The organism is Pseudomonas sp. NBRC 100443 (genome assembly GCF_030268185.1).
In the GTDB taxonomy this organism is placed as follows: Bacteria; Pseudomonadota; Gammaproteobacteria; order Pseudomonadales; family Pseudomonadaceae; genus Pseudomonas; species Pseudomonas citronellolis.
This window is the reverse complement of the sequence record NZ_BSQE01000037.1, coordinates 1-48,877: the sequence shown is the minus strand read 5'-3', so window position 1 is coordinate 48,877 and position 48,877 is coordinate 1. Positions and strand designations below refer to the sequence as shown.

The window sequence follows — 48,877 nt, the reverse complement described above, 5'->3', positions numbered from 1 at the left end:
GATTGTCTTCGGCAACGAAGTCATCCAGGCATTCCGGCAGCAAGCTGACCTGTGTCCGGCTCGCTTCCTCGATGAATCGCTTCATACGCCGCCCCCGCTGACGATGCTCCAGCAACTCTAGGCGAGGACGACGTTTTCACACAGCCTGGGTCGAAAACCAACGTCGACAATCGATTCGCCCTCCCCTTCGTTGAGCGCCCACGCAGGTACGGCGAGAACACCGGATACCCGCGGGCGTTACATATGTGCACGGCATTTCTGCCGTTGCATCGAAGGCTGAGATCTATGCCCCAGGGCTAGTCAACCGCCGCAGCCATGTCCACATTGGCAGCCATCTTTCTTGCGCAGAATTTCGTAGAGTTCGTCCTTGAGCTGCAGCTTCTGCTTCTTCAGCGACTCGATGGTGTCGTGGGTTGCGGGAGTGATGCCAGCTTCCATGTTCTTGATCTCCTGGTCGAGATCGTTGTGGCTATGGAAGAGCTTTGCAAAATGCGGATCCTCGGTCTTGAGGCGGGAAATCTTTTCGCGGAATTCGGGAAACATGAGGATTCTCCAGGAGAGTGAAAAAGCACTTTGCAGGATCCAAGCTAGGCCAGTGTTGAGGTAGATCACTGAAGGCACCGCAAAGAAAGGGCGTGTCCGCGCCTGGCCGGTTTCTGCCGGCCCCCACCGACTGCCTCGAGCCGAAAACCAACGGCAACAATCAATCCGCCCTCCCCTTCGTTGAGCGTGCCCACGCAGATACGGCGAGAACGCCGGCTGCCCGCGGGCGTTACAATGGCGCCAACGCCGATTTCCCGATCGGGCATGCCCGGAGCCAGCTTCAGATGTTCACCCTTGCAAACCTCGACACGTCGCCGCCCGAATCCCTGAAGAGCCAGGTTCTGCAGATGGTGGTGGACTACTTCAGCGACATCAGCCCGGTGCCGCTGACGCCCAGCAATCCGCTCTATCAGCTGTACCAGTACGTGATCGGCTACGAGGTGCACCTGTACCTGCAGGCCATGAACGGCACCCCGGAGAGCCCCACGCGGCTGATCCTGGCCCTGGATGACGACGATCCCTCCCAGGTGCTGGGTTTTGCCCTCTACCTGCCGAGCCTGGATGACGCCGAGGCCTGCACGCTGGCCTACCTGGCCGTCAAGGCCAGCCACCGCCGCCGCGGCATTGCCCGGGCCATGTTGCGGCAGATGGTCGAGCACCGGGCCCACGCCGAGCTGGCCTGCGTAGCGAGCAAGGTGCCGGTCTTCGAATCGATGGGCTTTCGGGTACTGGCGGCGCAGGGGCCGCAGGTGCTGCTGAACACCCGCGCTCAGCGCTCGGACGGCATGGTGGCGGTACAGGACCTGGCCCCGATCTACCAATCCAGGGAAGTGCGGCAGATCCACGCCTACCTGCTGCAGCAACGCGGCAAGAAGGCCATGAGCGACGCCGAGAACAAACGCGACCGCCTGCTCGACCAGTTGGCCTATCAGGCTCAGGCATTGGTGAAAGAGCGTTTCCCTACGTTTCACTGAGGGCAGGCTTTTCCTGCCTTGAATGTCCGTTTCCGGCCGATTCTGCTGAAAAAGGCGGTTCTGCGGCAGCCAGTCGGCCAGGTGCACCAGCTTTTGAAGTGGCTGCAAGCCACTTCAAATTGCCTTTCGGCGTGGCACTGAGCAATCGGGCTCAGGTTTGCGGGTTAATTCGAGGGTTTTTGCTCGCTGCAGGCGCACCTATCCCGTGAGCGGTGGCCCTTGAGGCAAAAGCCTGGCCATGCGCCGCAGGTTCTGCACCGTCGCGGCCAAGGTGAATTCGTCAGCCGCACCTGTCATTCCACGCAGTCGTAAACGGTCGAGTTTCATGATCCGTTTGAGGTGGGCGAAGAGCATCTCCACCTTCTTCCGTTCGCAACGAGAGACCAGGTATTCCGATGTCTTGGCGATGCGTCGAGCCACGTCACGGGCAGCCTCATGGATGCTACGGACGATTTTCCGGTTCGGCGTGTTGGGGCAGCACTTTGCTTTCAACGGACAGGTGACGCAGTCGGTTTGGCTGGCGCGGTAGATGATGGTGTTGGCCTTGGTTACCCGCGATCGTTTCTGAGTGAAGGCACGCCATTCACTACGCAGCGGTTTACCGGCCGGACAGCGGTATTCATTCGCTTCCGGACTCCAGTGAAAGTCGTGGCTGGAGAGGCTGTCGTCCTTGCGCTCGGTCTTGTCCCACACCGGCACATGCGGCTCGATGTCCTTCTCCTCGACCATCCAGGCCAGCATCGGGGCCGTGCCATAGGCGGTATCACCGATGAGGCGTGCAGGTGTGAGGTCGAATTGCGCTTCGACGCGCTCGACCATCGTTTTGGTCGACTCGACTTCGGCGGTGCGGTGCGCTGGAGTCGCTTCCACATCCACGATCACGCCGTGCTCGGTGTCGATCAGGTAGTTGGTGGAGTAGGCAAAGTAGGCCGGCCCACCTGGTGCTGCTGTCCACCGCGCCTGCGGATCGGTAAGCGAAATCTTCTTGGGCAGAGCTTCGGCCAGCGCTTCCTCATCGAGCGCTTCGAGGTACTCGCGCACAGCACGGGTACTGAGCGCCGGATCGCGCCAGTCGACCTCATCTCCCGCCACGCCACGTTGCCGGCTGGCATCGGCCTTGATGATGCTGGCGTCGACGGCGAAGCCTGCACCCTTTACTAGGCCGGCCGCCATGCAGCGCCGGAGCACCTCATTGAACAGCCAGCGGAACAGGCCGCTGTCACGGAAGCGGCCGTGGCGATTCTTCGAGAAGGTCGAGTGATTGGGGACTTCGTCCTCCAGACCCAGCCGGCAGAACCAACGGTAGGCCAGGTTCAGATGCACCTCTTCGCATAGTCGCCGCTCGGAACGGATGCCGTAGCAGTAGCCAACCACCAGCATGCGCACCATCAACTCCGGATCAATCGAGGGGCGTCCGATAGGGCTGTAGAAGTCGGTCAGGTGGGCGCGCAGGTCGCTGAGATCCAGGCACTGATCGATGCTGCGCAGGAGGTGTTGGGGCGGGACGTGGTCTTCCAGATTGAACGAGTAGAACAGCCGCTGCTGTCCTCCCGGTAACTGCCCCATCATGCTGCTTGCCCCCACGCTCACTGAGCGCGTGATTTTGCCGGCGGCATGGGGCGGCAGCTACTTTTTCAACAGAATCGGCCAAAAGCAATGGGATGGACTCCCCCTCGCCTCGGCATCTGAGTGCCAGACTGAAGGTGCGAACCACAGTTAACAGCTAGAAGGAGTCCACACATGAAGCTTATGCGCATTGGGGTCGACTTGGCCAAGAACGTGTTTCAGATCCATGGCGTTGACTGTCACGAGAAGCCGATTTGGCGGCAGCGCTTACAACGCGATCGATGGCTACAAGCCTTGCTTGAGCAGGCTGAGCCAGGCTGTGTAATTGGCATGGAAAGTTGTGGCGGTGCTCACCATTGGGCGCGGCAACTTGAGGCTCGTGGATTCCAGGTCAAGTTAATTGCTCCCCAATTCGTCAAACCCTACGTCAAAAGCAACAAGAATGACGCCAATGATGCTGAAGCAATCTGTGAGGCGATGAGCCGGCCCAGCATGCGTTTCGTAGCTATCAAAACAGTCGAGCAGCAGGACATTCAGGCGACCCATCGAATTCGTGCCGGGTTAATTGAGCAGCGTACGGCAAAAGCCAATCAGATCCGTGGGCTGGTCGCTGAGTACGGTCTAATTGCACCGAAAGAATTGCTCTCGCTGCGTCGAGCAATACCGTGCTGGCTGGAAGATGCAGACAACGGTTTAACGCCGCGTTTCCGACATCTACTGGATGGCTTGTGGGGCGATCTGCGCGCACTGGATGCACGGGTGAGAGAGCTTGATAGCGAGATATCCGTGATCGCGGCAAATGAGCCTGACGCTCTATGTCTACAGCAACTGCGTGGTGTCGGCCCGATGATCGCCACTGCACTCGTCGCTGCCATCGGTGACGCTCGTCAGTTTGCCAATGGCCGGCAGTTTGCTGCTTCGCTGGGATTAACGCCCAAACAACATAGCTCCGGCGGCAAAGATCGATTGCTCGGCATTAGTAAACGCGGCGATGCCTACTTACGGACACTGATGGTTCATGGCGCTCGATCAGCGTTACGTACAGCCAATTCCAAAGACGACCGACTTAGCCAGTGGATCGTCCGCCTGGCTGAGCGATCACATGCCAACGTGGCAGCAATCGCGCTGGCCAACAAAACCGCGCGCATGGCTTGGGCGATGCTGCGTAACGGCACCGATTACCAACCGGATCGGGCTGCTGCCTGACCCACCAACCAGCACGCTCAGCAAGAGAGTAACCGTCACCCACGATTGCGAAGCAACCTGAACGATGGCAAACCGGTCGAACCGGCGCTGGCAAAACCCTCAAATGTCCATGTGCGAAAAGCACGTAGAAGCGATTGGGAGCCAGCGCGCGAATAGCCCATCATGGCCCAGCATCAAAGAGATGCCGAAGTCAGAGGCCGAATATACGTGTGCAGTCGGCACGGGGGCCAAAGCGAAGGGGCTTGCAATGAGGGGGAGTCCATATACGGACATGCGGAACGAAAAACTGGCATATGACTGACAGGGATCTAAGCCTTGCGCTCAGTGACTCTTGGGGATTTAGATATTTGCCTAAAAAAAGCCTCGACGAACATAGTTCATCGAGGCAAGCCAGAGGAGTAACACGCAACGCGATAAATCAGAAGGACTTGCTCACGCCAAGTACTAGGTTTGAGCCACAGACATCGTCGAAACCGTTGTAACTAGCGCACTCATCATTCGACAAGTTGGAGTCTACATAGGCTAGCGACCAGTCAAGACCAAGTAATTTCTTGCTTAGCGAAACCTGCCATTCCTTGTAGGTGGAGGCAGTGCTGCCGTTTCCATCAACCAAGATGTCATCTTTGAAGTCAACCAAACCGTAACGGATATTAAGTCCAATATCCATAGGGAGTGCGGTTTCATAGCCGACAAAGCTGTACAAGTAACTCTGGTCGCCTCCCATATCACCTGAGTAATATCCTCCTGCATAGATCCCGTATGCGGAAAGCTTTGCGTAGGTTTCGCTGTAGTTAAGCTTGCTTTCTTTCGGGTACTCATACTCGAAATAAGCAAGGTCGAGGGATACATTGTCGGTTATTTTCCAGTAATAGCCTGCGTAATAGTCTATTTCTTGGCGAGTCTTACTGCCATAACCGAAATCGACGTTGGAGCTCCATACTCCGGCGTACAGCCCACTGGAGTGAGAAAGCGTGACGGAACCCTGAATGGCTGGATCGTTCTGGGTTTGTGACATACCACGACTGTGGTAGTCACTGTAAGCGCCAATATTCAAATCTAGGCTAAGGTCATCATTCAACTGGAATGCTTGGCTCGCCCCCCACGGCGCCAGCAATATGCCAGCAATGCAAAGCTTTGATATGTGATTCATGCAGTGCTCCCTACTTTTATTTTCTAGTTTTGTAACGACGCCTTCCGACTAAAAGCCCCATCACTAGAAGGTGCCGATGTTTCTTCTTGCTTCGCGAGAGTCTTATCGCCCCGGCTGCCGTGTACGACCACCTGGTACTTTTTGGGCATGAGAGCTCGCGCGAGCAGGTGAGTCGCGAACACTAGGAAGTTCGTTAATGGCTGATTAAAGCCTGCTGTAGTTGGTGAACCCCAACCCAACAACTGACCCAAGTGGACTAGTGCAGCCTTCAGCCCCCTATATCTTTATTCCAGCGTTCCAAGTACGTATCGATGATGGCTAGCAATCTTTCGCGGCCGAAGCTGGCTTCGTGTCCGGCATGCACAACATCAACCTGAAGCCCCCGCAGGCGTTCTAGGGACGCCGCGTAGTCGCCAATATTCGCGTGCGGAATGGAATCAAGCAGATCGGCGTCGTACACCACATCTCCAGAAAACAGCGTTCTCGTACTCTGCTCGTACAAGGCAATGCTGCCTGGGGAGTGTCCGGGCAGATGGAGCACCTCGAAATGACGGTCGCCCAGATCGATGATGTCTTGGTCTACTAAAAGTCCGGTAGGCGGCGCCGGTAGCAGTGCCCACTTCGCGGGGTCGAAGCCAGGCCCTGGGAGGGCATCGATTACCAGGCGGTCGCAGCCCAAGTCTGACATGTACGTCGCTAGCCAATGATCATCATTGATAACCAAGCGGTTATCGCTGTTTGGCTGAGAAAAATACTCTGCCTCTGCGGCGTGACATAGCCTGCATTCGAACTCGTGCAGACCTCCCATGTGGTCGAGATGGCTATGAGTTGCTACTGCGCACACCGGTTTCAGAAATAGGTTGCGTGCTGCTTCGCGAAGGCTGGCAACACCTAGTCCGGTATCGATTAGCAGGTCGCGATCGCGCCCAGGGACATGCCAGATATTGCAGCGCAACATGGGATGTACATGAGGTTCCCATAGCAACGTGACTCCATCATCAAATGTCCTTTTCTCGAACCAAGCGTCTGCCACTTTGAGCGTCATGTCGCTAGTTCCCGACATTGGTTCTGAAACTTGCCCAGGTCCGAGTCCGCTCGCGTAATGTCCGGGCCGGCAACGGTTCCTCGCCGAACAATGTCTTGCGGCTTTCGGCGGATGGGAACAGAGTTTCGTCGTTGCGTAGTACCGGGTTGACCTTGTCGAGTGATGCCCGATTGGCATTGGCGTAGTACAGAGTGTTCGTCATCTCTGCCATTCCCTCGGCCTCGGTCACAAATTCGATAAATTCCTTCGCTTCCTCAACGTGGGGGGCGTCTGCGGGGATTGCGAAGTTATCAATCCAGGCCAGGGTTCCTTCTTTGGGAATCTGATAGCCGATAGCGAATGGTTTATTGGCCGCGACAGCCTGCCCCTTGGCAGTCATGGCGTCACCGTTATAAGACAGAGCCAGGCATAGGTCACCGTTAGCCAGATCATTGCTCTGCTTGCCGAATGCAATATAACGAAGGTTCGGCCGCAGCTTGTCGAGCAATTGTTTGGCGGCTATATAATCGGCCGAATTTTGGCTGTAAGGATTCTTTCCGAGGTAGTGCAGGGCGATACTCATGACTTCTTGGGGGGAGTCGATGATAGCGATGCCACAGTCCTTCAGCTTGCTGGTGTATTCCGGCTTGAACAGTAGGTCAAAGCTGTTTAGCGGTGCATTTGGAATGCGTTTCTCGATGGCGTCCTTGTTGTATGCAAGGCCAGTAGTGCCCCAAGCATAGGGCACAGCATAGAGGTTCCCGGGGTCGACCTTCTCGAGCTGAGCGAGCAACTGGGGATCGTACTGCTCTTTCGTTTTATATTGCTGCATGCCCGATGGCTGTAGCGCTTTGGCCCGAATCAAGCGATCAAGCATGGCGACGCCCGGTTGGACTACGTCGTAACCGGTGTGTCCGGTCATCAACTTAGCTTCTAGGACGTCCGCGCTATCAAAGCTGTCGTACTTAACCTTGATGCCAGTCTGTTTTTCAAAGCGAGCCAGAGTCTCTGGTGCGAGATAACTCGCCCAGGCGTAGACGTTGACTGTTCGTACGGCATCGGCCGCCACAGAGTTTGAGGCGATTAGCAACATTCCAGTCGCTGTTGTAACAAGTGAAGCGAATCGCAGGCTTTCCATCGGCAATGCTCCAGATCGGAAGTGGTAGCCAATTCTTCGCAAGCGTAATAAGATCAGACAAGCTATATATTTTAATGATTTATTGTTGAGGCTGGCTAAACGATTCCCATGCACATTCCTGCACTAAATAACTTGCGTGTGTTTGAGTCCGTCGCCCGTCTTGGTCATGTGGGGGCTGCGGCTGCGGAGCTGCACATCACTCCAGGTGCCGTCAGCCAGCAGCTCAAGAGCCTGCAATCTGCTCTGGGTGTGGAACTATTCAGTCGCCAAGGGAGAAACATAGTTCTCACGCAGGCGGGGTTGGCGCTACACCGCTCGGTTGCCAAGGGCATGCATGAGATTAACGATGGACTCAATCAGATCATTAGCCAGTCGCAACAGGCCATACCGACAACAACTCTGACCATTTCGACCGAACCGGTATTTGGTTCGTCTTGGCTGATACCTAGTTTGTTAGGGTTCAAGGAGGCCTATCCGCACATCCGCCTTCGCATTATCGCCGCCAACCATGTCACGGAAGTGGATTGGAAGAGAGCTAATGTCGCTCTGCTGTACGCAGCCCCGCCCTGGGAGGGGCTGTGGTGGCGCCCTCTACGCACCCTTCACATGTTTCCGGTGTGTAGCCCACAACTGTTGCGGGGGCCCAACGCATTGTCTAATCCGTACGACCTAGTACATCACCGACTACTGCATGAGGATGACGGCACCCTCTGGCGTCGTTGGCTGCTGGAAGCGCGCGTACCCTACCCAGGTGAGTCAGATCTGCATATCGAGAGCTTTAGCATGGCCTTGCAAGCTGCCCGCGACGGTTACGGAGTGGCCCTCTCGGATGAGTTTAACTCGCGCCGGGATCTAGATCAGGGTCTGCTCGTGCGGCCCTTCAATCTTGAAGTACCTGCTGGCCTCGGTTACTACTGCCTATGTCCTGAAGAGCAACGGCACATAACAGGAGTGGTTCAGTTCGTAGACTGGCTGATAGCCCAAACTGCCCTGGATGTACAGCAACTTAGCGGTCGTTCCTAGGTGGTGGGAACGTCTGCTCTTGGCCGCTTGCTGCCGGCCACGGCCGGCAGCGTTGGGCTTTCTACGACACAGCAATTAGATTCGAAATAATTTCAGTCCTACATCACTGCCATGACATACCCACCATGGAGGCTCTCCAGCCATGTCATTGCAGTGTCCTCGTTGTAACTCCCCCAAGATCGCAACCCTGCACCCCGCCATGAAGATCGGTGCCTTGGTCGGCACGATCGGTGGCGCCGCACGCGGCGCATCAGCCGCTCTTGCTGGCGGCCAGGCCGGCGCAGCAGTCGGCGCCATTGCCGGCCCGTTGGGCATCACCCTTGGCTCATTGTCCGGCGCCATTCTCGGCGGCCTGACCGGTGGCGTCGGCGGTTGTGCGCTCGGTGCCCAGCTCGGCGACCAGTTGGATCGTCACGTGCTCGCCAACAACCTCTGCCTGATCTGCGGTCATCGCTTCAACCTGCCGACCTGATCGGCTTCGTTCTTCGCTCCCCTTCCCTTTCATCCCTTCCGCCGGTGCTGCGCTTCGCGCAGCGCTTTATGCCGGCTATTGCTCACAGGAAACTCATCATGGCTCATCTCATCGAACGTATGGCCTATGTCGGCGAAGCTCCCTGGCATGGCCTGGGCAGTCGCCTCTCCCCGAAACAACCGCTGGAAGTCTGGCAGCGAGAAGCTGGCATGGACTGGCAAATCCAGGAAAGCCCGGTCCATTTCAAAGCCGACGCAGTCGGTCACCTGGGTAGCATCCATTCTTTCCCCGAACAGAAGGTGCTCTACCGCTCCGATACCAAGGCGCCGCTCTCGGTAGTCTCCCAGCGCTATCAGGTGGTGCAGCCGCGAGAGGTGTTGGAGTTCTATCGCGACCTGACCCAGGTCTCTGGCTACGAGTTGGAAACCGCTGGTGTGCTCAAGGGCGGCCGCAAATTCTGGGCACTGGCACGCACTGGGCAAAACACCTCGCTGAAGGGCAACGACCTGGTCAACGGCTACCTGCTGCTGGCCACCTCTTGCGACGGCACCCTGGCCACCACGGCGACGCCGACCACCGTACGGGTAGTCTGCAACAACACTCTGACCATCGCCGTCGACGGTGCTACCCGGGCGATCAAGGTGCCGCACAGCACCCGCTTCGATGCCCAGGTGGTGAAAAAGCAACTGGGCATCGCCGTCTCGCAATGGGACGAGTTCATGTACCGCATGCGTCATCTCGCCGAGCGCAAAGTGCAGTGGCACGAAGCTATGGGCTATTTCATGCAAGTGCTCTGCGACGCCCAGCCCAACAATCCGTTACCGGATGCCCTGCCGAACGAGCGTGCGCTGCGTCGAGTGCAAAGCCTGTACGAAGGCCGCGGTCGTGGTTCGCAGTTGGAGGCTGCCAACGGCACCGCTTGGGGTCTGCTCAATGCCGTCACCGAGTACGTAGACCACGAGCGACGCGCACGCAGCAACGAATACCGCATGGACTCGGCCTGGTTCGGCCAAGGGGCAGTGATCAAACAACGTGCCCTGGATGTGGCCCTGCAGCTGGTAGCCTGACGACAGTTCCCTCCTCTCGCTATTCATCTTCGCCCAAGCAGTTCTGCGGCTACAGCGATTGCTCGCAAGTACCACAGCATTGGGCGCTCTCTTCCACCCGCCGGGGTTCCGCTCCTGTGGAGTGGACTCCGGTGTTTCATTGGAGGCCTCTCTCATGGGCTGGCTGTTCTCATCCCGTACCCGGTCAGAGCTGATCCGAGATCTGACCCGACCTGAAGACCAGGCTCGCGCCCACGTTCGAGTCATTGCCCACACCCTGCGGGGCAATGTGCTGTGGTCGGTCAGCGAAGTGACAGCGAAAACCGAAGGCGTTCACCCAGGCCTCGCTCCCGGCGAGTCCATGCGCTACATCCGCTGTGATCTGCTGCAACGCCGTGGCGGTGAGTGGGGGTACAAGGCCATGGATGAGTCCATGGCGCCGTACTACTACAGTTGCCCGCTGCGCTATCTCGACCTGGCCAAGGAACTCTCTCCCGCCTGGCGCGACAAGGTTCGCGCCCATCATGCTCGGCGACGTCAGTCGGCGACCGCCACAGCCGGCGCTGTAGCCCAGTAAGCGGGAGTGATCGCAGCGCCACCTGGATGCGGTCCTCCCGTTGATGGCCTGACGGCCATGGCCCTCTTCATTCCTCCCACGATGCCCGACCGGCTCTGCCGGCCGGGCATTTTTATGTCCGGAGAAAAAGCCTCATGACTCACGCCCATTCCACGCCCAACAGGGCACGGCAGCGCCCTGCCCTGCGCCTGGTCGGTACCAAGGATCTGTCCCGCGATGACTGGCTGGCGGTACGCAAACACGGTATTGGCAGTTCTGACGCTGCGGCCGCGGTCGGCCTCAACCCCTACAAGTCGCAGCTGGAGCTGTGGCTGGAAAAGACCGGCCGCGACGCTGGGCTGCCCAAGAGCGATCCGAACGACGAGGAAAGCCCGACCTACTGGGGCAACATCCTCGAGCCCATAGTCGCGAACCACTACGTCCGCCGCACTGGCAATCGGGTGCGGCGGATCAATGCGGTGTTGCAGCATCCCGATCCGAAGCTGGACTGGATGCTGGCCAACATCGACCGTGAGGTGATCGGCGCCAGCGACGTACAGATCCTCGAATGCAAGACCGCCGGCATCAACGGCGCGCGCCTGTGGAAGGAAGGTGTACCGGTGTACGTGCAACTGCAGGTGATGCACCAGTTGGCGGTCACCGGCAAGCAGGCGGCCGACGTGGCCGTGTTGCTCGGCGGCCAGCACCTGGAGATCCATCGCATCGAGCGCGACGACGAGCTCATCGGCCGGTTGATCGAGCTGGAGCGCGACTTCTGGGGCTACGTGCAACGCGATACGCCACCGCCGGCGGATGGCTCCGAGTCGGCGGAGCAGGCCCTGCGCTGCCTGTACCCGGAGGACCTGGGTCATACCCTGGACTTTACCCAGGATCCGATGTTGTCAGCCGCCTTCGACGAGTTGCAGGCCGTCCGCGCCAGCCTGGAGTTACAGAGCAAGCGCGAGGCCGAGCTGAAGCAGCAACTGCAGCAGGCCATGGGCGATGCCAGTCGGGCGCTGTTCGCCAATGGCACGGTGTCCTGGCGCAAGGCCAAAGACAGCGTGGTGCTCGATGTGCCCCTACTGCTCAAGGAAAAGCCCTACCTGCTGGCGCGCTACCCCACCACCAAGCTCGGCAGCCGACGCTTCCTGATTACCTGAATTCGCTTCCCCCTTGACCACCCCGGCGCCTCCCCTGCGCCGGGGTGGTCTTTTTTATTCATCCACTGGAGAACCAGCATGCTCAAAGGCTTGGCCATTACCCCGCCGGTGCTCGGACGGATTTCCATCGGCAAGGTCGTCGAGAAGAGCGGCAAGCGACTGCCGGAGAAGGACGATCAATTCACCCTCACCTCACAGGTCCAACTGCGGGATGGCTGGCTACCTCATCCGCTGGACGAAGAACTGCGCAAAGCGCAGGGCGGCAAGATCCGCAGCATTCCGATCCGTCTGCTGTTCAATGCGCCGGAACTGAATTTCCGCGCCGAGTACTGCCTGTTCGATCGGCAGTCCGGGCGACCGCTGTGTGTCGGCAACGGCGAGACCTGCAAGCGTCGGGGCCAGGACGGCATTGCCTCGCTGCCCTGCCCTTCGCCGGATGGCTGTCCGTTGGCCAAGGGTGGTGCCTGCAAGCCCTACGGTCGCCTCAACGTCGCCATCGGCGATGAGGATCCGCTGGGCAGCTTCGTGTTCCGCACCACCGGCTTCAACAGCATCCGCACCCTGGCGGCCCGACTGCAGTACCTGCAAGCGATTTCCGGTAACCGCCTGGCGTGCCTGCCGTTGGAACTGCGCCTGCGCGGCAAGTCCACCCGACAGAGCCACGGCTCACCGATCTTCTACGTCGACATCACGGTGCGCAGTGGATTGTCGATGGAGGAAGCGCTGCTGCAAGCCCGGGAGCTCGATGAGGCGCGCCAGGCCTCCGGCTTCGACCAGGTGGCACTGGATGCCACGGCGCGCCTGGGCTTTGCCAATGGCGCCTTCGAGGACAGCCAGGAGGAAGGCACCGCCATCGTCGATGAGTTCTTTCCGGAGAGCGCTACCGATACACCAGTACCCCCCACTCCACAGCCGACTGAGACCGCGCCACCGGCCCTCACCGACAAGCCCCGTCCGACCCTTTCCACCCTGCTACGCGAACGTGCCGAGGCTCGAACCAGCTCAACGAACTAGCCGCCCACGCAGGGCGGCTCTCTCCCATCGCTACTCCACCCAATCTGTCACTGGAGGACTCTCCATGCTCATTCTCACCCGTAGCATTGGCAAAACCATCCGCATTGGCGATGACATCGAGATCGTCATTCTTCAAGTCAAGGGCCACCAAGTGCGCGTCGGCGTCACCGCGCCACCCGACATCGCTGTGCATCATGATGAGGTCTATCAACGCATCCAGGCTGCACAGGTCCCGCTGTCCTGACCCTTCTGGCCTACGAGGTTTCCCCATGATCTTACTGAGATTTTTAGGTCTGCTGTTCGTGCTCGTCTGCCTCTTCGCCGGTACGGCAGCTGTCGTCGCGCTGGCGGTTCTGGCGCTGCGCTTCTGGCCATTGCTGGTGGTCATCGTGCTCGCCCTGCTGCTGTTCCAGCACTTCATGCGTTGGACCGGCGTGCGCCTGAATACATCGGTCTGAGACGGCATAAACAGGAGCCCTCATGGGCTCCTGTTTTCTCATTTTCTGGACATTCCTTTTGGAGCATCCATGAGTCCCAATCCCTTTCTACGCGGTTACGACAAGCTGTCCATTGAACTGATCGTGCACGACCTGCAGGCAGGCAGCACGGTACGCGAAATGTCCTACGTGATTCATGCCCAAGACCAGGAACACACGTTAGTGCTCGGTATACAGCCGACACTGGAGCTAGCTCGCGACATCGTGCAGCGCTTGAGCTTTGAGACCGGGCACTTCAGCCGGTGCTGGGAAATCAGCGCAGAGCATCTGCCAGAGGACGTGCTGAACCAACTTTTCCTTATGCGCACCGATCTCCACGCCCTACAGCTGGAGTTTTTCGAGAACGCCAATCAAAGCGTAATTGGCTGCAAGCTGCGTAACACACCCTGGACGGATCAGCACCTGGACCTGTTCAACACCAGTTCGGCTGAGCTGCGTCAGCAGCAGTTGGACTATGGGTTGCCCGCCGAACTCGTGGAGATCCTGCACCTGGCAGGGGAGGCCGATGTGCGCTTTTTGCTGTTCGACCCGGATGCGGCGTTGCTGGATGGGCTGCCAGTGTTCAAGGACGTGGCGTAAGCCTCTTACAACCCTGCATCCATCAGCAGCTCTGAGGGTTTACACCCGATAGCGGCTGCAATTCGGCAAATGTTGAGGAAGGTGACGTTGCGCTCGCCTCGCTCAATCTTGCCCATGTGAGAGCGGTCTATCGAAGAGGCATCTGCGAGTGCTTCTTGCGAATACGCCAACGCGATACGGCGAGCCCGTATCGCGGCTCCCAGCTTCACGAGATCACGGTCTTTATCCAACTGAGCGGAGATTCTTGCCATGGCAAAAATCGTCCCGCTATGATGTCAAAACGACCACGGCATTTACGACCCAATTAGATTCAGTATCCCTCCTGAGCATGCTGCTCACTCAACCAATCGACAGAAGGAAATGTCCTGATGAATCAGAAACTGCTGCTGACCGCTCTGCTCGGCACGCTGTTAAGCAGTGTGGCGCAGGCAGGCACTTCCACATGGACCGCCAGCTACACCCAGGGCGTCGAGGAACATCTGGTCGACGACGGCAACGGCAACCAGTTGAACATCACCTGCCCAGACGATGGAGAGAGCGCGGTCTCCGCCTACGCCACTATCGCCGGCAAGCAGTACTCCTCCGAAAACGATGGCTTCGATGTCATCGTCGACGGCACCACCTTCAGCAACCCCTTCTACACCGACTGCGAAGCCTGCAGCTCCAGCTTCCCGGGCTTCTGGGCTGCGCTGCGCAAGGCCAACTCCCTGCAGCTCAGCGCCGGCGGCCAGACGGTGAAGCTCCCAACCCAGAACCTTCCCCAGGTTCTCCAACCCCTGACCAGCAAGAAGAACCTCTGCCGCTCCGGCTGGTAACCCTTCCCACACGACATAGAGACAACACCATGGAACATGAACACGAAACGGCAGACGCGCCGAATGATCTGCCCGCCAGTCCGGAGGTGATCGGCTGGGGCGTCGCCTCGCTCGTCCTCACCATCATTTTCCTGACCGTCAACACCTCAGCAATGGTGTTGGGCGCCAGCTTCATGTTGAAGCTGCTGGCCGGCCTCGTTGGTTTGATAACAGGCTGGATCGGCGCCCTGGTGGGCAACGCGGTCCGCAAGTTTGCCCAACCCGATGCGATCTACACCAACGGCGGCGCGCTTCACCTGATCTGGTTGAAAGTGTTCTGGCTGATAGGCCCGCAAGTCATTGGCCTGGTAGTTGGCATCGGCCTCGGATGCTCCCTGGTATTGCGATAAGGAAGACCGATGAAGAGCAAGTTCTATCTGGTGCTGGGTCTGCTGGTTCTGGCGGGCTGTTCGGATGACAAGTCCAAGCTACGCGGACAGTTTCTCTCAGGCTGCGTGCAAGGTGGCTCTCCCAAGCCAGTTTGCACATGCGTCTACGACAAGCTGGAAAAGACCTACTCGACCGAGCAGTTGAAGCAGATTCAGGCAGGGCGAAGTCCGCTGGTATCGAACTTCATGCAGGACAGCATCACGTATGCAAAGGCCTGTATAGCGGAGCAGTGACAGCAACCGTGCCGCTCCCGATCACCTCGGAACCGTGAGCACCAACTAACAAGCATCACGCCCCGAACATAACCAACCCCGCACACGGCCATAACTGGCCGTGTGCGGGGCAGGGGTTCTTTTGTTTTTTGAAAACCCAGGAGCTGCCCGTCGAGACACATCCCAGAAGAACAACGCACCACAGCCACACACACTCAAGGACCTGAACCCATGACCCCGACGTACCGCAAAACCCTGCTCGCCCTGGCCATCTCCGCCAGTGCCCTGCCCCTCGCCGCCCACGCCCTGACGTTGACCAACAGCGGTTTGGATAGCGAAGGCAACACCTACGCCGACAGCACCGAAGTCACCGGCGCCTTCACTGGCAGCGACCAGCCCATTCGCTTCTACAGCGACACCTTCAACCACGACCTGGTGCTCAACGCCCAGGTGCAAGCCACGGGCGATGACCTCAACGGTGTCGACCTGTCCTACGCCGGAGACGATGACACTCCCTCGCCCATCGGCGCGCCGACCGAGGTGCTCGGCAACCTGCAAAACAAGGGCAGCATCACGGTGAATGGCGCGGGCGTCACCGGCCTGCTGATTGATCCGGCCATCATCTACGGCAACCTGGTCAATGAAGGCACCCTGCAGGTGGCCGGCGGAGTGCTCGAGGGCGATGGTATCCGTGGCCTGAAGTTCGCCGGTCAGTCGGTGTTGCAGGGCGACCTGGTCAACGCTACCAGCGGCAAGATCCTTGCCGATGGCGAAGAGGCCACGGGCATTCAGCTCAAGGGCGGCACCATCGCTGGCAAGCTGATCAACGATGGTCTTATCCAGGTCAGCGGCGCCGGCTCGACGGCAATCCTCGCCACCTATGACGATGACAACGGTGGTCCGGATCGGGTGGACCTCGGCGGGATCGAGAACCATGGCAGCATCCTGGCCAGCGGCGATGATGCAACCGCGCTACGTCTCGATGGCGTGAGCTTTGCCAATGCGCCGGTCCAGGTGCTCAACACCGGCACGATCCAGGCTGACGATGCCGCCATCGAGGTCGGTGCCTTCGATATCGACGGCGCGAACGCCAGCAATACCCTGGTCATTCAGAACAGCGGCAATTTGATTTCCAAGGACGAAGCCATCGATGCCTCCCAGGCCAGTGGCGGCGTGCACCTGATCTGGAACGCCGGCAGCATCACCGGCAACCTGATCGACCTGTCCAACATCGAAGTGAACGGCGACGTGACCTTCAGCGGTACCGACGCCAGCACCGATGGCGCGAATATCCGCTTGAAGGACGGCGGTTGGCTGGATGTCGGCAGCGATGCGGGCAACACGCCGGCATACTTGGAGTTCGCTCAGCCACACACCACGATCCAGGGCAACCTGGATGTGGCGGGCAACTCCTCGCTGGGGCTCAACCTGAGTTCGGCCACGGATCCGAACAAGGCCGTGGTCGCGGTCTCCGGTACCGCGGAATTCGCCAAGGGCTCGCAGATCCAGTTGGCGGCCCAGGGCAGCGACTTCAAGGCCCAGGGCACGACTTACACTTTGGTCCAGGCCGGCACCCTACAGGATGACGGCGTGAGCGTGACCAGCCGTTCGGCCCTGCTGAACGTCGACACCGTCAGTAGTGGCGACAACCAGATCCTGGCCAAGGTCAGCACCAAGGGCCAGGACGAAGTCGGTGAGGTGATCGGCCAGATTGGTGGTTCGGCCAACGCCCAACGTGCGGGTGCAGCCTTCAGCCAGGTGGTGACCGGGCTGGCGCAGAGCAACCCCAACGACCCGGTGTTCCAGGCTTACGTGAATGCCTCGCAGGATCCAGCAGCACTGAAGAAACTGGCTGAGCAGCTCGCCCCTGAGGTGAACGGCGGTGCGACCCAAGCGGCTACCAGTGGGCAAACGCTGGTGAGCAACATCACCGGCAATCGCACCAGCAGCCTACGCGGTGCGTCCTCGGGCGACGTGCTGCAGAACACCGGGATCTGGGCCCAGGCGCTGTACAGCGATGCCAACCAGGACCTGCGTGATGGTGTAGCCGGCTTCAACGCCTACAGCCGTGGCATCGCCATTGGCGCCGATGGCAAGCTCACCGACCAGTTGACCCTGGGCGTGGCCTACAGCTTCCTGCACTCCAGCGTAAACAGCGACAGCGGCAACACCACCGATGTGGATGGCAATGCTCTCACCCTGTACAGCGGTTTCGAACAGGACAACTACTTCGTCGATGCCAACCTGAGCTATGGGATCAACGACAACGAGAGCAAGCGCCGCATCGCAGGCACCACGGCGAAGGGCGATTACGACAGCCAGGTGCTGGGCGCCAACGTCGTCGGTGGTTACACCTACCACCTGAACCAGCAGTTCCTGATCGAGCCGCGCCTGGCCGCACGCTATGCGCGCGTCGATATCGACGGCTACCACGAGAAGGGGTCGGCGGCGGCGCTCAAGGTGGATAGCCAGCGCTACGAGGTGGCGGAACTGGGTGCTGGTGTGCGGGTAGCGGGCGACTTCCAAGTCGGCAACGGCAATCTGCAGCCGCAGGCCAAGCTGATGGCCTACCATGACTTCGCCGCGGACGAAGCCCAGAGCACCTCGACCTTCACGCTGGGTGGCACACCCTTCGTGAGTCAGGGAGCCAAGGCGGTGCGCAACAGCTACGAAGCCGGTGTCGGTGCGGACTACCATCTGGGTGCGGTTACGGTCGGGGTCAGCTACGACTACACCGGCAAAACCGCCTTCAACGCCGACACCTTCACCGCCAAGGTCCGTTACGACTTCTGATGAGCCACTATCTTTCCGGCCCACGCGCGTGGGCCGGTTTCTTTCAAGTCCTGATGGCGCTGCTGGTCGGCGCCCTCCTCGCCGGCTGCCAGTCGCCACGCGAAGTGCTGCAGCAATTGGCGGATGAGCATGGGCGGCAACTGGAGATACTGCCGGGGCAGCCGTTTCCTTTGGTCATGCTAGCGCCGCAGGACACCACGAAAGCCACTCGTTTACGCGTCTACCTGGAAGGCGATGGTCATGCCTGGGCCACCGCCACGCAACCCAGCGTGGATCCGAGCCCACATAACCTGTTGGTGGCGCGGCTGGCGGTAGACGATCCGTCGCCGAATGCCTACCTGGCGCGGCCCTGCCAGTTCGTCATGGCACCGGCCTGCGAGCCTACTCTCTGGACTAATCGGCGCTTTTCGCAGGAGGTGGTCACCAGCCTCAGTCGGGCGCTGGACCAGTTGAAGCAGCGCTATGGCAATCGGGAGTTCGAACTGGTGGGCTATTCCGGTGGCGCAGCACTGGCGCTGCTGCTGGCGGCGCAGCGGGATGACGTCACCTTGGTCCAAACCCTGGCCGGCAATCTCAGCCCGCGGCTTTGGGCTGAAATGAAAGGACTCTCGCCCCTCGGCGGCTCGCTGGATCCGTTGGACTATCGCAACCGGCTGGCATCAATACCGCAGCGACACTTAGTGGGAGATACGGATGGAGTAATTCCAGCATCGCTGGCCAATACCTACCTAGTGCAGCTACATCCATCTGCCTGCAGCCAGGTTGTAGTCTCCCCGGCTACAGATCATCAGCAAGGCTGGGAGACCTCTTGGAGAAAATGGCGGGGTCAACCGCTAAATTGCAAGAGCAATTGAGTCCACAGCCGCAAGCCGTCGGTGACCATGGTTTGTTCTTTAGCAAACGAACCATGGTCAACGTTGGTGTTGAATTCCGGAACCTGTGCAGCCGCTCTAGCGCGTGCCCCGCTGGCGCAGCTCCGAAGGATTGAAATAGCTGTCCCCGGGGCTCGGCTGCTGGAAATCGATTGCGGACTTCTGCTCACTGTCCAGGCCTTGCACGTTGTAGCGATGCGAATAGAGGTCGTGATAGACCTCGACCGCCGACCACGTGGTGGGCAGCTCGTAGAAGTTCTTCAGGTAGGCCATGGATACGCGCCAGATTTTGCCTCGGCTGTCGTATTGGTCGGCCACAGCGATCTGCCAGCTGTCCTCGTCGAGATAGAAGGTGCGCTTGCTGTAGATGTGCCTGGCATCGGGCTTGAGGGTGCCCTCCACCACCCATACCCGGTGTAGCTCGTAGCGGGTCAGCGCCGGATTGAGATGCCCCGGTTGCAGTAGGTCGGCGTACTTTACTCCGGCGGCGGCGAGCCGGTAGTTGTTGTAGGGAATGTAAACCTCGCGCTTGCCGAGCAGCTTCCACTCGAAGCGGTCCGGCGCACCGTTGAACATGTCGGTGTCGTCGGTGGTGCGCAGGCCGTCGGACGCCGGTACCGGGGTGTCGTAGGCGAGGTTCGGCGAACGCCTGACGCGGCGCTGTCCGGCGTTATAGCCCCAGGCCTGGCGTGGCTCTTTCACCTGATCCATGGTCTCGTGTACCAGGCTGGAATAGCCGGCCAGCCGTGGTGGCGTTTTAACGAAGGCGACGAAGTAGAAGAGAATGTTGTCCAGCTTCTCGTAGGAGCCCTGCGGGTCGTAGTAACGGAACAGCGATTCCTGCTCATAGTCGATTGGCGTGTAGGAACCGTCGCGCTGCATCGCCACTTCAGTGGACTGGCGCACGATGTGCGTGCCGCGATAACGGACGATGTGGTTCCACAGCGCTTCTACGCCACTCTGCGGAACCGGGAACGGAATGCCGCCGAAGGCGTCAGTGAAGCCATTACCGCCGTCGGCCAGCTTGGCAGTCACGGCGTTCTTGCGTGTGTTGTCGTAGACCCACTGGGGTGCCGATGCCGAACGCCGGGTGACGTACACCGGCATGCGGAAACTGTCCGGGTAGGTGTCGAACAAGGCGATCTGCCCTGCCGTCAGGTTCGCCCGGTACTGCGCCAGATTAGCCTTGTCGATGGTGAACAACGGCTTGTCGTCGGGGAACGGATCCAGGTGGTGGTCGCCGGGCTTGTAGCCGGCCGGCGCCCGCGTGATGCCGCCGTCCCAGGCAGGAATGCTGCCGGTGGAGTTGGCGGCCCGTTCGCCCCCCAGCGGCGTCAGGTCCTTGCCCAGCCGTGCAGCCTGGTCGGCCGACACGCCGGCGAAGATCGGCGAACAGGAAAATTGGAAGGCCAGGGCCAACGCCCCGGCGACGAGCGACTTGTTGAGCATGTGCGACTCCGCGACTACACCGACCGCCCCCATCCGGACCGGTCGGTCAGGTGGTGGTTTCAGAAGGAGTACTTGACGTTGAAGCCGACGTTGTCCCTGTCGCGCAGGGTGTTGTCGCGGCTGGCGCCGTAGTACTTGGTGAACTGCAGCTCGGTGTCGAACTTGCTGCGGTAGCTGGTCTTCACACCCAGGGTGTAGGCCTTGCGCCCCTCGATGAAGTTGCCGTTCTGGTAGGAGTTGCCCTTGAAGTCGTCCTTGAACACTGCATAGGGCGAGACGTTGACGCCGGCGAAAGCATCGTTCCAAGTGCCGATCATTTGCAGGGTGAAACCATAGGCATTGCGGTCCGCCTGGTCGCCGTCACCGAAACCGGCGCCATAGGCGTTGTTCGGCCTCCCGGCGTAGTAGCGCACCTGGCCGTTGTAGGCGGTGTACTTCAGGCTGCTCCCGCGGATCTGCTCAGCGGCGATCTCTGCGGTGCCCAGAAGTGAGTCGAAGCTCAAGCCCTGGCCGAAGTTGTAGAGGGTGCCCAGGCTGCTGTTGAAGGCCTCGACCCGCTCGTAGTTGTGGAAGGTCGAGCCGCGGCACAGCTGCTTGCCCGCCACCAGAGCACAGGCCTGGTCGGCCGGAGTATTGCGGTCGTAGACCGTGGCCTCTCCGCTGAGCGACTGGCCGAGCAAGTCGCCGACGATGTCGTTGGTCGCGGCAATGCTAATTGGCAGGTTCGGCCGGTAGGCCAGCTCACCAAACACCGAGGCCTGGCCGACGGTGCTGTTGAAGCTCAGGCCATACATCTGAATGTTCTCGACGTACTCACGACTGGCCACCGCGTTGCCGGCCATGTCGATGCTGCCGATCAGGTTGGCCCCCGCCGCCAGAGGACTACCGCGCAGGGCTGCCATGTCAGCTCCCTGGTAGCCCGGCGCGAAGCTGACAGCGGTCAGCGGCTCCTTGCTGTGATAATTGACGAAGTACAAGCCGAACTCGGTGGAGTTGAGCTGCTCGGCAATATAGTGCAGCGCCGCACCGAACTGGCCGCTGTCGCGGGCGTTGAGATCCTTGCCGATGTTGGCCACCTTGATGGTGTCGCCCTGCGCGTAGCTGCTGCCGGCCAGACCGAAAGCAGGGTTGGCCAGCGCCGCCTGATAGGCCGAGCGCCCACCGAGCACCGCCAGCGGCGAAAGCACCGCAGCGAAGCCGGGGTTCTGCAGATAGGCGGAGTTGCCACCGTCAGCGAACAGGTCGGTCTCGGAGAAGAAGGTGCCCACCGGGTCCACCTGGGTCTCGCGCCAATTCCACTGATAGAAGCTTTCCAGCGACAGGTTCTGGGTCAGGTCGACACTGAACTGCAGAGCCTCCAGGGGGATCAGCACTTCCTTGATCTCCGAGCCAGGCAAATGCAGCTTGGTGGCGTCCACCGGATTGGTGGTGTTGACGCCGCCGCGATAGAACAGGCTTTCGCCCCAGTTGAACACCTGCCGGCCGACGCGCGCATTCAGGCTGTGGCCATAGAAGTCCCAGTTGCCGAAGAGATAGGCATCGAGCAGTTCGGCGCCGCGTCCGGCATTGTCGCGGGTAGCCGAGGTGAAGTGGTCATCCTGCGGATAGTTCTGGCTCGGCTGGGGCAAGGCGTCGTTGTGGTAGTAGTCGTTGCGCTTGTCCATGATCTGCGTGTCGTAGAACGCCGAACCGCGAGCGAATGCGCCGTAGTTCTGGTAGCGCGCTTCAAAGTCGCTGGTGATCTTGTAGACCTCCGAGACCAGTCCGGTATCGAAGTTTCGATTGCCGTCGTTGAGGTTGATGTCGGCTGCGTCGTAGCGCTTGTCCTGGGACTGGACACGCCAGATGCGACCGTAGGACAGAGTGGTGTCGAGGTTTCCGCTGAGCTCGTTGTCGAGGAAGCTGAATTCCACCGCGCCGGCCGGCAGGGCGACGGCGAGGCCGACCAGGCCGAGAGCCTGGCGGATAGCGAGCGACAACGAGGGCTTGCACGAGGGGACGGTCATGGGACTGCTCCGCGATCGATCATTGTTATTGTTGGAGCCGAGGCCTCGCTGGACCCCGGTCGTCGTGGCTTGCGTCGGTCAAGCAAGCGACGCGGCTCCTCCACGGCCGTGTCGCTTTCTGCTGGGATAAGGTTCAGGAACGCCTGGAGACGGCTGGCAGACTCCGAACCACGGCGTCCTCCTTGGTTGGGTTCAAGCAATGCGGCTGGGCCCAGGGACCGCGGAAGGCGATCTGGTCGAAGCCGCCCGGGCCGACCCCGGCGGGCACGTAGTCCAACTGCAGGGCATGGCGTACGCGCCAAGCCGCCGCGTGATCGGCGCAGGCGCTGTCACCGGAGACGCCAAGGGCTCCTAGCAGGCGCCCGGTGTGGTCGTACAGCGCCAGACCTCCACCGAAGGCGACCAGGCCACCCAGGCGCTGACCGACCAGCGGGTCGTCGACCTCCCCCCAGCGCTCGGCTGGACCGGCATAAGCCAGCTCGGTGCGCGGCGGATGGGTGCCCTGCAGGCCGAACAAGCTGCCACCCGGCTGCATGGCCGCATACAGATTCGCGGTGGCCATGGCCAGGCCGTCGAGGCTTAGGGCGTTGGCGGTGTAGGCCTTCTCCGCTGAGACCAGTCGCGCGGCCGGCCACTGCGCATCGCGCCCGGCACCGCTATAGGCAAGGGCGCAGATGCGCCCGCTGCGATCGACCAGGGTCGCCCACAAATCGAGGCCGAAACCGCCGTTGTGCGGTCCATGCGCCGCTTGCAGCGCCTCGCGCAATAGCTGATGAGCGGGCAAGGCAGCGCAGTCGTCGGCCGACCAGGCCAGCGCGGGCACGAGCAGGCCCAACGCCGCGAGCATTCGCAACGGTAGGGAAAGCATGCGGGTATCTCCGAAGGTGGGAGGGGCACCTCCGCCAGGGAGGTGCGCCGGGGCTCAACGCGATACGGGCGGCGGCAGCTTGCCGATGCTGAATTCCGGTTCCAGGCGCACGCCCAGGGTATTGAGCATGGTCGCCGCCATCACGTAGTGGCCGACCAGTACGAGGAACTCCACGCACAGGTCCTCGGAGAGGAACAGCGCCAGCTCGCGCCACTTCTCCTCGCCCAGCGATTGCCGCACATGCAGTTCGTCGATTGCCTGGACGAAGGCGCGGGTGCGCGGCGTCCACAGCGGCGAATCGTCCTGGCCAAAGGAGTCGATTTCTTCGCGGCTCAGCCCGGCGTCGAGTCCCAAGGCAACGTGGTGTGCCCATTCGTAGACGCTGCCGGTGCGCCAAGCCACACGCAGGATCACGCGTTCCTTGTCCTGACGGGAGATGCCACCCTTGAACAGCAGGTTGGAAACGAACAGCAGGTAGCGCGGCGCCAGCGGCCCCAGGCGCAACAGGGTGGAGATGACCGTCATGTCTTCCTTGGATTTGCCCTGGCGCCGGCTCATCCAGAGGATGACCTTGTGCAGGAAGCCGCGCTTGCCCTCGGGCAAGGGGGTGACGCGAGCCTGCGGCAGAAGCTGCCAGTTGCCTGCCGGGTAGGGACTGTCGACTGCGACACCCGCCGGTACGGCGCTGATTTTTGTCATTGTCTGCTCCGTGATGATGCGATGAATGCAGGCCCTCGTCCGGCCGTCGCAACATGGCAACAGGACGGCGAAGAACCTGTGGCGATGCTAGGTGCGCGCTGTATCATCGGACCAATCAATTGTTTGGTTAACAGGCATCCAAAAAATGAATTTTCATCGCCGAAACCTGAATCTGCTGGTCGCCCTGGACGCCCTGATCACCGACAAGAACATCACCCGCGCCGCGGAGCGTCTGCACCTGAGCCAACCGGCGATGAGCAATGTGGTCGCACGCCTGCGTGAATGGCTGGACGATCCATTGCTGGTACGCGGCCCCTCCGGTTACACCCTCACACCACGGGCGCAGGAGCTGGCGGTACCGTTGCGCACCATCCTTGGCGAGATCGAAGGACTGGTCAGCGCCCGGGTATTCGACCCGGCAACCTCGCAGCGCACCTTCCACATCGCCATGAACGACGCCTCGGTACTGCTGCCGCAACTGCTCGCCAGCCTGGCCAAGGAGGCGCCCGGGGTGGAAGTGAAGATCAACGGCTACTCAAGCTTTCCCGAACAACAACTGGCCTACGGCGAGCTCGACCTGGTGATCGGCAGCTTCGGCGAGGTTCCTCAGGGTTGTCGCGGGGAGCAACTCTTCGAAGGGCATCCGGTGTGCGCGGTGCGCCCGGGACATCCACGCATCGGCAACGAGTTGAGCCTGACGGACCTCGTCAACGAGAAGCACGTGGTGGCCGTGGCGGACGACCATATGTACCTGGTCTATGCACGCAACATGCTGGCGCGGCACAACGCCACGCTGGACATCTGCGCGCACGTTTCGCATTTCATGGAGGCGGCGTTGATTGCCGCGCAAACCGATCTGATAGCAACAGTGCCGAACCGCCTCGCGCAGACCTGCCGGAGCACCTTCGGGCTGCGTGTGCTGCCGGCACCGTTCGATTTCCCGCCCTTCCAGGTGCAGCAGGTTTGGCACGAGCGCACACAGCAGGCACCCGACCACCAATGGTTGCGCGAGCGTGTGCGGCGCCTGGTGGGCGCCGCCTGACCTCGCGCCGGGAAGGGATCAGTCCACGGCGCGCGCCTGCGCGCTCTCGACCGCCTCTTCCAGTTCGAAGGGGTTGTGCGCGGAGAACACCTGTACGTCAGGCGTACCGGCGATCAACTGGCGCAGCCGGTCCTGGTTGTGCAGACGCTGGCGACGGTCGGTCTCGTTGAAGAACTGGAAGGTGCGCAGCAGCGGCGTACACACCCGGGCGGGCCCTTTCACCTCGCGATAATCGAAGTAGGCATCGCCCGCGTGGAGCATCCAGCCGTCCTCGCGCTGGATGGCCACAGCCGTGTGCCCGCGAGTATGGCCGAATGTCGGCACCAGCAGGATTTCCGGCGGCAGTCCTTCGAGCTGACGCACAGCATCGAAGCCGAACCAGGACTCGCCACTCTCGGCATAGGTACGGAACAGCGGGCCATGCTCGAACATGCGCGGCGCATAGCGCTTGCGGCTGAGCAGGTCCGGCCGGGTCATCGCCAGGCCGTACTCGATGGCATGGGTGTGCACCTTCGCGTGGGGAAAGTCCACCAGGCCACCGACATGGTCGAGGTCCAGATGGGTCATGACGATGTTGCGTACATCGCGCGGGTCGAAGCCCAGGCGCCGCACCTGGGCCAACGCCGCCAGTCCCGGATCGCGCTTGGGCCGCGCATAGCCGTAGGTGAACATCTTGCCCAGGCGTTTGGCAGGGTCGACGAAATCCGGCGTACCGAGGCCGGTGTCGACGAGTACCAGCCCGTCGCTGGGCGTCTCGATCAACAGGCAATGACAGACGAGATGCTTACCGCAGACGGAAAGCCCCTGGATGGTCCCGCAGTTCAGATGATGGATGCGCATGAGTTGAAATACCGTTAAAATGAATGAGTATTCATTTTTTAATCTGAGCGCCTCCCGCCAGACTGTCAAGCAGGACGAGAAACCCCATGCCGAAGATTTCCGACGCCCAGCGCGCCAAACGCCGCGAACAGATACTCGAAGCCGCCTGGTGCTGCTTCCAGCACCGAGGCCTGAGCGCCACCACCATGGAGGACATCGTCCGCGAGGCCGGTGTCTCCGCCGGCTCGGTGTACCTCTACTTCGCCAGCAAGGACGAGCTCGTGCTGGCAGCGGTGGATCGCTCGCTCGGCGGGCTGGAGCAAGAGCTCGCGCCGCTGCTGCAGGACAGGACGACACAGCCGCTGGACCAACTGTTGGAGAGCATGCTTGCCGCCCTGCTGCGCTTCGCCGGGCATGAGCGCTTCGACCTGTTGCGCATTGCCCTGCACGGCTGGAGCGAGGCGCAGCACAACGCCGGCCTGGCTGAGCTGATGCGCGGCCACTACACACGCTTCCGGAAGAGCCTGGCGAGCACACTGGCGCGCCGCGCGGAGTTCGCCGCCTCGCCGGAGGACGCCGCACAGTTGCTGCTCTCCCTGCTCCTGGGCTTCATCGCCCAGCGCGGCGTGCTCGCCGACACCGACCCCGCAGCCCTGGTCCGCGGCCTGCGCGCCGCCCTGCTCGGCGACTAGCCGCGGCGGTATTCGCCGGGGGTGATGCCGAACCAGCGGCGAAATGCGCGCTGGAAGGTGCTCTGGTCGGAGAAGCCGAGCATCAGGGCAATGTCGGCCAGCGACAGCGAGCGATCCTGCGCGTACTGCTCGACCAGGCTGCGTCGCACCTGCTCGACCAGTTGCGAGTAATGCGTGCCCTGGGCATCCAGGCGCCGCTGCAGGCTGCGCACCGAGGTCTGCATGGCTCGCGCCACTGCCTCGATGCCCGGCACGCCAAGGGCCAGATTATTGGCCACGAACTGGCGAACCAGCGCCACTTCCGGGTCTCTGTCGATCTGCTCCACGCGTAGCGCCTGCAGGCGCCGCGAAGCCTCCTTCTCCAGCGCCTCGCGCAGGCTGGTGTCGCCATGTTGCAGCGGCAGCGCCAGGGTCTGCGGGGCGAAGTACAGTCGCAGCTCCTCGCAGCCGAAGTGCAGTGGGCAGCGGAACAGCGCCTGTTGCTCGGCAAGCTCCGCCGGCTCCGGGTGCGGGAAGTCGATGCGCGCCGGGGAGAACTCCGGCCCGGCCAGCAAGCGGGTCACCGCCATCCAGCCGGACAGGCTGTACTCGATGACCTGGCGCGAATAGGCCGGCACCGCACCGCGGCGATGCAAGGTCAAGCGCACCAGGCCGTCGACCAGCTCGTATTCGGCGCGGCTGCCGTTGCCCACCAATTGCTCGTAGCGCATGTGCAGCTCGAACCAGTCACGGCTCTGCCGGCTCGTCATCATCAGATGGCCAAGGATTCCCAGGTGGGTCGGACGCATGCTCTGTCCGGCGTGCAGGCCGACGTTGCGATCACCGGTGACCTCTTCGGCCACTTGCAGCAGATGCTCCTCGGCGACATCGGGAATGCGCCGGTCGAGGTCGTCGAGATCGGCCTCCCGCAGGTCGACCATGGCGAGTACGCGCGGCAGGGAAATGCGTTGCTGGCGCAAGTAGTCGGCCAGGCAGCGCAGGTATCCGATGGTGATGTATTGCGTGGTTTCCGGGGAGCGGGAAGCGTTCATGAAAGTAATCTCGGCATGGCGTGGCATCGACAGCCAATCGACGGCATGGGCGGCAAAGACGGAGCATCCAGGTGCTTGGCAAGCTGGTCTCCCACACCCTGGGAGAGCATTCGTGCATGTTCGACATCATCATCAAGAACGGTCTGTACTTCGACGGCAGCGGCGCCTCCGGCAGCATCCGCCATCTCGGCATCCGTGACGGCCGCGTGGCTGTCGTCAGCGAGCAACCCCTGAAGGAATGGAGCTGCGCGCGGGTGATCGACGCCCGGGACCGCTGGGTCATGCCCGGCTTCCTGGAAATCCACTCGCATTACGACGCCGAAGTGATAGCCGCACCTGCGCTCAAGGAATCGGTACGCCACGGCGTGACCACCGTGGCGGTCGGCTCCTGCTCGTTGTCCACCATCGTGGCCTCGCCGCTGGACTGCTCCGACCTCTTCACACGTGTGGAGGCGGTGCCGCGCGAAGCGGTGCTGCCGATGCTCGAGCGCAGCAAGAGCTGGGACCGACCGCAGACCTACCGCGCCTTCCTCGATGAGCACCCGCTGGGCCCCAACGTCTGCGCCTTCCTCGGCCACTCCGACCTGCGCGTAGCAGTGATGGGCATGGAGCGCGCCACCAGTCCGCAGCCGCCGAGCGAGTCGGAGATGCGGCGCATGGAGCAGCTTCTCGAAGAAGCGCTGGACGCTGGTCTGCTCGGCCTTTCGGTAATGACCACGCGGCTGGACAAGATCGACGGCGACCGTGCCTGGTCGCGCCCGCTGCCCTCCACCTTCGCCAACTGGTCGGAGTTCGGCCGCCTGTTCGAGATTCTTCGCCGACGCGGCGGCGTGCTCCAGGGTGCCCCGGACGCAGTCACCAAGATCAACATCTTCGCCTTCCTCTGGCACGCAATGGGCTGGTCCGGACGGCGCCTGCGCATGACCATGCTCACCGCCATGGACCTCAAGTCGCAGCCCTGGATGCATGCCGTGACCCGGGCAGCCGGCTGGATTGCCAATCGCCTGCTGCGCGCCGATTTCCGCTGGCAGATGCTCCCCGCGCCCTTCCGCATCCATGTGCGCGGCCTCGATTTCAACGTCTTCGAGGAGTTCACCAGCGGCGAGTTGCTGCGCGACCTGCGTACCGCCGACGAGCAGTACGGCAAGATTCGCGATCCGCAGTTTCGCGCGCAGTTCAAGCGCGACCTCAAGGCTGTGCTCAGCGTCGGCCTGTGGCACCGCGACTTCTCCGATGGCACCGTGACCCACTGTCCAGAAGGCGCGTTGGTCGGTCGCAACTTCGCCGAGATCGGCCGAACCCTCGGCAAGGACCCGGTGGATACCTTCTTCGACCTCTGCCTGGAGCATGGCGAGGCACTGCGCTGGACCACCCAGTTGGCCAACCATCGCCCGCACGTCATGCACAAGCTGCTGCGCAGCCCGCACACCCAGGTGGGCTTCGCCGACTCCGGCGCGCATATCCGCAACCTGGCCGGCTATAACTTCCCGTTGCGCCTGCTCAAGTACGTCCGCGACGCCTACCTCGAAGGCACGCCGATCATGAAGCTGGGACAAGCCGTGCATCGCACCAGCGGAGAACTGGCCGACTGGTTCGGCCTCGACGCCGGACACCTGCGAGTCGGCGACCGCGCCGACCTGGTGGTGGTCAACCCGGTAGGGCTGACCGACGAACTCGACCAGGTGCACGAGGACGTCATGGAGAACCTCGGCCTGATACGCCTGGTGAACCGCAACGATACGGCGGTCGACTACACCCTGATCAACGGCAACATCGCCTATTCGCGCCGCGAAGGCTTCGCCCAGGACCTGGGCAAGACCCGTCGCTTCGGCCGCTTCCTTCCCTCCCTCGGAGTCCACTGAATGACCACAGCCCTGATTACCGGCGCCTCCAGCGGCATCGGCCTGGAACTGGCGCGCCTGCTCGCCGCCGACCGCCACGATCTGATCCTGGTGGCGCGCAATGCCGACCGCCTGCAGAACCTCGCCGAGGAGTTGCAGCGTAGCCAGCGGGTTCGCGTCGAGATCATTGCCAGCGACCTTGGCCGCCCCGACGGCGTCGACCAGGTACTGCAGAAGCTCGGCGGTGCGCCGGTCGACATCCTGGTGAACAACGCCGGCTGCGGCGAGTTCGACCGCTTCCAGGACGCCGACTGGGCCGACTACCGACAGACCCTGCAGGTCAACATGGTGGCGCTCACCCAACTGACCCATGCCTTGCTGCCGAACATGCTGCAGCGCGGCGCTGGGCAGGTCGTCAATGTCGCTTCCACCGGCGCCTTCCAGCCGCTGCCGTGGATGGCCGTCTATGGCGCCAGCAAGGCCTACGTGCTCAGCCTCACCGAAGCCCTCGCCTACGAGCTGCGCCACACCGGCGTGCGCGTGCTGGCCTACTGCCCCGGCGCCACCGCCAGCGGCTTCGCCTCGGCCGCCGGAGCCGAGCAGTCGAACAACTTCAAGCAGGGCCGCACCGTCGCCCCGGTCGAGGTGGCCGAGGACATCCGCCGGCTGATCCTCAAGGGCCGTCGCGGCGTCGCCGTGCACGGCGCGCTGAACTGCCTGATGGCGCACCTGGCGCCCATGTCCCCGAGGACCTGGGTTATGGCTATTGCAGAACGAACCATGGCTCCCAAAACGCAACGGTGAACCCTCCATGAAATCAGTCGTGATAACAGGCGTTTCCAGCGGCATCGGCCGCGCCACCGCCATCCACCTCGCCGAAAACGGCTTCCACGTCTTCGGCAGCGTACGCAAGGCTGAAGACGCCGAATCGCTGAGCAAGCGCCTGGGCGATACCTTTACACCGCTCCTGTTCGACGTCACCGACACCGCCGCCGTCCAGGTCGGCGCGGCGATCGTTCGCGAGCGCTTGCGCGACAGCACCCTCGCCGGCCTGGTCAACAACGCTGGCATTGCGGTGTCCGGCCCCTTCTCGCACCTGCCGGTGGACGAATACCGCAAGCAGCTCGAAATCAACCTTGTTGGTCCGCTCATCGTCACTCAGGCCTTCCTGCCCCTGCTTGGCACCGAACGTCGGCGCCACGGCGAGCCGGGACGCATCATCAACATGAGTTCCCTGGCCGGACGCATCGGCATCCCCTTCCTCGGCCCATACACAGTGTCCAAGCACGGCATGGAGGGCTTCTCCGAAAGCCTTCGGCGCGAGCTGCTGTTCTATGGCATCGACGTCATTACCCTCGGTCCCGGCCAGATCGCTACGCCGATCTGGGACAAGGGCGAGGAAATGGACATCACGCCGTATGCCGGGCTGGAGATTGCCCCGGCGATGCAGCGCTCGCGCGATCACTTCATCGCCGAGGGCAAGCGCGGCCTGCCCGCCGAACGCATGGCCGAGATCATTTTCGAGGTGCTTACCGAGCGCTCGCCCAAGGCCCGCTACGCGATCATTCCCGACCGGCTGCGCAACTGGACGCTGCCGCTGCTGCTGCCCACGCGGTTGGTCGACCGCCTGATCGCCCGCCAGTACGGAATTCGCCGCAGCTGAACCGACGCAGTCCAGGGGAGCCGGAACGTCCGGCTCCCCTTTTTTGTGCCCGCAAAAAAAAGCACCGGCGCAAGGCCGGTGCCAGATCCGATACCGCATCTTCCCTCCCGGACACCTAACTCAGCGGTCCGAGAGGCATGCGACCACAACAGCTGGCCGCCCTTCGCGCTCTGCCGCCCTGACCGGACCGGTCAGGGCCTTGAAGATGAACACCAGTATCAGGATCAAAACCAGGATGCGGAAGAAACGTTCGACTTTCACTCGAGACATCGGCTCGCCTGTCCCCTTCAATTCATGCTGAGGCCTGCATCATGCAGGCAGGACAACCATAAACAGCCACCGGTTGCCGGGGGAAACTGCTTTTATGGATGCCCTGCATCGATTTTCTGGATGCACTCGCCTTAGCCGCGCAGCGCAGTCACTACTACGGCGGGAGCCGACGTCGACGGCACCCAAGCGGCCAGATGCTCGACACTTCGACGGTAAGGTGCCAGTCCACCGCCTAGCAGCAACGCAGCGAGTGCCACTGCCACGGAGGACACCAGCAACAGCGAGTAACGCAACGCGCGGTCATCGGCGAACAGGTAGTCGGTGAGCAGCGCCACCAGGGTCGGCCCCGCCCCCAGGCCGATCAGTGTGATAACCAACAGGTACAGCGACGAGGCCTGGCCGCGCATTGGGTTTGGCATGATCTCTTGCAGCGCCGCAGCGGCGACGCCGAACGGCATGCTCAGGCAAAACACTGTCGGTGCCAGCAGCAGCGCGGCCAGGCGACCATCTTGCGCCAGCGGAAAGGCCACGACCCAAGGCAACGCGCCAAGCGCGGCAAGGAAGCCAACCCGCATGTTGGCATCGCGATAGCCACGCCGCGCCAGATGCTCGGAAAGGCGACCACCGAAGAGAATGCCCAGGCAGCCCAGCACCAGCACCAGGCCGCCATAGACGCCACCTGCATGCTGGGCGCTCCAGCCATAGGTGCGCATGAGGAATGTCGGCACCCAGGAACTGCTGCCGTAGCCGGCCACCGCCAGGCAGGCGAACCCCAAGTTGTGATGCAGCACAGTACGGCGATTGGCAAGCAGGTAGTCGAATACTTGCGCCAGCGGCACTACGCTGCCAGCGCCAACGCCCTGCCTAAGCGGCTCCCGAATCGCCGACAGCAACAGGGTGAAGACCAGGCCCACAATGCCAAGGAGGATGAACACCAACTGCCAGGATCGGATGCTGCCCAGCAGCGGCAACTCAACGCTTGGCTGCGCAGCCGTGAAGGCCACCGCCAGACTGCCGAGCAGGAAGGCGATACCCGATCCCAGATAGATGCCCATGGCATAGATGCTAAAAGCGGTAGCACGGCGCTCGCTGGGGAAGCTGTCGGCAAGCAGCGAATAGGCCGCCGGCGTCAGCGCCGCCTCGCCAACTCCCACACTGATCCTGCCCAGAAGAAACTGCCAATAGGCTACCGCCAGGCCGCAAGCCGCAGTAGCCCCACTCCACAGCAGGACGCCCAGGGCGATCACGCCACGCCGGCTCCGGGAATCCGCTAGGCGGCCGAAGGGAATGCCACAGACCACATAGAAGAGCGCGAAGGACAGGCCCATCAGCAGGCTCATCTGGGTATCGTTGATCTGCAAGTCGCGACGGATCGGCTCTACCAGCAGGTTGAGGATCTGCCGGTCGACGAAGGATAGGATGGCCGCCAGCAATAGGATCAGCAGCGTGCTCCAGGCGGCCAGAGGGGAAGGATAGGACTCGTCGTGCATGGTTGCATCTCGCCAAGTGGGCCGGCGCCCGGGTGGCGCCGAGACCGGCCGACTCTATGCGGCGGAAAAACCTGCGGGAAATCCATGTTTTGAATTCGGAGAATCCAAAAATCGGATGAGCTGACAGCCCAGCTACAGGATGTGAACGGAGCCTCATCCCGGTCTCATGTCTGCTGGGTAAGCGAAGCCCGCGCGCAGTACCCACTGTGGGCCAATTAGATAAGACGCACCGACCGCCATGGCCAAGGTATCGTGCCAGTTCATCTCTTCGCCAATCGAGCCGAAGCCCAGCGCCATCCCTAGCGCCGGCACGCCGCTATTCTCTGCGAGCAGTTCGTTCATCCGGCTCCAACGCGTCCATGTTGCGCCGACATAGCCAGTCCATCGCTCATCGAAGCGATAGGTCACGGACGTGTCAACGGACTCGGGCAGGGTAACCTCCATCTGGGTCTTGTAGTGGCCATTGAGCCCAAAAGCGGGGGGTGAGTCTGTTACCGAGGTATGCCCTTGCAGGGTGTATCGAACCTTGGAGTGATAAGTCATCCCCCAAGTGGCAGCGTCGCTCAGATCGACCATTAAGCCGAGGTTGTAACCGAAGGCAGTGTCATCGCCTGCGATCTTGATCTCGGTGTCCCGACGAGATGGGTTGAGCGGAGCCGTAGCCAGGTTATTGCGCAACTCGCCCTCGATGCGGTTGATAGTGAGGCCCCCTCCAACGGAGAGGACATCGTTGATGCGATAGCTAACGGTCGGCTGCAACGTGGCAACTTTCACCTCACTATACGAGCCATGGTAACGGCCCTGGAAACTCGACTCGTAGTCGTTGACTAGACCGAAGGGCACATAAAGGCCCAGACCAATACTGAAGTCCTCCGAGATCGGCGAAGAGATGAATCCGAATGGCACCGTGGCGAGGGGCGCGGAGTCCCCCTCGTTAGTGCCCGCCGCCTTGCCGTGCCCGCTACTGATATCCAGGCGCGGTCGAATGACACCAGCGCCACCGCTGACTTCAGCCTGCTTGAGCTTCACCAGACCGGCTGGGTTGCCATGGATGACGCTCGAGTCCAATGCGGTCGATGCCCGCCCCGCGAACGCAGTCCCCGCACCACTGGCGCTTTGCTCGTTGAGCGCAATTCCATTCGCACGCGCCTGAAAGGCAAAAGCGCACGCGGCTATCGTGACCAGGCCTTGAAAGGTCTTCCTGTACATTATTATCGGGCTCCGAGTCGGAAATAGGCCCCTTGCCAGGGGTCGCTACCACGCCCGGACTCTCCGAAGAAGCGCCCGAATATGGCGCTCGCAATCCTATTGGTACGCTGCAGGCCAGAGTGTCTGCCAGCAGACACTCTTCGAGAGAATGGCGTTTGAAACGCCCCAGTGGAGCGCCCTCGGCTGCAACCATCGAGGCGACTTCCACGGCCTGTCTGCAGGCAAAAAAATGAACACGAAGGTCACCGTTCAATCGAACCCGATGTGACCGTCGCTATCCTGCGGCGGGCACTGCGCTGAGATGGCTTACGGGGGTTCATCCTCAGCACACGACATCCGTGCCTAGACACCTGCGGCGCAATACCAATCGACGCCTGACTCATCCTGTTGCCTCGTCACCTTTCCGGAAGCGACCAGGTAGTTCAGATTCGCAAGGCTCTCGCCGGTTGCCATCGTCAGCAGGAAGCCATCGGACATCGTGATTTCGCGCCTGAAGAGGCACTCGAATACGTCGACCGCCCGACGAGGCTGCTTCAGGCGCACGAGCAAATCCGCCAGCAGCCGGTGCTGGAGCTGCAGCAGATCATCCAAGCGGGCATGCAGCCCCCTGAAACACTCATTGTGGGCGGGCAGCACCAGCACGCCATCACCGACTTTGCGCTTGATTTTGACCAGTGTGCTCAACCACCCTTCCATCGGATTGGCATCGGGCTGAAGAGAAGGCACAGAGACGTTAGATCGGAGTCAGAGACTTATTTCTCTCATCGGCAGACAAGTCAAAGATTACGATAATCGACTTCTTGTCCACGCTCCAGGCCCCGTCGATGTCCGAGCAACCCAGCCCAGCCAACGCAGAACAAGCCTCCCCTGCCCGCCCCCGGCGTTTCCGCCGGCCCCGCTGGCTGGAATGGCGACAGCGCCTGGCGTTCTGGGTCGGCGCGCTGCTGGTGGGCCTAGTGGCGCTGGCCTTCGCCTGGCTGGCGGACCAGTCCTTCGCCCTGTTCAAGCGCATGCTCGGCGTCGCCCCCTGGCTGCCGCTGCTGGTCACCCCCGCGGGTTTCGCCCTATTGGCCTGGGTCACCCAGCGCTGGTTCGTCGAGGCCAAGGGCAGCGGCATTCCCCAGGTGATCGCCGCGCTGGAGTCGCCTTCGCGGCGCTTCCGCGCCCAGGTACTGACGCTGCCGGTGGCCGCCGTGCGCATGTTTTTCACCCTGGGCGCGCTGCTGGTGGGCGGCTCGGTGGGCCGCGAAGGGCCCACGGTGCACGTCGGCGCCGCGGTCATCTACGCCTTCGGCCGGCGCCTGGGGCTGCACGGCCGGCGCACCATCGCCGGGCTGATCCTCGCCGGTGGCGCGGCCGGCATCGCCGCGGCCTTCAACACGCCGCTGGCCGGCATCGTGTTCGCCATCGAGGAGCTCAGCCGAACCTTCGAGCAGCGCTTCAGCGGCCTGGTGCTGACCGCGGTGCTGATCGGCGGCGCCGTCACCCTCGGGCTGATGGGCCACTACTCCTACTTCGGCGAGATCGGCGGCAGCCTGCCGGCGGGCTGGGGCTGGAGCGAGGTGCCGGCCTGCGCGCTGCTCGGCGGCCTGCTGGGCGGGCTCTACGTCAAGCTGGTGCTGCCCACCCGGGCCGGCTGGCTGGGCCGCATGTGCCGCCTGCGCGAGCGCTTCCCGGTGCGCTTCGCCGGTGCCTGCGGGCTGCTGCTGGCGCTGCTGGGGCTGGCCTCGGGCAACCACGTGTTCGGCACCGGCTACGAGGAGACCCGCGCCCTGCTGGAGGGCCACCCGATGACCGAGCAGAGCTTCCTGCTGTGGAAGTTCCTGGCCAACGTGGTGTCCTACCTCGCCGGCATCCCCGGCGGCCTGTTCTCGCCCTCGCTGAGCATAGGCGCGGCCTTCGCCCCGCTGCTGGCCCAGTTGCCCGACGTCAACCCGCAGACCTGCGCGCTGCTGGGCATGGGCGCCTACCTCGCCGGGGTGACGCGCTCGCCGCTGACCGCCTCGGTGATCGTCCTGGAACTCTCCCACAGCCCCGACCTGCTCATCCCCATGCTGGCGGCCACGGTCATGGCCGCCACCGTCTCCGGCTGGATCGCACCGGTCTCGCTGTACCACGCCCTGGCGCGGCAGGTCCTCGACAAGCTGGCACCAAATAAACCCTGAGCTAAAAGCAGTCGCGCGCTCTTAGACTTTCGGCTAAAAACCTGGGCAAGCCGGGCGCAAGCGTTCTACGGTTAGTCATTCAGGCACAAGAACAAGAACCTGGAGACCCAGCCATGATCCGACGCACCCGCCTGGCGCTGGCCGGCGCCGCCTTCCTCGCCGTCTGCGCCACCGCCCAGGCCGCCCCTGTCTTCATCAACATCCTCACCGGCGGCACCAGCGGTGTGTACTACCCCGTGGGCGTCGGCCTGTCGCAGATCTACAGCCACGGCATCGAGGGCAGCAAGACCTCGGTGCAGGCCACCAAGGCCTCGGTGGAGAACCTCAACCTGCTGCAGGCCGGCCGCGGCGAACTGGCCTTCGCTCTTGGCGACTCGGTGGCCGACGCCTGGAAAGGCGAGGCCGACGCCGGCTTCAAGACGCCGCTGAAGAAGCTGCGGGCCATCGCCGGCACCTACCCCAACTACATCCAGATCGTCGCCAGCAAGGAGTCGGGGATCACCTCCCTGGCCGACCTCAAGGGCAAGCGCATCTCCGTCGGCGCGCCCAAGTCCGGCACCGAGCTGAACGCCCGTGCGATCTTCAAGGCCGCCGGCCTGAGCTACCAGGACATGGGCAAGGTGGAATACCTACCCTTCGCCGAGTCGGTGGAGCTGATCAAGAACCGCCAGCTCGACGCCACCCTGCAGTCCTCGGGTCTGGGCCAGGCATCGATCCGCGACCTCGCCTCGACCATGCCGGTCAGCTTCGTGGCGATCCCCGCCGAGGTGGTGGCGAAGATCGGCAACAACGCCTACCTGCCGGCGACCATCCCGGCCAAGACCTACGACGGCCAGGACGCCGACGTGCCCACCGCGGCCATCGTCAATATCCTGGTAACCCATGAAGGGGTGAGTGACGAGTTGGCTTACCAGATGACCAAGCAACTGTTCGACAACCTGCCGCGCCTGGCCACCGCCCATGCGGCAGCCAAGGACATCAGCCTGGACAAGGCGGCGAAGAACCTGCCGATCCCCCTGCACCCCGGCGCCGAGCGCTTCTACAAGGAAAAAGGTCTGCTTCCCTGAGCCATGGGCCGGCCCCACGCCGGGGCCGGCCACCGCAGGAGACCCCGAATGAGCGATACCGCCCACGGCCTGCATGCCGACACCGAGCGCTGGCCCGCCAGCCTGTTCGCCGTCGCCCTGGCCTTCTCGATTTTCCAGGTCGCCACCGCGGCCTTTCCGCTGATCTCCACCCAGGTCCTGCGCGCGGTGCACGTGGGCCTCCTGCTGCTGGTGGTCTACCTGAGCTACCCGGCGCGCGGCCATGGCCGTCCCTGGCAACCGCTGGCCTGGCTGCTAGGCCTAGCGGGCATGGCCACCGCGGCCTACCAGTGGTTCTTCGAGGCCGACCTGATCCAGCGCTCCGGCGAGCTGACCCACGGCGACATGCTCATCGGCCTGGTACTGATCGTGCTGGTGTTCGAGGCCGCCCGGCGCGTCATGGGCATCGCCCTGCCGATCATCTGCGCCCTGTTCCTCGTCTACGGTCTGCTCGGCCAGTACCTGCCGGGCGACCTGGCGCACCGCGGCTATGGCTTCGACCAAATCGTCAACCAGCTATCCTTCGGCACGGAAGGCCTGTACGGCACGCCCACCTACGTGTCGGCCACCTACATCTACCTGTTCATCCTATTCGGCGCCTTCCTCGAACAGGCCGGGATGATCCGCCTGTTCACCGACTTCGCCATGGGCCTGTTCGGCCACCGCAGCGGCGGACCGGCCAAGGTCTCGGTGTTCTCCTCGGCGCTGATGGGCACCATCACCGGCTCCGGGGTGGCCAATGTGGTCACCACCGGGCAGTTCACCATTCCGTTGATGAAACGCTTCGGTTACTCGCCGGCCTTCGCTGGCGGCGTCGAAGCCACCTCCAGCATGGGCAGCCAGATCATGCCCCCGGTGATGGGGGCGGTGGCGTTCATCATGGCCGAGACCATCAACGTGCCCTACGCCGAGGTGGCCAAGGCGGCGCTGATCCCGGCCCTGCTGTATTTCGGCTCGGTGTACTGGATGGTCCACCTGGAGGCCCGGCGCAGCCACCTGCACGGCCTGCCGCCGGAGCAATGCCCAAGCGCCTGGGGCGCGCTGCGCCAGCGCTGGTTCCTGCTGATCCCGTTGCTGGTGCTGATCGCCCTGCTGTTTTCCGGGCGTACCCCGCTGTACTCGGGCATGGTCGGCCTAGCGCTGACTGCCATTGTCATCCTCGGCTCGGCGATCATCCTGCGCGCCGGCAACACCTGGCTGCGCATCGCCTTCTGGGTGGCGCTAGGGGTGCTCTGCTCGGGGTTCTTCCGCCTGGGTATCGGCATCGTCTTCCTGGTCATCGCCGCCCTGGCGCTGGCCTGCTTCTTCATCCGCGGCGGCCACGCCACCCTGCGGGCCTGCGTCATGGCCCTGGCCGAAGGCGCCCGCCATGCGGTGCCGGTGGGCATCGCCTGTACCCTGGTCGGGGTGATCATCGGCGTCATCTCGCTGACCGGGGTGGCCACCACCTTCGCCGGCTACATCCTCGACCTGGGTCGCGACAACCTGTTTCTCTCACTGGTGCTGACCATGCTCACCTGCCTGGTGCTGGGCATGGGCATCCCGACCATCCCCAACTACATCATCACCAGTTCCATCGCGGCCCCGGCCCTGCTGGAGCTGGGCGTGCCGCTGATCGTCTCGCACATGTTCGTGTTCTATTTCGGCATCCTCGCCGACCTCACCCCGCCGGTGGCCCTGGCCTGCTTCGCCGCCGCCCCCATCGCCCAGGAGAAGGGGCTGAAGATCAGCTTCTGGGCGGTGCGCATCGCCCTGGCCGGCTTCGTCGTGCCCTTCATGGCGGTCTACGACCCGGCGCTGATGATGCAGGGCGACAGTTGGGCGGCCACGCTCTACATGCTGGTCAAGGCGATCTTCGCGGTGGTGCTCTGGGGCATGGCCTCCATCGGCCACCTCAGTGCCCCCATGCCATGGTGGGAGCGCGGCCTGGCGTTCGCCGCCGGCCTGTTGCTGATCCTCGCCCTGCCGATCAGCGACGAAGCCGGCTTCGCCCTGGGCGCGGCGGTGCTCGGCTGGCACCTGTGGCGCCATCGCGGCGCTGCCGGGCAGCCGGCATGACCGGCCTGTGCCTGGGGCTGGCCGGGGTGGTCTGGGCCAGCCTGCCGCTGCAGCACTTCACCCTGGCCTGGCAGCACAGCATCGAGAAGATCCGCTGGGAGGAGGACTACCAGGTGACCTCTGCCGGCCTGCTGTTGGGCGAGGCGAGAGTGCGCGGCAACGGCGCCGGCATGGAGATTCCGGATGGTGCGGTCCTGCGCGACGGCGCCTGGCACTACCGGCGCCACCTTCCACCGTTGCAACCGCTGCACGCCGGGCGCACGCCCGAGGCCGGCGACTACCAGCTATGCACCGAACACGGCTGCCAGGCGCTGTCGCACTGGCTGGGGCCACCGACGACGGCGACCCCGGCCGTGGATTTCTGGGCCTGCGAGACGACCACAGAAACGTCCCGGCCCCTCTAGCGCAGCAAATCGCGCTCATTCAGCCGACGACGTGCAGGTAGTGCAGGTGCCTTTCGTACTGATCGAGAATGTCGCTGATCACGTCATCGCGGCTCCAGCCCATGATGTCGTAGTCCTGGCCACCCTCGCGCAGATGCACCTCGGCACGGAAGTATTTGCGCGCATCGCTGCTCTCCTCGGTGTCACGCATGACGAAACTGGGTGTGGTGAACGCGCGCGGTCGCACTTCGTAGAGGAAGCGGCCTTCGCCGGCGTGGTCCAGTTCCAGGCTCACGCGGCCGTCTTCGCGTTCGCTCACCGTTACCTCGTAGCCCTGCTTGCGCAATTCGGCGGCGACCTCCTCGCACGCCGGCCTCGCCACCTCGGCGATGAAGCGCGTCACATGGGCACGCCGCGGCAACATGGCGATGTTGCGCAGACGCCGCTGCCAGCCGCCATGGGCATGGGGCGCCTGGCGCGGCGACGGCAGTGCCTGGTTGCGCAGGCCGCGGCGGGTGGCGTCCAGGTGCAACGCACGGAACAATCCCCAGATCGACGCCAGGAGGATGATGGAGAACGGCAACGCACTGGCGATGGTCGCGGTCTGCAGTGCCTTCAGTCCGTTGGCCAGCAGCAGCGCAATCGCCACCACGCCAATGCTCACCGACCAGAAGATGCGCTGCCATAGCGGCGAGTGGTCATGCCCGGACGAGGCCAGCATATCCACCACCAGAGCACCGGAATCGGCGGAGGTGACGAAGAACACCACCACCATCAGTACCGCGACCATGGACACCACGCTCGACAGCGGGAAATGCTCGAGGAAGGCGAACAGCGCCAGCGAGCTGTCCTGGTCGACTATCGCCGCCAGGTCCTGCACGCCATCGGTGAGGATCATGTGGATCGCAGAGTCACCGAAAACCGTCATCCACAGCAGGGTGAAACCGGCCGGTACGAACAGCACGCCACAGACGAACTCGCGAATCGTCCGGCCACGCGAGATGCGCGCGATGAACAGACCCACGAAAGGCGACCAGGACAACCACCAGCCCCAGTACAGCAGGGTCCAACCACCGATCCAGTCCGTGGGCTGGTAGGCGTAGAGATTGAACGTCTTGTAGACGATGTCGGACAGGTAGGCGCCGGTATTCTGTACGTAGGTCTGCAGAAGGAAGACCGTGGGGCCCAGCAACAGCACGAAGAGCAGCAGCACCGCCGCCAGCCCCAGGTTGAGCTCCGAAAGAATGCGGATGCCCTTATCCAGGCCGCTGGCCACCGAAAGCGTGGCCAGGCCGCAGGTAATGGCGATCAGGACGATCTGCACGGTGGGGTTCACCGGCAAACCGAACAGATGGTGGAAACCGCTGTTGATCTGCAGCACGCCATAGCCCAGCGAAGTGGCGACACCGAACACGGTGCCGAGGATGGCGAAAATGTCCACGGCATGGCCGATGGGCCCATGGATGCGCTCGCCGATCAGCGGATAGAGCGCCGAACGCAGCGTGAGCGGCAAGCCCTTGCGGAAGCTGAAGTAGGCCAGGATCAGCCCGACCATCGCATAGATCGCCCAGGCGTGCAGGCCCCAGTGGAAGAAGGTGATCTTCATCGCTTCGCGCGCGGCGGCTACCGTGCCCGGCTCACCCACCGGCGGCGTGGTGAAATGCATGACCGGCTCGGCGACGCCGAAGAACATCAGGCCGATGCCCATGCCGGCGGAAAACAGCATGGCGAACCAACTGCTGCTGCGGTACTCCGGCTCGCTGTGGTCGGGGCCGAGCTTGATATCGCCATAGCGACTGACCGCCAGGAACACGACGCTGATCAGGATCAGCGCCACCGCGAGGATGTAGAACCAGCTGGCATTGGTGATGATCCATTGCTGCACGTCGTTGAACAACGCTTGTGCCTGCTCCTGGAAAACGGAGGCATAGAGCACCAGTACCAGGATAAGCACTGCACTGCTGTAGAACACCGGTGGATTCAGGGTACTCCTTGGCTTGGATGGGGCATTCATTGCGGGTTTTCTCCTTTGAATCTGTGTGCCGAAGCACAGCGGAAAACCTATCAAGGGTAACAAGCATGGCCTGCTATCCCTACCGCAAATGGGAAATGGGTGCTTTTTTCGCCGAGTAATTCCTGGCTCTCCAGCCAGCGTGATGACGCTTACGCAACGGTGCGAACGTGAGGCGCTGGTACTTCACTCACCGCGAAAGGGTCCTGTAGACTTGCGCTCCGGGTGTCTGCTGCAAGGGTGGCGAGACAGGTCAATGCGTAGGTCGGGCCGCCGCGCGGAGAGCTTGTGCGCATGCAACAGAATCCCCTGCCCCGTGCCCAGCGAATGGCCGAACGCGCCTTCGCCAACCTTGAACGTTTCCTGCATATCGAAGCCGTCAGTGGCGCCGTCCTGCTGGTCGCCGCCGTCATCGCCCTGCTGTGGGCGAACTCCCCGGCCGCTCATAGCTACGACGCCCTATGGCACGCTCCGCTGTCCTTCGGAATCGGCTCCTTCACGTTCTCGCGTTCGCTCCACTTCTGGATAAACGATGGGTTGATGACCGTGTTCTTCCTGGTCGTCGGCATGGAAATCCGCCGGGAAATCCATGAGGGTGCCCTGGCCAACCTGCGCCAGGCGGCATTACCCATGATAGCGGCTGTTGGTGGTGTCCTGGCGCCGGCAGCGATCTACCTGGCGATAAACCACACCCCCGCCGCGCACTCGGGCTGGGCCATACCGACGGCCACCGACATCGCCTTCGCGGTGGGCGTGCTGGCGTTGCTGGGCAAATCCATCCCCGCCAACGTCAGGGTGTTCCTGCTGGCGCTGGCCGTCATCGACGACATCATCGCGGTCCTGATCATCGCCGTCTTCTACTCAGGAGGCCTCGACTACAGTGGCTTCGCCATCGCGGCAGTGGGCATCCTGCTCGTGCTCGGCCTGCAGAAGATCGGCGTCGGAACCGCCTACGCCTATGTGCTTCCGGGTGCGGTGACCTGGGCCGGCCTGCTCATGACCGGGGCGCATCCCAGCCTGGCTGGCGTGGTGCTCGGCCTGATGACACCGGTATACAGCATGCCGATGCGGGAGCGCCCCCTGAAGCGTGTTTCGCGCATCACCGGCGAACTGATCGGCCGGGCCCAATCGCCGGAACGGGACGCAAGCGACCTGATGCCGCCCCTGAAGAGCCTGCGCCATGCTCAGCGCGAACTGGTCCCGCCCGTGGTACGCGTTCAGCAGGCCCTGCATCCCTGGGTCGCCTACGGCATCATGCCCCTGTTCGCCCTTGCCAATGCCGGGGTCAGCCTCCAGGGCATCGACCTGGCTGCCGAGGCACCGCATTGGGTCCTGCTGGGCGTGGCCGCCGCGCTCATCGTCGGGAAACCACTCGGCATCATCAGCATCACCTGGTTGATGGTGCGCCTGGGCTGGTGTGCATTGCCGAGCGGGGTCACCTGGCGAGGCGTCATCCTGATCGGGCTGCTCGCGGGTATCGGCTTCACCATGTCGATCTTCATCGCCATGCTCGGCTTCTCCGAGCCCAGCCTGCTCGGCCCCGCGAAGCTCGGCGTACTGATCGGCTCCACCTTCGCCGCGGCGCTGGGGCTGGCCTGGGGGGCTTTCGTCATGCGTCAGGACAAGGGAAGGGAGCCTGCGCGCGCGAAGTGAACGATCCGATCCAGGATCCGCCTCAGGGTCATCCGGCGCCATTCAGCACATGCATAGGCCTTGACCACCCAACTCGCTCGGCAGCAACGTCATCCCCACCCCTTCCGGAGCGACGCCATGCCCAGCCTGAATCCAAGCCGCGAACAACTTGCCCGGTTCACCGAGGAAATGCCGGCAGGCAAGCCGATACTGATGCTCAATCTGCTGCGTTACCGGACCGAAGCCGACTATCCGCCGGATGCGGGAGCGCCCCCCTGCACCGGCCGCGAGGCCTATGCCCGCTATGCCCGCGTCGCCGGGGCGAAAGTCGCCGCAGTCGGCGGCTCGGTTCGGCTGCTGGCAGACGCCCATGTGGCGCTCATCGCTCCGGAAGACGAGCGATGGGACGAAATTCTGCTGGTGCGCTACCCCTCGAGGGAAGCGTTCCTGAGCATGCTGGCCGATAGCGAATATCGTGCGGCAACGGTGCATCGCACAGCCGCCCTGGCCGACTCGCGACTCATCGCCAGCACCGAACGCGAGGCCTGAGCCCCCAAGGCACCGATTGCATCCGCTACCGGTGCCCGAGACTTCAGGCTGCCATCCGCTCGCAAGCCTCGGAGCAGAGTCGGCAAGCCGCCGCGCACTGGCGGCAATGCTCATGCTCGTGCTTGCCGCACTCCTCGCCACATGCCCTGCAAATCCATGCACAAAGCCGGCAGGCGTCTTTGGCCAACGAGCTGTTTCTGGCCATGAGCAATGCGGCGAGACGGCAAGTATCGGCACAATCGCGATCCAGCTCGATGCATCGAGCCATCGACCGCACATTTTCTTCGCCCAGGCATGCACTGGCACATCGCTCACAAGCAACGGCGCAGTCTGTGCACGCCTGCAAACAGGCCTCGTAGTCTTGAGTCTGCATGGGTTGATCCTCGCTTCGTTATCGTGGTTGAAGGAATCGCCAAACGACCGCGCTTGATCGTTCTGCACAAGGCGACAACCCGGTCGACCGACGTCTGACAAAGGGGTTCAGGATTTCGGCCGACCGCCCGAGTGACCATGCGTAACGACAGGGCCTGCCAGCCGGCGCTCGGCCCAGCGCACAACGACCGTCAGCCTCTCGGGCCGAACGCCCGAAGCAGGCCAGTCCGGATGACGTGGTACATTGCCCCCCTTTCAGCGCCCCAGGTCGACAGATAGCCCAGTGAAACGCCCGGACAGCGTCGCCCAATGAACATTCCACCCAGCCTCAGCCACCCCTGGCGCCTGCGCCTGGTCATCCTGCTCTTCGGCCTTCTTTCGGCCGTGCTCTGCTGGCGCCTGCTCGAACTGCAATTGCATCAGCGCGAGTTCCTGCAGGCCCATGGCGATGCGCGTAGCCTGCGTTATCTGAAGATTCCCGCCCATCGCGGCGAGATCACCGACCGCCGGGGAGAGCCCCTGGCGGTGAGCACGCCGATGCTCACCCTCTGGGCCAACGGCAGGGAACTGGCCACCGCGCCCGAACGCTGGGCCGAACTGGCCAACGCCCTGGGCCAGACGCCTGCGGCCTTCGCGGCGCGCCTGCAGGCCAACCGCGAACGCGAGTTCTTCTACCTGGAGCGGGGCCTGCCGCCGATGATCGGACAGGCCATCCTGGCGCGCAAGGTGCCGGGCGTCTATGCGCGGGAAGAGTATCGGCGCTTCTACCCGGCCAGCGATACGACGTCCCAGGTGGTCGGCTTCACTGATATCGACGGCCACGGCCAGGAGGGCGTGGAATATGCCTTCGACAGTTGGCTGTCCGGGGTGCCCGGCCGACGCCTGGTGCTCAAGGACCTGTACGGGCGCGTGGTGAAGAACCTGCAGGTCGTGCGCAACGCCAAGCCCGGCAAGGACCTGGCGTTGTCGCTGGACCTGCGCCTGCAATACCTCGCCAACCGCGAACTGAAGCGGACGCTGGACCAGTTCGGCGCCAAGGCCGGCAGCCTGGTGATGATCGACGTGCGTACCGGTGAGTTGCTGGCGATGGCCAACCAGCCCACCTTCAACCCGAACAACCGCCAGGGCCTGGACTCCGCGGCCATCCGCAACCGCGCGCTGACCGACGTGTTCGAGCCGGGCTCCACCGTCAAGCCCATCTCCATGTGCGCGGCGCTGGAAAGCGGCCGCTGGCGGCCGTCCGACCAGGTCGAAGTGTGGCCCGGCAGCCTACGCATCGGCCACTACACCATTCGCGACGTAACCCGCAGCGAGGGCCGCATACTCGACCTCACCGGCATCCTCATCAACTCCAGCAACGTCGGCATGAGCAAGGTAGCGTTCGACATCGGCGGCCAAGCCATCCACGACGTGATGCAACGGATGGGCCTGGGCCAGTACACCGGTCTGGGCTTCCCCGGCGAGCGCGTCGGTAACCTACCGGCCTACCCGCGCTGGCGGCCAGCGGAGACGGCCACGCTGTCGTACGGTTACGGCCTGTCGATAACCGCCGTGCAGCTGGCCCACGCCTATGCCACCCTGGCCAATGGCGGGCGCATGGTGCCCCTATCGCTGGTGCGCCGCGAGCGCGCGCCGCGCCCCGAGCAGGTCATTCCGGAAAAGGTCGCGCACACCGTGACGGCCATGCTCGAACAGGTGGTCGAATCGCCCCGCGGCATCCATCGCGCCCGGGTGCCCGGCTATCACGTGGCCGGCAAGAGCGGCACAGCGCGCAAGGCCGCCACCGGTGCGCGCGGCTACCGGGAAAACGCCTACCGCTCGATGTTCGTCGGCTTCGGCCCGGTCAGCGCTCCGCGCATCGCCATCTCGGTGGTGATCGACGAGCCCAGCCGCGACGGCTACTTCGGCGGTAAGGTCGCCGCGCCGGTGTTCAGTCGCGTGATGAGTGGCGCCCTGCGCATCCTGGAAGCCCCACCCGACAATCTGCCGGAGCCGCCCTTGCGCGAGGCGGCAACGGCTAGCCAGACACTGGCGTCGGGCTGAGGTGCCCTCGAGACGCCTTTCGCCATTTTCCTGAACTTCTCCCGACCCGACTCGACCAAGACTATTCAAACCGAGTCGAACGGGAGGATTTCCATGGAGCAACTCGACACCTGGCTCGATCTGGCCTTTCTCGGTCATCTGCTGCTAGTGGCGGCCACGACCGTCATCGGCTATGGGCTGTTTCGTTTCCTGCTGGGCACCACGAGGAAGCGCCTGGAGGGCAGGACCAGCCACTGGGCACGCTACGCATCGGTCATCGCGAACAGGACCCGCAACACCCTGGTGTTCGTCTTCGCGCTGATGCTGGCCCTCAAGTTGGTCACCCTTCCCGTCAACTGGGAGATGGCGCTGGCCCATGGATGGTTCGTCGTCCTGGCCCTGCAGGTGGCCCTGTGGCTCGATGCCTGCGCCCGCCTGTGGACCCGCGACCTCGCCCTCTCGCGATTCGGTGGCATCCAGAACCCGGTGATGGCGACAATCATCTCGGTGGTGGTGCTGATCGTCGTCTGGGCTGTAATGCTGCTTTCCATCCTGGCCAACCTGGGCGTCGACATCACCGCCCTGATCGCCAGCCTGGGCGTAGGCGGCATCGCTGTAGCACTCGCAGTGCAGACCATCTTGAGCGACGTGTTCGCATCACTCTCGATTGGCTTCGACAAGCCGTTCGAGATCGATGACTTCGTGGTGTTCGGTGACGTGGCGGGCACCATCGAGCACATCGGCTTGAAGACCACCCGCATCCGCAGCCTCAGTGGCGAGCAGATCGTCTGCTCCAACACCGAACTGCTCAAGCAGACGCTGCATAACTACAAACGAATGAATACCCGGCGGATCGTGTTCCAGTTCGGGATCAGCTACCGGACCCCAGCCGACAAGGCAAAGGCGGTGACGGGACTCGTGAAGGAAATCATCGACGCCCAGACAGAGGCGAAGTTCGACCGCGCCCATCTAGCCACCTTCGAAGAAAGCCGGCTGCTGTTCGAGGTCGTCTACATCATGCAGACCGCCGACTACAACCGCTATATGGACGTCCAGCAGGCGATCAACCTGCGGCTGCTTTCGGGGCTCGATGAGCTAGGCGTCGAATTCGCCTTCCCTGTAAGGGAATTGCGCATGCCGGAGCAAACCGGCAAGGCAGTTCAATAGAGCTTTCCTGTCGCGGCCCTGAAAAAAGAAACCCGGCCGAAGCCGGGTCCTTAAAGGGAAAATCCATCATTGTGGATGCTCAGCAGGAGATGGGGTTCAGACTGGTCAGCTGCAATGATGACGATCGGATAGTGTCAAAGTGACACGAGCAATACAACCCTCTATGTAATGGTGTAGCCCCCTTCAGTCCTCAAAACGGCCATTGGAAGTCTCTTGGCCCTCAGGCTGAAGCTAACTCCTCGCGTAAGCTCTTGCTGCGGCACCGCCCAGCGTCACTCCTCGAGCCAGCTTTTCGACGATCTCGGCGGCGGGAAGAATGCTGCGAATACGGCCCACCTGCTCGCCGGCATATAGCGCTGTAGCCTCGAGCAAGGCCGCGGGCAATTGGTCGACGAGTGGAACGGGCGAAAAGACCGGCAGGCCCGGTCTTTGGAAAACGGCAGCATGGGCCTTCATCGGCAGCAGCCTACGTGTGAACGACAGGCTAGAATTGAAGCACCGCAGCCAGGCGGGAATGGAACCATCCGCCCGACACCAGCGATCGGTCGCCTTGTTGGGCACCACACGATGAACGTCCGGCCATCCCAATCCGAACAGTTCAGTGACAAGGGTATCCTGCGCTGCCAGCAGCCTCTGGCGATATGCCTCATGCGCGTTGCTCTCGGGCGTCAGCACAAAGCGTGTTCCCGAGCAGACGCCATGTGCCCCCAGACGAATAGCCCGCTCAGCATCCTCTGCCGTGTAAATGCCTCCGGCAGCGAAAAGGGGGATGGTCGACGTCAGCGCAACGATTTCCGGCAGAACAGCATCGAGCCGCTGGGTTGCCCTGACATGGCCACCAGCCTCGACACCCTGCACAATCAACCCGTCGACCCCGGCATCGAGCGCCCTTTCCGCTTCCTGCCTCGACCCCACCTGCTGGAAGACGAAGACACCCTCGCGGCGAAGCTGCTGGATCAAGGGTTTTCCATCCCCCCAGAACAGCGTGACCATCGGTACCTGCTGACGGATGGCCACTTCGACATGCTTCGCGCGCGTGTAGGGCAACAGCAGGTTGACGCAGATCGGTTGCCCGGCCGCCTTCGCCCGGGTCTGCTCGATGGTTTGTTCCCAGACCGAGACATCATGCAGACCCAGCGTGCCGATTCCTCCTGCCGCACAAACCGCCCCGGCCAAAGCCGGCCCCGAGATGGACGTCATGCCGGCCTGCATCACGGGGTAACGGACTCCCAGCGACTCGAGTTTGCTCAATGGCGATGACCTGCCCGCTTCACCGATTGCGGAC

At 62.7% G+C, this 48,877-nt stretch carries 48 protein-coding genes; 29 read left to right on the top strand and 19 right to left on the bottom strand.

Annotated elements, in window-relative coordinates; all coding sequences use genetic code 11:
* Positions 1 to 300: 300 nt before the first annotated feature.
* Entirely contained in the window at positions 301 to 543 is a 243-nt protein-coding gene (locus QSJ95_RS31265; protein WP_058488385.1) for an HP1242/YdcH family protein, read from the bottom strand.
* 284 nt (positions 544 to 827) lie between these two features.
* Here QSJ95_RS31265 and QSJ95_RS31260 point away from each other — a divergent pair, with 284 nt between their 5' ends.
* A complete protein-coding gene (locus QSJ95_RS31260; protein ID WP_058488384.1) occupies positions 828 to 1,517 on the top strand; it encodes a GNAT family N-acetyltransferase in 690 nt (229 codons plus the stop codon).
* 198 nt (positions 1,518 to 1,715) lie between these two features.
* On the opposite strand, the gene QSJ95_RS31255 is transcribed toward QSJ95_RS31260, so the two are convergent.
* Positions 1,716 to 3,086 carry an IS1182 family transposase gene (locus QSJ95_RS31255; RefSeq protein WP_064987544.1) on the bottom strand — a complete coding sequence of 457 codons (1,371 nt, stop codon included), beginning with the start codon at positions 3,084 to 3,086 and terminating at the stop codon, positions 1,716 to 1,718.
* Between the two features lie 171 nt (positions 3,087 to 3,257).
* Between QSJ95_RS31255 and QSJ95_RS31250 the strand changes: the two genes are divergently transcribed.
* Positions 3,258 to 4,289 (top strand): IS110 family RNA-guided transposase, encoded by a 1,032-nt coding sequence (locus QSJ95_RS31250; protein WP_082996213.1) that lies wholly within the window; start codon positions 3,258 to 3,260, stop codon positions 4,287 to 4,289.
* 418 nt (positions 4,290 to 4,707) lie between these two features.
* Here QSJ95_RS31250 and QSJ95_RS31245 read toward each other — a convergent pair whose 3' ends face one another.
* The 3 genes from QSJ95_RS31245 to QSJ95_RS31235 all read right to left on the bottom strand — a co-directional run bounded on the left by QSJ95_RS31245 (position 4,708) and on the right by QSJ95_RS31235 (position 7,601).
* A complete protein-coding gene (locus QSJ95_RS31245; RefSeq protein WP_058488383.1) occupies positions 4,708 to 5,439 on the bottom strand; it encodes a TorF family putative porin in 732 nt (243 codons plus the stop codon).
* A gap of 268 nt (positions 5,440 to 5,707) precedes the next feature.
* A complete protein-coding gene (locus tag QSJ95_RS31240) occupies positions 5,708 to 6,484 on the bottom strand; it encodes an MBL fold metallo-hydrolase (RefSeq protein WP_041711727.1) in 777 nt (258 codons plus the stop codon).
* A gap of 4 nt (positions 6,485 to 6,488) precedes the next feature.
* Complete coding sequence (locus tag QSJ95_RS31235; RefSeq protein WP_015475655.1) at positions 6,489 to 7,601, bottom strand: extracellular solute-binding protein; 1,113 nt, start codon at positions 7,599 to 7,601, stop codon at positions 6,489 to 6,491.
* Between the two features lie 108 nt (positions 7,602 to 7,709).
* Between QSJ95_RS31235 and QSJ95_RS31230 the strand changes: the two genes are divergently transcribed.
* The 9 genes from QSJ95_RS31230 to QSJ95_RS31190 all read left to right on the top strand — a co-directional run bounded on the left by QSJ95_RS31230 (position 7,710) and on the right by QSJ95_RS31190 (position 13,948).
* Positions 7,710 to 8,624, top strand: coding sequence for a LysR substrate-binding domain-containing protein (locus QSJ95_RS31230; RefSeq protein WP_015475656.1), 915 nt, complete (start codon positions 7,710 to 7,712; stop codon positions 8,622 to 8,624).
* A gap of 199 nt (positions 8,625 to 8,823) precedes the next feature.
* Positions 8,824 to 9,096 (top strand): hypothetical protein, encoded by a 273-nt coding sequence (locus QSJ95_RS31225; RefSeq protein WP_023436179.1) that lies wholly within the window; start codon positions 8,824 to 8,826, stop codon positions 9,094 to 9,096.
* A 98-nt stretch (positions 9,097 to 9,194) separates the two neighbouring features.
* On the top strand, positions 9,195 to 10,163 hold the full coding sequence (locus tag QSJ95_RS31220) for a DUF932 domain-containing protein (RefSeq protein ID WP_023101169.1): 969 nt from the start codon (positions 9,195 to 9,197) through the stop codon (positions 10,161 to 10,163).
* A gap of 154 nt (positions 10,164 to 10,317) precedes the next feature.
* Positions 10,318 to 10,719, top strand: a complete 402-nt coding sequence (locus tag QSJ95_RS31215) for a hypothetical protein (RefSeq protein WP_023101168.1) — start codon at positions 10,318 to 10,320, stop codon at positions 10,717 to 10,719.
* 134 nt (positions 10,720 to 10,853) lie between these two features.
* Entirely contained in the window at positions 10,854 to 11,858 is a 1,005-nt protein-coding gene (locus QSJ95_RS31210) for a YqaJ viral recombinase family nuclease (protein WP_058488382.1), read from the top strand.
* Positions 11,859 to 11,936: 78 nt separating this feature from the next.
* Positions 11,937 to 12,872 (top strand): recombination directionality factor, encoded by a 936-nt coding sequence (locus tag QSJ95_RS31205; protein ID WP_058488381.1) that lies wholly within the window; start codon positions 11,937 to 11,939, stop codon positions 12,870 to 12,872.
* A gap of 64 nt (positions 12,873 to 12,936) precedes the next feature.
* Positions 12,937 to 13,116, top strand: a complete 180-nt coding sequence (gene csrA, locus QSJ95_RS31200; protein WP_285647544.1) for a carbon storage regulator CsrA — start codon at positions 12,937 to 12,939, stop codon at positions 13,114 to 13,116.
* A gap of 25 nt (positions 13,117 to 13,141) precedes the next feature.
* Positions 13,142 to 13,330 carry a hypothetical protein gene (locus QSJ95_RS31195; protein WP_058488380.1) on the top strand — a complete coding sequence of 63 codons (189 nt, stop codon included), beginning with the start codon at positions 13,142 to 13,144 and terminating at the stop codon, positions 13,328 to 13,330.
* A 69-nt stretch (positions 13,331 to 13,399) separates the two neighbouring features.
* Positions 13,400 to 13,948, top strand: coding sequence for a DUF5983 family protein (locus tag QSJ95_RS31190; protein ID WP_176707144.1), 549 nt, complete (start codon positions 13,400 to 13,402; stop codon positions 13,946 to 13,948).
* A gap of 5 nt (positions 13,949 to 13,953) precedes the next feature.
* Here QSJ95_RS31190 and QSJ95_RS31185 read toward each other — a convergent pair whose 3' ends face one another.
* Positions 13,954 to 14,199 (bottom strand): helix-turn-helix domain-containing protein, encoded by a 246-nt coding sequence (locus QSJ95_RS31185; RefSeq protein ID WP_014833962.1) that lies wholly within the window; start codon positions 14,197 to 14,199, stop codon positions 13,954 to 13,956.
* Positions 14,200 to 14,316: 117 nt separating this feature from the next.
* On the opposite strand from QSJ95_RS31185, the gene QSJ95_RS31180 reads away from it, so the two are divergent.
* The 5 genes from QSJ95_RS31180 to QSJ95_RS31160 all read left to right on the top strand — a co-directional run bounded on the left by QSJ95_RS31180 (position 14,317) and on the right by QSJ95_RS31160 (position 19,051).
* Positions 14,317 to 14,763 carry a YfjT/YkfB family phage-associated protein gene (locus tag QSJ95_RS31180; RefSeq protein WP_058488379.1) on the top strand — a complete coding sequence of 149 codons (447 nt, stop codon included), beginning with the start codon at positions 14,317 to 14,319 and terminating at the stop codon, positions 14,761 to 14,763.
* 29 nt (positions 14,764 to 14,792) lie between these two features.
* Entirely contained in the window at positions 14,793 to 15,152 is a 360-nt protein-coding gene (locus tag QSJ95_RS31175; protein ID WP_058488378.1) for a hypothetical protein, read from the top strand.
* A gap of 9 nt (positions 15,153 to 15,161) precedes the next feature.
* Complete coding sequence (locus QSJ95_RS31170; protein ID WP_023101161.1) at positions 15,162 to 15,425, top strand: hypothetical protein; 264 nt, start codon at positions 15,162 to 15,164, stop codon at positions 15,423 to 15,425.
* Between the two features lie 210 nt (positions 15,426 to 15,635).
* Positions 15,636 to 18,197 carry an autotransporter family protein gene (locus tag QSJ95_RS31165; protein ID WP_058488377.1) on the top strand — a complete coding sequence of 854 codons (2,562 nt, stop codon included), beginning with the start codon at positions 15,636 to 15,638 and terminating at the stop codon, positions 18,195 to 18,197.
* Positions 18,197 to 19,051, top strand: a complete 855-nt coding sequence (locus QSJ95_RS31160; protein ID WP_058488376.1) for a hypothetical protein — start codon at positions 18,197 to 18,199, stop codon at positions 19,049 to 19,051. Before QSJ95_RS31165 ends, QSJ95_RS31160 begins: the two co-directional genes overlap by 1 nt.
* Positions 19,052 to 19,147: 96 nt before the next feature.
* On the opposite strand, the gene QSJ95_RS31155 is transcribed toward QSJ95_RS31160, so the two are convergent.
* The 4 genes from QSJ95_RS31155 to QSJ95_RS31140 form a co-directional block, all read right to left on the bottom strand.
* Complete coding sequence (locus QSJ95_RS31155; protein WP_058488375.1) at positions 19,148 to 20,518, bottom strand: DUF1329 domain-containing protein; 1,371 nt, start codon at positions 20,516 to 20,518, stop codon at positions 19,148 to 19,150.
* A gap of 59 nt (positions 20,519 to 20,577) precedes the next feature.
* On the bottom strand, positions 20,578 to 22,524 hold the full coding sequence (locus QSJ95_RS31150) for a DUF1302 domain-containing protein (RefSeq protein WP_058488374.1): 1,947 nt from the start codon (positions 22,522 to 22,524) through the stop codon (positions 20,578 to 20,580).
* Between the two features lie 133 nt (positions 22,525 to 22,657).
* Positions 22,658 to 23,392, bottom strand: a complete 735-nt coding sequence (locus QSJ95_RS31145) for a GlcG/HbpS family heme-binding protein (protein ID WP_058488373.1) — start codon at positions 23,390 to 23,392, stop codon at positions 22,658 to 22,660.
* A 54-nt stretch (positions 23,393 to 23,446) separates the two neighbouring features.
* Positions 23,447 to 24,091, bottom strand: coding sequence for a carboxymuconolactone decarboxylase family protein (locus QSJ95_RS31140; protein WP_058488372.1), 645 nt, complete (start codon positions 24,089 to 24,091; stop codon positions 23,447 to 23,449).
* A gap of 145 nt (positions 24,092 to 24,236) precedes the next feature.
* Between QSJ95_RS31140 and QSJ95_RS31135 the strand changes: the two genes are divergently transcribed.
* A complete protein-coding gene (locus QSJ95_RS31135) occupies positions 24,237 to 25,133 on the top strand; it encodes a LysR family transcriptional regulator (RefSeq protein WP_058488371.1) in 897 nt (298 codons plus the stop codon).
* 18 nt (positions 25,134 to 25,151) lie between these two features.
* On the opposite strand, the gene QSJ95_RS31130 is transcribed toward QSJ95_RS31135, so the two are convergent.
* Complete coding sequence (locus tag QSJ95_RS31130) at positions 25,152 to 25,973, bottom strand: MBL fold metallo-hydrolase (RefSeq protein WP_058488370.1); 822 nt, start codon at positions 25,971 to 25,973, stop codon at positions 25,152 to 25,154.
* A gap of 86 nt (positions 25,974 to 26,059) precedes the next feature.
* Here QSJ95_RS31130 and QSJ95_RS31125 point away from each other — a divergent pair, with 86 nt between their 5' ends.
* Positions 26,060 to 26,644, top strand: a complete 585-nt coding sequence (locus QSJ95_RS31125) for a TetR/AcrR family transcriptional regulator (protein WP_058488369.1) — start codon at positions 26,060 to 26,062, stop codon at positions 26,642 to 26,644.
* Here the strand turns inward: QSJ95_RS31125 and QSJ95_RS31120 are convergent.
* The gene (locus QSJ95_RS31120) at positions 26,641 to 27,675 is read right to left on the bottom strand and encodes an AraC family transcriptional regulator (RefSeq protein ID WP_058488368.1); all 1,035 of its coding nucleotides are present in this window, start codon (positions 27,673 to 27,675) and stop codon (positions 26,641 to 26,643) included. The two genes, QSJ95_RS31125 and QSJ95_RS31120, sit on opposite strands and share 4 nt — an antisense overlap.
* A 116-nt stretch (positions 27,676 to 27,791) precedes the next feature.
* Between QSJ95_RS31120 and QSJ95_RS31115 the strand changes: the two genes are divergently transcribed.
* From QSJ95_RS31115 to QSJ95_RS31105, 3 genes are read left to right on the top strand one after another with little or no spacing between them, the layout of a single operon-like run.
* A complete protein-coding gene (locus QSJ95_RS31115) occupies positions 27,792 to 29,537 on the top strand; it encodes an N-acyl-D-amino-acid deacylase family protein (protein WP_058488367.1) in 1,746 nt (581 codons plus the stop codon).
* On the top strand, positions 29,538 to 30,320 hold the full coding sequence (locus QSJ95_RS31110) for an SDR family NAD(P)-dependent oxidoreductase (RefSeq protein ID WP_058488366.1): 783 nt from the start codon (positions 29,538 to 29,540) through the stop codon (positions 30,318 to 30,320).
* 7 nt (positions 30,321 to 30,327) lie between these two features.
* On the top strand, positions 30,328 to 31,179 hold the full coding sequence (locus tag QSJ95_RS31105; RefSeq protein ID WP_058488365.1) for an SDR family oxidoreductase: 852 nt from the start codon (positions 30,328 to 30,330) through the stop codon (positions 31,177 to 31,179).
* A 120-nt stretch (positions 31,180 to 31,299) separates the two neighbouring features.
* Here the strand turns inward: QSJ95_RS31105 and QSJ95_RS31100 are convergent, their stop codons facing one another.
* From QSJ95_RS31100 to QSJ95_RS31085, 4 genes are all read right to left on the bottom strand, one after another.
* Positions 31,300 to 31,440 (bottom strand): hypothetical protein, encoded by a 141-nt coding sequence (locus QSJ95_RS31100; RefSeq protein ID WP_160329400.1) that lies wholly within the window; start codon positions 31,438 to 31,440, stop codon positions 31,300 to 31,302.
* Positions 31,441 to 31,580: 140 nt separating this feature from the next.
* On the bottom strand, positions 31,581 to 32,939 hold the full coding sequence (locus tag QSJ95_RS31095; protein WP_058488364.1) for a spinster family MFS transporter: 1,359 nt from the start codon (positions 32,937 to 32,939) through the stop codon (positions 31,581 to 31,583).
* Between the two features lie 153 nt (positions 32,940 to 33,092).
* Complete coding sequence (locus QSJ95_RS31090; RefSeq protein ID WP_058488363.1) at positions 33,093 to 34,148, bottom strand: OmpP1/FadL family transporter; 1,056 nt, start codon at positions 34,146 to 34,148, stop codon at positions 33,093 to 33,095.
* Positions 34,149 to 34,490: 342 nt separating this feature from the next.
* Positions 34,491 to 34,832: a hypothetical protein gene (locus QSJ95_RS31085; protein ID WP_141679707.1), complete on the bottom strand. Its 342-nt coding sequence runs from the start codon at positions 34,830 to 34,832 to the stop codon at positions 34,491 to 34,493.
* Positions 34,833 to 34,972: 140 nt separating this feature from the next.
* Between QSJ95_RS31085 and QSJ95_RS31080 the strand changes: the two genes are divergently transcribed.
* The 4 genes from QSJ95_RS31080 to QSJ95_RS31065 all read left to right on the top strand — a co-directional run bounded on the left by QSJ95_RS31080 (position 34,973) and on the right by QSJ95_RS31065 (position 39,860).
* Positions 34,973 to 36,313 (top strand): chloride channel protein, encoded by a 1,341-nt coding sequence (locus QSJ95_RS31080; protein WP_058488361.1) that lies wholly within the window; start codon positions 34,973 to 34,975, stop codon positions 36,311 to 36,313.
* 113 nt (positions 36,314 to 36,426) lie between these two features.
* Positions 36,427 to 37,380 (top strand): TAXI family TRAP transporter solute-binding subunit, encoded by a 954-nt coding sequence (locus QSJ95_RS31075; protein WP_058488360.1) that lies wholly within the window; start codon positions 36,427 to 36,429, stop codon positions 37,378 to 37,380.
* Positions 37,381 to 37,428: 48 nt separating this feature from the next.
* Complete coding sequence (locus tag QSJ95_RS31070) at positions 37,429 to 39,456, top strand: TRAP transporter permease (protein WP_058488359.1); 2,028 nt, start codon at positions 37,429 to 37,431, stop codon at positions 39,454 to 39,456.
* Positions 39,453 to 39,860 (top strand): DUF1850 domain-containing protein, encoded by a 408-nt coding sequence (locus QSJ95_RS31065; RefSeq protein ID WP_024767251.1) that lies wholly within the window; start codon positions 39,453 to 39,455, stop codon positions 39,858 to 39,860. Before QSJ95_RS31070 ends, QSJ95_RS31065 begins: the two co-directional genes overlap by 4 nt.
* Positions 39,861 to 39,879: 19 nt before the next feature.
* On the opposite strand, the gene QSJ95_RS31060 is transcribed toward QSJ95_RS31065, so the two are convergent.
* Positions 39,880 to 41,853, bottom strand: coding sequence for a BCCT family transporter (locus QSJ95_RS31060; RefSeq protein ID WP_058488358.1), 1,974 nt, complete (start codon positions 41,851 to 41,853; stop codon positions 39,880 to 39,882).
* 291 nt (positions 41,854 to 42,144) lie between these two features.
* Here QSJ95_RS31060 and nhaA point away from each other — a divergent pair, with 291 nt between their 5' ends.
* Positions 42,145 to 43,503, top strand: coding sequence for a Na+/H+ antiporter NhaA (gene nhaA, locus QSJ95_RS31055; RefSeq protein WP_058488357.1), 1,359 nt, complete (start codon positions 42,145 to 42,147; stop codon positions 43,501 to 43,503).
* Positions 43,504 to 43,620: 117 nt separating this feature from the next.
* Positions 43,621 to 44,031, top strand: coding sequence for a DUF1330 domain-containing protein (locus QSJ95_RS31050; RefSeq protein ID WP_037011165.1), 411 nt, complete (start codon positions 43,621 to 43,623; stop codon positions 44,029 to 44,031).
* A 43-nt stretch (positions 44,032 to 44,074) separates the two neighbouring features.
* Here QSJ95_RS31050 and QSJ95_RS31045 read toward each other — a convergent pair whose 3' ends face one another.
* Positions 44,075 to 44,404, bottom strand: coding sequence for a four-helix bundle copper-binding protein (locus QSJ95_RS31045; RefSeq protein WP_082996211.1), 330 nt, complete (start codon positions 44,402 to 44,404; stop codon positions 44,075 to 44,077).
* A gap of 308 nt (positions 44,405 to 44,712) precedes the next feature.
* On the opposite strand from QSJ95_RS31045, the gene QSJ95_RS31040 reads away from it, so the two are divergent.
* Both QSJ95_RS31040 and QSJ95_RS31035 read left to right on the top strand, forming a co-directional pair.
* Entirely contained in the window at positions 44,713 to 46,446 is a 1,734-nt protein-coding gene (locus tag QSJ95_RS31040) for a peptidoglycan D,D-transpeptidase FtsI family protein (RefSeq protein ID WP_058488356.1), read from the top strand.
* 93 nt (positions 46,447 to 46,539) lie between these two features.
* Entirely contained in the window at positions 46,540 to 47,592 is a 1,053-nt protein-coding gene (locus QSJ95_RS31035; RefSeq protein ID WP_058488355.1) for a mechanosensitive ion channel family protein, read from the top strand.
* A gap of 231 nt (positions 47,593 to 47,823) precedes the next feature.
* Here QSJ95_RS31035 and QSJ95_RS31030 read toward each other — a convergent pair.
* On the bottom strand, positions 47,824 to 48,877 hold a 1,054-nt coding region (locus QSJ95_RS31030; protein WP_285647520.1), incomplete at its 5' end, for an NAD(P)H-dependent flavin oxidoreductase.

What these genes read in the sequence shown, in the direction of transcription:
- QSJ95_RS31040 (WP_058488356.1), top strand. Translation starts at nt 44,713, where the DNA reads ATGAACATTCCACCCAGCCTCAGCCACCCCTGGCGCCTGCGCCTGGTC.
- QSJ95_RS31145 (WP_058488373.1), bottom strand. Translation starts at nt 23,392, where the DNA reads ATGCTTTCCCTACCGTTGCGAATGCTCGCGGCGTTGGGCCTGCTCGTG.
- QSJ95_RS31225 (WP_023436179.1), top strand. Translation starts at nt 8,824, where the DNA reads ATGAAGATCGGTGCCTTGGTCGGCACGATCGGTGGCGCCGCACGCGGC.
- QSJ95_RS31125 (WP_058488369.1), top strand. Translation starts at nt 26,060, where the DNA reads ATGCCGAAGATTTCCGACGCCCAGCGCGCCAAACGCCGCGAACAGATA.
- QSJ95_RS31265 (WP_058488385.1), bottom strand. Translation starts at nt 543, where the DNA reads ATGTTTCCCGAATTCCGCGAAAAGATTTCCCGCCTCAAGACCGAGGAT.
- QSJ95_RS31165 (WP_058488377.1), top strand. Translation starts at nt 15,636, where the DNA reads ATGACCCCGACGTACCGCAAAACCCTGCTCGCCCTGGCCATCTCCGCC.
- QSJ95_RS31090 (WP_058488363.1), bottom strand. Translation starts at nt 34,148, where the DNA reads ATGTACAGGAAGACCTTTCAAGGCCTGGTCACGATAGCCGCGTGCGCT.
- QSJ95_RS31180 (WP_058488379.1), top strand. Translation starts at nt 14,317, where the DNA reads ATGAATCAGAAACTGCTGCTGACCGCTCTGCTCGGCACGCTGTTAAGC.
- QSJ95_RS31155 (WP_058488375.1), bottom strand. Translation starts at nt 20,518, where the DNA reads ATGCTCAACAAGTCGCTCGTCGCCGGGGCGTTGGCCCTGGCCTTCCAA.
- QSJ95_RS31220 (WP_023101169.1), top strand. Translation starts at nt 9,195, where the DNA reads ATGGCTCATCTCATCGAACGTATGGCCTATGTCGGCGAAGCTCCCTGG.
- QSJ95_RS31095 (WP_058488364.1), bottom strand. Translation starts at nt 32,939, where the DNA reads ATGCACGACGAGTCCTATCCTTCCCCTCTGGCCGCCTGGAGCACGCTG.
- QSJ95_RS31185 (WP_014833962.1), bottom strand. Translation starts at nt 14,199, where the DNA reads ATGGCAAGAATCTCCGCTCAGTTGGATAAAGACCGTGATCTCGTGAAG.
- QSJ95_RS31175 (WP_058488378.1), top strand. Translation starts at nt 14,793, where the DNA reads ATGGAACATGAACACGAAACGGCAGACGCGCCGAATGATCTGCCCGCC.
- QSJ95_RS31075 (WP_058488360.1), top strand. Translation starts at nt 36,427, where the DNA reads ATGATCCGACGCACCCGCCTGGCGCTGGCCGGCGCCGCCTTCCTCGCC.
- QSJ95_RS31065 (WP_024767251.1), top strand. Translation starts at nt 39,453, where the DNA reads ATGACCGGCCTGTGCCTGGGGCTGGCCGGGGTGGTCTGGGCCAGCCTG.
- QSJ95_RS31105 (WP_058488365.1), top strand. Translation starts at nt 30,328, where the DNA reads ATGAAATCAGTCGTGATAACAGGCGTTTCCAGCGGCATCGGCCGCGCC.
- QSJ95_RS31140 (WP_058488372.1), bottom strand. Translation starts at nt 24,091, where the DNA reads ATGACAAAAATCAGCGCCGTACCGGCGGGTGTCGCAGTCGACAGTCCC.
- QSJ95_RS31160 (WP_058488376.1), top strand. Translation starts at nt 18,197, where the DNA reads ATGAGCCACTATCTTTCCGGCCCACGCGCGTGGGCCGGTTTCTTTCAA.
- nhaA (WP_058488357.1), top strand. Translation starts at nt 42,145, where the DNA reads ATGCAACAGAATCCCCTGCCCCGTGCCCAGCGAATGGCCGAACGCGCC.
- QSJ95_RS31130 (WP_058488370.1), bottom strand. Translation starts at nt 25,973, where the DNA reads ATGCGCATCCATCATCTGAACTGCGGGACCATCCAGGGGCTTTCCGTC.
- QSJ95_RS31215 (WP_023101168.1), top strand. Translation starts at nt 10,318, where the DNA reads ATGGGCTGGCTGTTCTCATCCCGTACCCGGTCAGAGCTGATCCGAGAT.
- QSJ95_RS31115 (WP_058488367.1), top strand. Translation starts at nt 27,792, where the DNA reads ATGTTCGACATCATCATCAAGAACGGTCTGTACTTCGACGGCAGCGGC.
- QSJ95_RS31080 (WP_058488361.1), top strand. Translation starts at nt 34,973, where the DNA reads ATGTCCGAGCAACCCAGCCCAGCCAACGCAGAACAAGCCTCCCCTGCC.
- QSJ95_RS31210 (WP_058488382.1), top strand. Translation starts at nt 10,854, where the DNA reads ATGACTCACGCCCATTCCACGCCCAACAGGGCACGGCAGCGCCCTGCC.
- QSJ95_RS31150 (WP_058488374.1), bottom strand. Translation starts at nt 22,524, where the DNA reads ATGACCGTCCCCTCGTGCAAGCCCTCGTTGTCGCTCGCTATCCGCCAG.
- QSJ95_RS31260 (WP_058488384.1), top strand. Translation starts at nt 828, where the DNA reads ATGTTCACCCTTGCAAACCTCGACACGTCGCCGCCCGAATCCCTGAAG.
- QSJ95_RS31170 (WP_023101161.1), top strand. Translation starts at nt 15,162, where the DNA reads ATGAAGAGCAAGTTCTATCTGGTGCTGGGTCTGCTGGTTCTGGCGGGC.
- QSJ95_RS31045 (WP_082996211.1), bottom strand. Translation starts at nt 44,404, where the DNA reads ATGCAGACTCAAGACTACGAGGCCTGTTTGCAGGCGTGCACAGACTGC.
- QSJ95_RS31110 (WP_058488366.1), top strand. Translation starts at nt 29,538, where the DNA reads ATGACCACAGCCCTGATTACCGGCGCCTCCAGCGGCATCGGCCTGGAA.
- csrA (WP_285647544.1), top strand. Translation starts at nt 12,937, where the DNA reads ATGCTCATTCTCACCCGTAGCATTGGCAAAACCATCCGCATTGGCGAT.
- QSJ95_RS31070 (WP_058488359.1), top strand. Translation starts at nt 37,429, where the DNA reads ATGAGCGATACCGCCCACGGCCTGCATGCCGACACCGAGCGCTGGCCC.
- QSJ95_RS31245 (WP_058488383.1), bottom strand. Translation starts at nt 5,439, where the DNA reads ATGAATCACATATCAAAGCTTTGCATTGCTGGCATATTGCTGGCGCCG.
- QSJ95_RS31035 (WP_058488355.1), top strand. Translation starts at nt 46,540, where the DNA reads ATGGAGCAACTCGACACCTGGCTCGATCTGGCCTTTCTCGGTCATCTG.
- QSJ95_RS31135 (WP_058488371.1), top strand. Translation starts at nt 24,237, where the DNA reads ATGAATTTTCATCGCCGAAACCTGAATCTGCTGGTCGCCCTGGACGCC.
- QSJ95_RS31205 (WP_058488381.1), top strand. Translation starts at nt 11,937, where the DNA reads ATGCTCAAAGGCTTGGCCATTACCCCGCCGGTGCTCGGACGGATTTCC.
- QSJ95_RS31050 (WP_037011165.1), top strand. Translation starts at nt 43,621, where the DNA reads ATGCCCAGCCTGAATCCAAGCCGCGAACAACTTGCCCGGTTCACCGAG.
- QSJ95_RS31250 (WP_082996213.1), top strand. Translation starts at nt 3,258, where the DNA reads ATGAAGCTTATGCGCATTGGGGTCGACTTGGCCAAGAACGTGTTTCAG.
- QSJ95_RS31230 (WP_015475656.1), top strand. Translation starts at nt 7,710, where the DNA reads ATGCACATTCCTGCACTAAATAACTTGCGTGTGTTTGAGTCCGTCGCC.
- QSJ95_RS31255 (WP_064987544.1), bottom strand. Translation starts at nt 3,086, where the DNA reads ATGATGGGGCAGTTACCGGGAGGACAGCAGCGGCTGTTCTACTCGTTC.
- QSJ95_RS31240 (WP_041711727.1), bottom strand. Translation starts at nt 6,484, where the DNA reads ATGACGCTCAAAGTGGCAGACGCTTGGTTCGAGAAAAGGACATTTGAT.
- QSJ95_RS31190 (WP_176707144.1), top strand. Translation starts at nt 13,400, where the DNA reads ATGAGTCCCAATCCCTTTCTACGCGGTTACGACAAGCTGTCCATTGAA.
- QSJ95_RS31195 (WP_058488380.1), top strand. Translation starts at nt 13,142, where the DNA reads ATGATCTTACTGAGATTTTTAGGTCTGCTGTTCGTGCTCGTCTGCCTC.
- QSJ95_RS31120 (WP_058488368.1), bottom strand. Translation starts at nt 27,675, where the DNA reads ATGAACGCTTCCCGCTCCCCGGAAACCACGCAATACATCACCATCGGA.
- QSJ95_RS31060 (WP_058488358.1), bottom strand. Translation starts at nt 41,853, where the DNA reads ATGAATGCCCCATCCAAGCCAAGGAGTACCCTGAATCCACCGGTGTTC.
- QSJ95_RS31235 (WP_015475655.1), bottom strand. Translation starts at nt 7,601, where the DNA reads ATGGAAAGCCTGCGATTCGCTTCACTTGTTACAACAGCGACTGGAATG.